The 55268-nt window shown below is 73.8% G+C and carries 60 protein-coding genes (2 of these 60 cut by a window edge); 24 read left to right on the top strand and 36 right to left on the bottom strand.

The window, feature by feature from the left end:
* From PH191_RS01140 to PH191_RS01095, 10 genes are all read right to left on the bottom strand, one after another.
* Positions 1 to 310, bottom strand: partial view of a class I adenylate-forming enzyme family protein gene (locus PH191_RS01140; RefSeq protein WP_274192794.1) — the start only. Its footprint begins 1232 nt before the window's first position; the window shows 310 of its 1542 coding nt (coding positions 1-310); the start codon lies at positions 308 to 310; its stop codon lies off the left edge, out of view.
* Positions 307 to 744, bottom strand: a complete 438-nt coding sequence (locus PH191_RS01135; protein WP_274192793.1) for a nuclear transport factor 2 family protein — start codon at positions 742 to 744, stop codon at positions 307 to 309. The genes PH191_RS01140 and PH191_RS01135 overlap by 4 nt, the downstream gene beginning before the upstream one ends.
* Entirely contained in the window at positions 741 to 1166 is a 426-nt protein-coding gene (locus PH191_RS01130; protein ID WP_274192792.1) for a nuclear transport factor 2 family protein, read from the bottom strand. Before PH191_RS01130 ends, PH191_RS01135 begins: the two co-directional genes overlap by 4 nt.
* Before the next feature lie 11 nt (positions 1167 to 1177).
* Positions 1178 to 2296 (bottom strand): NDMA-dependent alcohol dehydrogenase, encoded by a 1119-nt coding sequence (locus tag PH191_RS01125; protein WP_274192791.1) that lies wholly within the window; start codon positions 2294 to 2296, stop codon positions 1178 to 1180.
* 25 nt (positions 2297 to 2321) lie between these two features.
* Positions 2322 to 3161 carry a mycofactocin-coupled SDR family oxidoreductase gene (locus tag PH191_RS01120; protein ID WP_274192790.1) on the bottom strand — a complete coding sequence of 280 codons (840 nt, stop codon included), beginning with the start codon at positions 3159 to 3161 and terminating at the stop codon, positions 2322 to 2324.
* 13 nt (positions 3162 to 3174) lie between these two features.
* Entirely contained in the window at positions 3175 to 4746 is a 1572-nt protein-coding gene (locus tag PH191_RS01115; protein WP_274192789.1) for an AMP-binding protein, read from the bottom strand.
* A gap of 2 nt (positions 4747 to 4748) precedes the next feature.
* Positions 4749 to 5159 carry a nuclear transport factor 2 family protein gene (locus PH191_RS01110; protein ID WP_274192788.1) on the bottom strand — a complete coding sequence of 137 codons (411 nt, stop codon included), beginning with the start codon at positions 5157 to 5159 and terminating at the stop codon, positions 4749 to 4751.
* Positions 5156 to 6385, bottom strand: coding sequence for a cytochrome P450 (locus tag PH191_RS01105; protein ID WP_274192787.1), 1230 nt, complete (start codon positions 6383 to 6385; stop codon positions 5156 to 5158). The genes PH191_RS01110 and PH191_RS01105 overlap by 4 nt, the downstream gene beginning before the upstream one ends.
* A gap of 190 nt (positions 6386 to 6575) precedes the next feature.
* The gene (locus PH191_RS01100; RefSeq protein ID WP_274192786.1) at positions 6576 to 7466 is read right to left on the bottom strand and encodes a type IV toxin-antitoxin system AbiEi family antitoxin; all 891 of its coding nucleotides are present in this window, start codon (positions 7464 to 7466) and stop codon (positions 6576 to 6578) included.
* A gap of 157 nt (positions 7467 to 7623) precedes the next feature.
* Complete coding sequence (locus PH191_RS01095) at positions 7624 to 8502, bottom strand: LLM class flavin-dependent oxidoreductase (protein WP_274192785.1); 879 nt, start codon at positions 8500 to 8502, stop codon at positions 7624 to 7626.
* Between the two features lie 79 nt (positions 8503 to 8581).
* On the opposite strand from PH191_RS01095, the gene PH191_RS01090 reads away from it, so the two are divergent.
* From PH191_RS01090 to PH191_RS01070, 5 genes are read left to right on the top strand one after another with little or no spacing between them, the layout of a single operon-like run.
* Positions 8582 to 9973 carry a phytoene desaturase family protein gene (locus tag PH191_RS01090; RefSeq protein WP_274192784.1) on the top strand — a complete coding sequence of 464 codons (1392 nt, stop codon included), beginning with the start codon at positions 8582 to 8584 and terminating at the stop codon, positions 9971 to 9973.
* The gene (locus PH191_RS01085; RefSeq protein WP_274192783.1) at positions 9973 to 11085 is read left to right on the top strand and encodes an LLM class flavin-dependent oxidoreductase; all 1113 of its coding nucleotides are present in this window, start codon (positions 9973 to 9975) and stop codon (positions 11083 to 11085) included. Before PH191_RS01090 ends, PH191_RS01085 begins: the two co-directional genes overlap by 1 nt.
* Positions 11082 to 11459, top strand: coding sequence for a nuclear transport factor 2 family protein (locus PH191_RS01080; protein ID WP_274192782.1), 378 nt, complete (start codon positions 11082 to 11084; stop codon positions 11457 to 11459). Before PH191_RS01085 ends, PH191_RS01080 begins: the two co-directional genes overlap by 4 nt.
* A complete protein-coding gene (locus tag PH191_RS01075) occupies positions 11456 to 12466 on the top strand; it encodes an LLM class flavin-dependent oxidoreductase (protein WP_274192781.1) in 1011 nt (336 codons plus the stop codon). Before PH191_RS01080 ends, PH191_RS01075 begins: the two co-directional genes overlap by 4 nt.
* Entirely contained in the window at positions 12463 to 13011 is a 549-nt protein-coding gene (locus tag PH191_RS01070; protein ID WP_274192780.1) for a VOC family protein, read from the top strand. Before PH191_RS01075 ends, PH191_RS01070 begins: the two co-directional genes overlap by 4 nt.
* A gap of 1 nt (position 13012) precedes the next feature.
* On the opposite strand, the gene PH191_RS01065 is transcribed toward PH191_RS01070, so the two are convergent.
* The gene (locus PH191_RS01065; protein ID WP_274192779.1) at positions 13013 to 13213 is read right to left on the bottom strand and encodes an Lsr2 family DNA-binding protein; all 201 of its coding nucleotides are present in this window, start codon (positions 13211 to 13213) and stop codon (positions 13013 to 13015) included.
* Between the two features lie 208 nt (positions 13214 to 13421).
* Here PH191_RS01065 and PH191_RS01060 point away from each other — a divergent pair, with 208 nt between their 5' ends.
* Both PH191_RS01060 and PH191_RS01055 read left to right on the top strand, forming a co-directional pair.
* Positions 13422 to 13997: a TIGR03086 family metal-binding protein gene (locus tag PH191_RS01060; protein ID WP_274192778.1), complete on the top strand. Its 576-nt coding sequence runs from the start codon at positions 13422 to 13424 to the stop codon at positions 13995 to 13997.
* A gap of 52 nt (positions 13998 to 14049) precedes the next feature.
* Entirely contained in the window at positions 14050 to 15348 is a 1299-nt protein-coding gene (locus tag PH191_RS01055) for a hemolysin family protein (RefSeq protein WP_274192777.1), read from the top strand.
* Between the two features lie 7 nt (positions 15349 to 15355).
* Here PH191_RS01055 and PH191_RS01050 read toward each other — a convergent pair whose 3' ends face one another.
* Both PH191_RS01050 and PH191_RS01045 read right to left on the bottom strand, forming a co-directional pair.
* Entirely contained in the window at positions 15356 to 16054 is a 699-nt protein-coding gene (locus PH191_RS01050; protein ID WP_274192776.1) for an SDR family oxidoreductase, read from the bottom strand.
* Positions 16051 to 17262: a thiolase family protein gene (locus tag PH191_RS01045; RefSeq protein ID WP_274192775.1), complete on the bottom strand. Its 1212-nt coding sequence runs from the start codon at positions 17260 to 17262 to the stop codon at positions 16051 to 16053. The genes PH191_RS01050 and PH191_RS01045 overlap by 4 nt, the downstream gene beginning before the upstream one ends.
* A 191-nt stretch (positions 17263 to 17453) precedes the next feature.
* Between PH191_RS01045 and PH191_RS01040 the strand changes: the two genes are divergently transcribed.
* Complete coding sequence (locus PH191_RS01040) at positions 17454 to 17810, top strand: GNAT family N-acetyltransferase (RefSeq protein WP_274192774.1); 357 nt, start codon at positions 17454 to 17456, stop codon at positions 17808 to 17810.
* Entirely contained in the window at positions 17807 to 18163 is a 357-nt protein-coding gene (locus tag PH191_RS01035) for a UBP-type zinc finger domain-containing protein (RefSeq protein ID WP_274192773.1), read from the top strand. The genes PH191_RS01040 and PH191_RS01035 overlap by 4 nt, the downstream gene beginning before the upstream one ends.
* Before the next feature lie 9 nt (positions 18164 to 18172).
* Here the strand turns inward: PH191_RS01035 and PH191_RS01030 are convergent, their stop codons facing one another.
* Positions 18173 to 18931, bottom strand: coding sequence for an FAD-binding oxidoreductase (locus PH191_RS01030; RefSeq protein WP_274192772.1), 759 nt, complete (start codon positions 18929 to 18931; stop codon positions 18173 to 18175).
* Entirely contained in the window at positions 18906 to 19517 is a 612-nt protein-coding gene (locus PH191_RS01025) for a sulfite oxidase-like oxidoreductase (protein ID WP_420791732.1), read from the bottom strand. The genes PH191_RS01030 and PH191_RS01025 overlap by 26 nt, the downstream gene beginning before the upstream one ends.
* A gap of 231 nt (positions 19518 to 19748) precedes the next feature.
* Here PH191_RS01025 and PH191_RS01020 point away from each other — a divergent pair, with 231 nt between their 5' ends.
* The 3 genes from PH191_RS01020 (at position 19749) to PH191_RS01010 (ending at position 23108) form a co-directional block, all read left to right on the top strand.
* Positions 19749 to 20159 (top strand): GlcG/HbpS family heme-binding protein, encoded by a 411-nt coding sequence (locus PH191_RS01020; protein WP_274192771.1) that lies wholly within the window; start codon positions 19749 to 19751, stop codon positions 20157 to 20159.
* 198 nt (positions 20160 to 20357) lie between these two features.
* Entirely contained in the window at positions 20358 to 21404 is a 1047-nt protein-coding gene (locus tag PH191_RS01015; RefSeq protein WP_274192770.1) for an LLM class flavin-dependent oxidoreductase, read from the top strand.
* A complete protein-coding gene (locus PH191_RS01010) occupies positions 21405 to 23108 on the top strand; it encodes a class I adenylate-forming enzyme family protein (protein ID WP_274192769.1) in 1704 nt (567 codons plus the stop codon).
* Here PH191_RS01010 and PH191_RS01005 read toward each other — a convergent pair.
* The 3 genes from PH191_RS01005 to PH191_RS00995 all read right to left on the bottom strand — a co-directional run bounded on the left by PH191_RS01005 (position 23096) and on the right by PH191_RS00995 (position 26292).
* Positions 23096 to 24232, bottom strand: a complete 1137-nt coding sequence (locus PH191_RS01005) for an acyl-CoA dehydrogenase family protein (RefSeq protein WP_274192768.1) — start codon at positions 24230 to 24232, stop codon at positions 23096 to 23098. The genes PH191_RS01010 and PH191_RS01005 overlap by 13 nt on opposite strands.
* Before the next feature lie 35 nt (positions 24233 to 24267).
* Positions 24268 to 24942 (bottom strand): GntR family transcriptional regulator, encoded by a 675-nt coding sequence (locus tag PH191_RS01000; protein WP_274192767.1) that lies wholly within the window; start codon positions 24940 to 24942, stop codon positions 24268 to 24270.
* Between the two features lie 135 nt (positions 24943 to 25077).
* Positions 25078 to 26292 (bottom strand): PucR family transcriptional regulator, encoded by a 1215-nt coding sequence (locus PH191_RS00995; protein ID WP_274192766.1) that lies wholly within the window; start codon positions 26290 to 26292, stop codon positions 25078 to 25080.
* Between the two features lie 143 nt (positions 26293 to 26435).
* Between PH191_RS00995 and PH191_RS00990 the strand changes: the two genes are divergently transcribed.
* On the top strand, positions 26436 to 28394 hold the full coding sequence (locus tag PH191_RS00990) for an acyl-CoA thioesterase/bile acid-CoA:amino acid N-acyltransferase family protein (protein ID WP_274192765.1): 1959 nt from the start codon (positions 26436 to 26438) through the stop codon (positions 28392 to 28394).
* 2 nt (positions 28395 to 28396) lie between these two features.
* On the opposite strand, the gene PH191_RS00985 is transcribed toward PH191_RS00990, so the two are convergent.
* Genes PH191_RS00985 through PH191_RS00975 form a run of 3 tightly spaced genes read right to left on the bottom strand, consistent with a single transcriptional unit; the run spans position 28397 to position 29880 of the window.
* The gene (locus PH191_RS00985) at positions 28397 to 28711 is read right to left on the bottom strand and encodes a hypothetical protein (RefSeq protein ID WP_274192764.1); all 315 of its coding nucleotides are present in this window, start codon (positions 28709 to 28711) and stop codon (positions 28397 to 28399) included.
* Between the two features lie 43 nt (positions 28712 to 28754).
* On the bottom strand, positions 28755 to 29369 hold the full coding sequence (locus PH191_RS00980; RefSeq protein WP_274192763.1) for a hypothetical protein: 615 nt from the start codon (positions 29367 to 29369) through the stop codon (positions 28755 to 28757).
* Between the two features lies 1 nt (position 29370).
* The gene (locus tag PH191_RS00975; RefSeq protein WP_274192762.1) at positions 29371 to 29880 is read right to left on the bottom strand and encodes a hypothetical protein; all 510 of its coding nucleotides are present in this window, start codon (positions 29878 to 29880) and stop codon (positions 29371 to 29373) included.
* A gap of 144 nt (positions 29881 to 30024) precedes the next feature.
* On the opposite strand from PH191_RS00975, the gene PH191_RS00970 reads away from it, so the two are divergent.
* Positions 30025 to 30312 carry a hypothetical protein gene (locus PH191_RS00970; RefSeq protein WP_274192761.1) on the top strand — a complete coding sequence of 96 codons (288 nt, stop codon included), beginning with the start codon at positions 30025 to 30027 and terminating at the stop codon, positions 30310 to 30312.
* 4 nt (positions 30313 to 30316) lie between these two features.
* Here PH191_RS00970 and PH191_RS00965 read toward each other — a convergent pair whose 3' ends face one another.
* From PH191_RS00965 to PH191_RS00940, 6 genes are all read right to left on the bottom strand, one after another.
* A complete protein-coding gene (locus PH191_RS00965; RefSeq protein WP_274192760.1) occupies positions 30317 to 31351 on the bottom strand; it encodes a 5-methyltetrahydropteroyltriglutamate--homocysteine methyltransferase in 1035 nt (344 codons plus the stop codon).
* Between the two features lie 22 nt (positions 31352 to 31373).
* Positions 31374 to 32252 carry a dioxygenase family protein gene (locus PH191_RS00960; protein ID WP_274192759.1) on the bottom strand — a complete coding sequence of 293 codons (879 nt, stop codon included), beginning with the start codon at positions 32250 to 32252 and terminating at the stop codon, positions 31374 to 31376.
* A 16-nt stretch (positions 32253 to 32268) separates the two neighbouring features.
* Positions 32269 to 33111 (bottom strand): citryl-CoA lyase, encoded by an 843-nt coding sequence (locus PH191_RS00955; protein WP_274192758.1) that lies wholly within the window; start codon positions 33109 to 33111, stop codon positions 32269 to 32271.
* Positions 33108 to 34289 carry a CaiB/BaiF CoA transferase family protein gene (locus PH191_RS00950; RefSeq protein ID WP_274192757.1) on the bottom strand — a complete coding sequence of 394 codons (1182 nt, stop codon included), beginning with the start codon at positions 34287 to 34289 and terminating at the stop codon, positions 33108 to 33110. The genes PH191_RS00955 and PH191_RS00950 overlap by 4 nt, the downstream gene beginning before the upstream one ends.
* Positions 34290 to 34359: 70 nt before the next feature.
* Positions 34360 to 35079, bottom strand: coding sequence for an alpha/beta hydrolase (locus PH191_RS00945; protein ID WP_274192756.1), 720 nt, complete (start codon positions 35077 to 35079; stop codon positions 34360 to 34362).
* Positions 35055 to 36008 carry an AraC-like ligand-binding domain-containing protein gene (locus PH191_RS00940; protein ID WP_274192755.1) on the bottom strand — a complete coding sequence of 318 codons (954 nt, stop codon included), beginning with the start codon at positions 36006 to 36008 and terminating at the stop codon, positions 35055 to 35057. Before PH191_RS00940 ends, PH191_RS00945 begins: the two co-directional genes overlap by 25 nt.
* A 105-nt stretch (positions 36009 to 36113) precedes the next feature.
* Here PH191_RS00940 and PH191_RS00935 point away from each other — a divergent pair, with 105 nt between their 5' ends.
* Together PH191_RS00935 and PH191_RS00930 are read left to right on the top strand one after the other, a co-directional pair.
* A complete protein-coding gene (locus PH191_RS00935; RefSeq protein ID WP_274192754.1) occupies positions 36114 to 37094 on the top strand; it encodes a VOC family protein in 981 nt (326 codons plus the stop codon).
* Positions 37091 to 38284, top strand: a complete 1194-nt coding sequence (locus PH191_RS00930) for an acyl-CoA dehydrogenase family protein (RefSeq protein WP_274192753.1) — start codon at positions 37091 to 37093, stop codon at positions 38282 to 38284. The genes PH191_RS00935 and PH191_RS00930 overlap by 4 nt, the downstream gene beginning before the upstream one ends.
* 5 nt (positions 38285 to 38289) lie before the next feature.
* On the opposite strand, the gene PH191_RS00925 is transcribed toward PH191_RS00930, so the two are convergent.
* Positions 38290 to 39096: an IclR family transcriptional regulator domain-containing protein gene (locus PH191_RS00925; protein ID WP_274192752.1), complete on the bottom strand. Its 807-nt coding sequence runs from the start codon at positions 39094 to 39096 to the stop codon at positions 38290 to 38292.
* 193 nt (positions 39097 to 39289) lie between these two features.
* Here PH191_RS00925 and PH191_RS00920 point away from each other — a divergent pair, with 193 nt between their 5' ends.
* Positions 39290 to 40720 (top strand): amidohydrolase family protein, encoded by a 1431-nt coding sequence (locus PH191_RS00920; RefSeq protein ID WP_274192751.1) that lies wholly within the window; start codon positions 39290 to 39292, stop codon positions 40718 to 40720.
* Between the two features lie 64 nt (positions 40721 to 40784).
* Here the strand turns inward: PH191_RS00920 and PH191_RS00915 are convergent, their stop codons facing one another.
* On the bottom strand, positions 40785 to 41993 hold the full coding sequence (locus tag PH191_RS00915; RefSeq protein ID WP_274192750.1) for an FAD-dependent monooxygenase: 1209 nt from the start codon (positions 41991 to 41993) through the stop codon (positions 40785 to 40787).
* 124 nt (positions 41994 to 42117) lie between these two features.
* Positions 42118 to 43866, bottom strand: a complete 1749-nt coding sequence (locus PH191_RS00910) for a DUF222 domain-containing protein (protein ID WP_274192749.1) — start codon at positions 43864 to 43866, stop codon at positions 42118 to 42120.
* Between the two features lie 653 nt (positions 43867 to 44519).
* Here PH191_RS00910 and PH191_RS00905 point away from each other — a divergent pair.
* Positions 44520 to 45875, top strand: coding sequence for an MSMEG_0569 family flavin-dependent oxidoreductase (locus PH191_RS00905; RefSeq protein ID WP_274192748.1), 1356 nt, complete (start codon positions 44520 to 44522; stop codon positions 45873 to 45875).
* Position 45876: 1 nt separating this feature from the next.
* On the opposite strand, the gene PH191_RS00900 is transcribed toward PH191_RS00905, so the two are convergent.
* Positions 45877 to 47103, bottom strand: coding sequence for a fatty acid desaturase family protein (locus PH191_RS00900; RefSeq protein WP_274192747.1), 1227 nt, complete (start codon positions 47101 to 47103; stop codon positions 45877 to 45879).
* A 52-nt stretch (positions 47104 to 47155) separates the two neighbouring features.
* Positions 47156 to 48277: a ferredoxin reductase gene (locus tag PH191_RS00895; protein ID WP_274192746.1), complete on the bottom strand. Its 1122-nt coding sequence runs from the start codon at positions 48275 to 48277 to the stop codon at positions 47156 to 47158.
* Between the two features lie 168 nt (positions 48278 to 48445).
* On the opposite strand from PH191_RS00895, the gene PH191_RS00890 reads away from it, so the two are divergent.
* From PH191_RS00890 to PH191_RS00880, 3 genes are read left to right on the top strand one after another with little or no spacing between them, the layout of a single operon-like run.
* A complete protein-coding gene (locus PH191_RS00890; protein ID WP_274192745.1) occupies positions 48446 to 49243 on the top strand; it encodes a MerR family transcriptional regulator in 798 nt (265 codons plus the stop codon).
* The gene (locus PH191_RS00885) at positions 49240 to 50259 is read left to right on the top strand and encodes a sigma-70 family RNA polymerase sigma factor (protein ID WP_274192744.1); all 1020 of its coding nucleotides are present in this window, start codon (positions 49240 to 49242) and stop codon (positions 50257 to 50259) included. Before PH191_RS00890 ends, PH191_RS00885 begins: the two co-directional genes overlap by 4 nt.
* Positions 50256 to 51092 (top strand): class I SAM-dependent methyltransferase, encoded by an 837-nt coding sequence (locus PH191_RS00880; RefSeq protein ID WP_274192743.1) that lies wholly within the window; start codon positions 50256 to 50258, stop codon positions 51090 to 51092. The genes PH191_RS00885 and PH191_RS00880 overlap by 4 nt, the downstream gene beginning before the upstream one ends.
* A 48-nt stretch (positions 51093 to 51140) precedes the next feature.
* Here the strand turns inward: PH191_RS00880 and PH191_RS30020 are convergent, their stop codons facing one another.
* The gene (locus tag PH191_RS30020) at positions 51141 to 51407 is read right to left on the bottom strand and encodes a mycothiol-dependent nitroreductase Rv2466c family protein (protein WP_420791758.1); all 267 of its coding nucleotides are present in this window, start codon (positions 51405 to 51407) and stop codon (positions 51141 to 51143) included.
* Entirely contained in the window at positions 51302 to 51844 is a 543-nt protein-coding gene (locus PH191_RS00870) for a mycothiol-dependent nitroreductase Rv2466c family protein (RefSeq protein WP_274192741.1), read from the bottom strand. The genes PH191_RS30020 and PH191_RS00870 overlap by 106 nt, the downstream gene beginning before the upstream one ends.
* A 109-nt stretch (positions 51845 to 51953) precedes the next feature.
* On the opposite strand from PH191_RS00870, the gene PH191_RS00865 reads away from it, so the two are divergent.
* Positions 51954 to 52742: an N-acyl homoserine lactonase family protein gene (locus tag PH191_RS00865; RefSeq protein ID WP_274192740.1), complete on the top strand. Its 789-nt coding sequence runs from the start codon at positions 51954 to 51956 to the stop codon at positions 52740 to 52742.
* Here the strand turns inward: PH191_RS00865 and PH191_RS00860 are convergent.
* Positions 52723 to 53550 carry an SDR family NAD(P)-dependent oxidoreductase gene (locus PH191_RS00860; protein WP_274192739.1) on the bottom strand — a complete coding sequence of 276 codons (828 nt, stop codon included), beginning with the start codon at positions 53548 to 53550 and terminating at the stop codon, positions 52723 to 52725. The two genes, PH191_RS00865 and PH191_RS00860, sit on opposite strands and share 20 nt — an antisense overlap.
* A gap of 49 nt (positions 53551 to 53599) precedes the next feature.
* Positions 53600 to 54109: a nuclear transport factor 2 family protein gene (locus PH191_RS00855; RefSeq protein WP_274192738.1), complete on the bottom strand. Its 510-nt coding sequence runs from the start codon at positions 54107 to 54109 to the stop codon at positions 53600 to 53602.
* Positions 54110 to 54276: 167 nt separating this feature from the next.
* On the opposite strand from PH191_RS00855, the gene PH191_RS00850 reads away from it, so the two are divergent.
* Both PH191_RS00850 and PH191_RS00845 read left to right on the top strand, forming a co-directional pair.
* The gene (locus tag PH191_RS00850; protein ID WP_274192737.1) at positions 54277 to 55200 is read left to right on the top strand and encodes a VOC family protein; all 924 of its coding nucleotides are present in this window, start codon (positions 54277 to 54279) and stop codon (positions 55198 to 55200) included.
* On the top strand, positions 55197 to 55268 hold the beginning of the coding sequence (locus tag PH191_RS00845) for an SRPBCC family protein (RefSeq protein ID WP_274192736.1). The gene runs 408 nt beyond the window's last position; 72 of the gene's 480 nt are visible here — the first part of the coding sequence; its start codon is at positions 55197 to 55199; its stop codon lies beyond the right edge, outside the window. The genes PH191_RS00850 and PH191_RS00845 overlap by 4 nt, the downstream gene beginning before the upstream one ends.

Raw genomic sequence — 55268 nt, 5'->3', positions numbered from 1 at the left:
CGGCGGGGTCCGCGTCGTCGCGCAGCCACGCCACCTCGTCGGGCGTGCCGCGGTGGTTGACCGGCGTGGGCACCGCGCCGAGCATCGCCGCCGCCACCGTGCCCACCACGGCGTCCAGCCCGCCGGGCAGCACGAGCAGCACCCGGTCCCCCCGGCGCACCCCGCGGGCGTGCAGCCCGGCCGCCCACGACCGGGCCGTCTCCCGGACCGCGGGCCAGGTCGCCCGCTCGGTGGGGAAGACGACCTCGCGCGTCGGCGAGCGCTCCGCCGCGTCGTCGAGCAGGTCGGGCAGGGTGCGCCGCACCCTCACGCCGGCACCTCCTGCCCCGGCATCGTCACGGAGCCGCCGAGGGCCTCGACCAGCGTGATCGGGTCGAAGTGCTCGGCGAACCAGGTGATCACCCCGGCGCGCACCTGGAACCTCGCGATGTAGGAGTTCCGGTAGGGCCTGTCGGTGGTGAGGATGCGCGCGTCGCTGGCGTACTGCGCGACGATCGAGCCCGGGTCGTCGGCCAGCGCGTCGAGCCGGTAGTCGTGGAAGCGCAGCGGCGTGATCATCGCGGGCAGGCCGGCGAAGAACGCCGTGACGTCGTCCTTGCCCTCGACCCGCCGCGGGAACCCCGGCGGCGCGTACGGCAGGTCCATGACGACGTCGGCGGCGAACGTCTCCGCGAGCGCGTCGAGGTCCAGGGCCCCGACCGCGTCGAGGTAGCGCCGCACGACCTCCGTGGCGTCGCGGCTCATGCCCCGAACCCCTCCATCTGCGGGGCCGTCAACGGCGAGATCACGCGGCTGGCGATCTTCCAGCCGTCCGCCGTGCGCCGGTAGGTGTCGACGTTCAGGGCCGCCGCCCTGATCGACGCCCCGCCCGTCGTACGTCCTTCGGCGAGCACGTAGTTGGTGCCGTGCGCGTGGTCGTCGTCGTCGAACTCGACGACGTGGTTGGTCATGATGTGGAACTGCTCGGCCATCGACCCGGCGTCGCGCTCGAAGAACGCCAGGACCTGGTCGCGGCCCTCGTAGCGCTCCAGCCCCACGCCCGTCGCGTCCCACACCGCGTCGTCGGTGTAGGCCGACAGCGCCTCCTTGGGGTCGAAACGGTCCAGCCCGCGCGCGTAGAGATACGTCGCCTGGACGATCTCGGCGCGGTCGTCGGCGTTCGGCATCGGTGTCCCCGTCAGTCGTAGATGATCACGCCGCGCACGTTCTTGCCGTCGTGCATGTCGCGGAACGCCTGGTTGATGTCGTCGAGCGTGTAGGTGCGGGTGATCAGCTCGTCGAGCTTCAGCTCGCCGCGCAGGTAGAGGTCGGCGAGCAGCGGCACGTCGGTGCGGCTCGTGGTCGTGCCGTAGAGGGAGCCCTGCAGCCGCTTGCCGGACATGGCGAACGTGAACAGGTCGAACGGCACGTCGCGCTGCAGCACGGGGGCGGCGCCGGTGAGCACCATCGTGCCGCCGCGCCGCGTCATCTCCTGCGCGGGGTTCATGAGGTCGCCGGTGACCACGCCGACGGTGATGATCACGCGGTCGGCGCCCTGGCCGTTCGTCAGGCCCTCGACGATCTGCCCGGCCTCCTCGTAGTCCTTCGCGACGTGGGTGGCGCCGAACTCGACGGCCTTCTCGCGCTTGAACGGCGCGGGGTCGACGGCGACGACGTGGCGGGCGCCCTTGTGCCGCGCACCCTGCAGCGCGTTCATCCCGACGCCGCCGGTGCCGACCACCACGACGGTGTCGCCGAGCTCGATCTCGGCGGCGTACACCGACGAGCCCCAGCCCGTCGGCACCCCGCACCCGATGAGCGCGGCCTTGTCCAGCGGCATCTCCTCGGGGATCGGGACCACGGCGTCGAGCGGGGCGACGACATAGGGCGCGAACGTCCCGAGGTAGGACATGCACCCCACGCCCTGGCCACGCGCGTGCACCCGGTGCGTGCCGTCGGGCGCCACGCCGGCGAGCACACCGGCGCCCAGCTCGCACATGTTCGACTTGCCCTTGACGCACATCCGGCACCGCCCGCACGAGGGCAGGAACGACAGGACGACGTGGTCGCCGGGCTTCACCGCCGTGACGCCCGGGCCGACCTCCTCGACGATCCCGGCGCCCTCGTGCCCTCCGAGCACCGGCGACCACGGCAGCGGGATGTCACCGGTGTCGAGGTGGTCGTCGGAGTGGCAGACGCCCGACGCCGCCAGCTTGATCAGCGCCTCGTGGGCCTTCGGCGGGTCGAGCTCGATCTCCTCGACGCTCCACCCCGACCGTGTGCCGGGTTCCCAGAGCAGGGCTCCTCGTGTCTTCACTGGTCACTCCACTCGTCGGGGGTGCTCACTTGATCGCCGCGCCGGCGTCGACGGGCAGCGTCGCGCCGGTGATGTAGCGGGCCTCGTCGGACAGCAGGAACAGCACGGCGTTCGCGACGTCCACGGACTCGATCCACGGGATCTCGAGCGCGTTGAGCGACGTGAACCCGGCGATCGCCTTGTCCTGCGTGGGCTCCGGGTCGCCGGGCGCGAACATCCCCCACGTCCCCGGGTTCTGGATCATGTGCGTGTCGACGTTCGTCGGGTGCACGGTGTTGACGCGGACGCGGTGGGGCGCGAGCTCGTTGGCGAGGTTGCGCATCAGGCCGACGATCCCGTGCTTCGCCGAGACGTAGTGGCCGACCTGCTGGATGCCCTTGAAGCCGCCGATCGAGCTGGTGAACACCATGGCCCCGCCGCGGTCACCCTCGATGAGCTGCGGGATCGCGGCCTTGGCGGTGTGCCAGACGCCGGTGAGGTTGACGTCGATCATGTCCTGCCACGTCGCCTCGTCGAGCTCCCACGCGCGCCCGTAGCTCGCGATGCCCGCGTTGGCGACGACGCCGTCGAGCCGCCCGAGCTCCGCGACGCCGTCGGCCACGGCCGCGTCCAGCGCCGCCTGGTCGCGGACGTCGGCGACCCGGGCGACGACCCGGCGGTCGAGCTTCTCGACCTCGACGACGGTCTGGTCGAGGTCCTCGCGCGTCGCCGGCGGATACTTGCCGACGACGGTGTCGATCCCCGCGCAGAGGTCGACCGCGATGATGTCGGCGCCCTCCTGCGCGAGCCGGACCGCGTGCGCGCGACCCTGACCGCGCGCCGCCCCGGTGACGAGGACGACCTTGCCCTCCATGCGTCCGGTCACGAGATCTTCTCCTTCAGACCGAGCGCCCGCGCTCGCCCCAGTACGGGGCGCGCAGGTCGCGCTTGAGGATCTTGCCGGTGGGCGCCTTGGGCAGCTCGGGGACGAACTCCACCGAGCGCGGCTTCTGGTACGACGCGAGGTGCGCCCGGGCGGTCTCGACGATGTCGGACTCCGTCGCGCTCGTGCCCGGCTTGAGCACGACGAACGCCTTGACGCTCTCGCCCCACTCCTCGTCCGGGACGCCGATGACCGCGCACTCCAGGACCGCCGGGTGGTGGTTGACGGCCTCCTCGACCTGCACCGAGTAGATGTTCTCGCCGCCCGAGATGATCATGTCCTTGGCGCGGTCGACGATGAACACGTAGCGGTCGGGGTCCCAGGTGGCGAGGTCGCCGGTCCACATCCAGCCGTCGCGCAGCGTGTCGGCGGTGAGGTCGGGGCGGTTCCAGTAGCCGGCCATGTTGGCCTCGGAGCGCACGACGATCTGGCCGACCGTGGCCCCGTCCGTCGGCACCGGGCGGCCGTCGAGGTCGACGACCCGCACCGACGTCACGAAGCCCTCGCGCCCGCACGACTGCAGCCGCTCGGGGTGGACCCCGTTGACCGCGGCGTGGTGGTCCTCCTGGGAGAGGAAGCACATCGTCGTGCCCTCGGTCTGCCCGTAGCCCTGGATCAGCGTGCACGGGAAGGCCTGCAGCGCGTTCTTGACCACCGCCGAGGGCATCGGCCCGCCGCCGTACTGGATGTTGCGCAGGCTCGCGATGTCGTAGCCCGAGAAACCGGGCACGGCCATCATCCAGTTGAGCATCGTGGTGATGCCGAGGAACGCCGAGACGCGCTCCGCCTCGATGATCTCCAGGGACCGCTTGGCCTCGAAGTTCATGAGCACCAGCGGGCAGCCGTGGCGCATGTAGTTCATCGAGAGCACCACGGGGATGTGGTACATCTGGCCGGTCAGCATGTAGACGTCGGTCGGGACGATGCGCTCGGCGACGGTCTGGTTGAGCATCCCGAACGACGCGCTGCGGTGGGTGTGCAGCGCGCCCTTGGAGGCGCCGGTGGTGCCGCCCGTGTAGAGGATGAAGAACGGGTCGTCGTCCCCGACGCTCGCCGAGTCGGTCGGCTCGTCGTCCGACGACGCGGCCAGCAGGTCCTCGTACGACCCGTCGCCGCCCGGCCCGTACGACAGCCAGTGCTCGACGTCCACCTGCGTCGCGAGCTCGCGCCCGGCGTCGGTCCACTCCCCCGCGACGACGATCGCGCGCGGCGCCCCGTCGGCGACGATGCGGGACAGCTCGCCCACCCCGAGACGCCAGTTCAGGGGCTGGACGACGAGGCCCGCACGCCCGGCCGCGTAGTAGATCTCCTGGAACTCGGTGGAGTTCTTCGCGAGCACGGCCACGCGGTCGCCACGCTGCAGCGCCAGGCCGTCGGGGCGCGGGCCGCGCAGGCCGTTGGCGAGGCGGCGGACGCGCTCGTCGAGCTCGGCCCAGGTGGTGCGGCGCTCGGTCGTGGTGTCGACGACGGCGTCACCGCGCGGGGTCAGCGCCGCCCACTTCTCGGGGATGCGGCCGATGTTGACCATGGTCAGTAGGGGAGGTCGAGGTAGACGTAGCGGTCGGCGATGAACCAGGCGCCGTCCCGGTGGACGAGCTGGTCGCGGTACCAGCCGCTGGAGAGCACCCGGATCGCGCCGTCCTCGATCGAGAGCAGCGTCAGGTTGGTGACCGTGATGGCCTCGTCGTCGGTGTCCTTCTCGAACCAGAGGTTCGACAGGTTGTGCCGGCGCTGGTCGGTCTGCGCGGCCATCGAGTCGGCGTGCAGCGATCGGATCGCCGCCCGGCCCTCGAACGGGCCGACCAGGTCGCCGTCGCGCCCGATGCGCAGGCTCATGCGGGCGTCCTCGGTGAAGCAGGACGCGATGAGGTCGGGGTCGGCCTCGTCGTAGCCCCAGGAGGCCTTGCCGAGGAGGTTCTCGATGTGGGGGCGTGCGGTCATGGTCGTTCCTCCGCTGCGGGCGTGAACTGGAGGTGCAGGCTGCTCGGGGCTCGGGTGAACACCCCGGACTCCGGCGGCGGGGCGCCGTCGGCGAAGCGGATGTCGGTCATCGCGTCGAGGAGGTCGTTGACCCCGACCTCGATCTCGAACAGCGACAGCAGCGCCCCGACGCAGAAGTGCCGTCCGAGGCAGAAGGCGAGGTGGTCGGCCGCGGCGGAGAATGCGCGCGACCCGTCGAGGTCCGCGCGCAGGACGTCGAACACCTCGGGCCGGTCGAAGCGGCGATCGTCGCGGTTGGCGGCGCCGATGAGGCACGTGACCGTCCGGCCCGCCTCGACGATCCCGCCCGAGAGCGCCACGTCCTCCGCGGGCTGCCGCATGATCATGTGCACCGGTGGCGACCAGCGCAGCGTCTCGGCGAACGCGGCGGGGATCAGCGACCGGTCGGCGCGCACCGCCTCGAGCTGCTCGGGATGGGCGACGAGGTTGGCCACCAGGCTCGTGACGGCCTTGTCGGTGGTCTCGCCGCCCGCGGTCAGTAGCAGGCTGCAGAACGCCTTGATCTCCTCGTCGGTCATCGACTCGCCGTCGATCTCGGCCGCGCAGAGCGTGGAGAGCAGGTCGTCGCCGGGGTTCGCGCGACGCTCCCGGATCGCCGGGATCATGTACTGCTCGAACTCGTCCTTGGTCCGCAGACCCTCCGCGGCCACGGCCTCGTCGCCGGCGAGGTTCCCGAGGAACCCCATGATCGACGTGTACCAGGCGTGGAAGCGGGCGTGGTCGGTGCGCGGGAGCCCGAGCATGTCGACGATGACGTTGATCGGGAAGCGCGTCGCGAAGGCGTCGACGAGGTCGACCCGACCCTCGTTCCGGAACGCGTCCACGAGCTCGCGCGAGTTGCGCCGGATCGTCGGCCCGAACTGCTCCTGCAGCGCCTTCCCGCGGAACGCCGGCGCCACCAGCGCGCGGTGCATGGAGTGCTCGCGGCCCTCCATCTGCAGGATCGTGCGCCCGTGCACCGGCTCGAGCTGCCAGGCGTAGTTCTCGCTCGTGAACACGGGCTCCTTGAACGCCCGCTGCACGTCGTCGTAGCGGCTGATCACGTATGTCTGCATCGCGTCGTGCCACACGAGCGGGAACTCGTCGCGGAGCAACCGGTACGCCGCGTACGGGTCCCGGGCGAACTCCGCCGAGAGGATGTCCGGCGGTTCGAGCGTGGCCGTCATGGGTCCCCCGACCTGCGCAGACGTCGATGTCGCGCTATCTACCGATCGTTTGGTACGCGTCGAGAGACTAGCATCACACCCCTCCGGGTCAAGGGCGATCCCGGTGGCCCGGGCGACGTCGTCCATCCGGTGATCAGCAGACCGAAAGTGACCGTCGAGGGACCCGCGCGGGTGCCTTTCCGCCTGGTGATCATGGGAAGGGGACGGCGAGCTCGCGGGCACGCCGCGCGAGGGCCACGCGGACCCGGTGGACGAACCCGCGTGGGTCGACGAACAGGTCGTGGGCCGTCACCGGGAGCACGAGCCATCCGCACCCGGCCAGCTCGGTGGTCCGCACGGCGTCTCGTCGCCACTGCTTCTTCTCGGTGCGGTGGTGGTCGCCCTGGTACTCGAGGGCCGTCAGCAATTCACGCCAGCCGAAGTCGACGCGCCCGACGAACCACCCGGCGTCGTCGTGCACGACGAGCTGCGGGACCGGCTGTGGGATGGGCGCGGCGCGCAGGATCAGACGCATCCTGGTCTCCGGTGGCGACTCCGCCCGCGCGTCGGCGTCCGCCACCACGGCCACCAGCCGGCGTCGACCTCGCGGGTTGTCGCGCAGGACCGGGTGGTCGAGCAGCTCGTCGGGGTGGAACCCGAACGCGTGCGCCAGCGCGTCGACGGCGATCACCCCGTCGACGTGGCCCGCGCGGGACGCGAGGTCCACCGCGGTCCGTATCGGTGACGTCACCGGCACACCGTCGACGCACCCCACCTCGCGCTCGCCGAGCACGTCCTGCCTCAGGAGCAGGCCCGCGCGGGCGCGTCGGACATGCCGCGGGCCGACGACGAGCTCGACCGGCCTGGCGCCCTCGGGGGCGGCGTCCACCCCGTGCACGAGGAGCGCCGACCATCCGCCGACGACCGCGCCGGGCACCTCGAGTGCTGCGGCGCGGACCCGCATCCGGTCGTCGACCGGCACGTCGGCGGCTACGTACGTGTCCCGCCCGAGCTCGCGGAAGCCGGGGCCACGCAGGCGCCGGCGGGTGGTGAGGCCGGCGCCGATCGCCGCCGACCCGCGGAAGGGGATGTCGAGGTCCACACGGGGTTGGAGTGGCGCCGGGGGCCCACGGTTCCGTCCAATCGCCCATCTCGTGATCACCAGACCGAGAAGCACCTCGTGGTGCCGGCTCCGGGTGTCTTTCCGCCTGGTGATCACGGGCAGGGGGCGCGGGAGGGCGAGCGGCCCGTCGGCGCGGTCACCCCCGCAGCGGCGCGATCACCTGCTCGGCGAAGCGGAGCACGGGCTCGGTGGAGGCCGGGTTGCCGAAGTCCATGACGAAGTGGTCGACGCCGACCTCGACCTTCGCGGCGAGCTCCTCCACGAGCCGGGAGGAATCGTCGTCGCTCTCGGGCAGCGCGCGCTCGAGGGTCACCGACACCTCGATCGCGTCCGGGTCGCGGCCGGCGCCCTCCGCCGCGCGCCGGACGATGTCGTAGCGGCGGACGAAGTCCTCCGGCTCCCCCTTGAACGGGCCGTTCCACATGTCGGCGAGCCGCCCGGCCAGGGGCAGCCCGATCTGCTCGCCGGCGGCGCCGACGCAGACGCGCGGCGGCGGGTCGGTCAGCGGCGGAGCCGCGGCGCCCTCGATGCGGTAGTGCCGGCCCTCGAAGGACGGGTCGATCTCGGTCCACATCCGCCGGCAGATCGTGATCGCCTCCTCCAGCTGCGCGAAACGCACCGCGGGCCGGGGGAACTCGTAGCCGTAGGCCTCGTACTCGGGCTCGCGCCAGCCGGCGCCGATGCCCAGCACGAAACGCCCGCCGCTGAGGTACTGCAGGGTCGCCGCCATCTTCGCCAGCAGCGGCGGGTGGCGGTAGCCGACGCCGAGCACGTGGTGGCAGAGCTCGACGCCCTCGTGGCGCGCCGCGAGCCACGTCAGCGTCGTCCACGCCTCGAGGAACGGGTCGGACTTCTGGTCGAAGCCCCAGAAGTGGTCGGCGATCCACAGCGAGTCGAAGTGCGGCAGCGCCGTCGGGAGGATCTCGGTGTCCTGGTCCGCGGCGATGGGTCGGTGGTCGCTCCACCTGTTCCCGATCACCGGGGAGAGCCAGCCGAACTTGGGAGTGGTCGCCACCGGGGCATCATGCCGCTTGACCCCGACCCCGCGCCCTTGCCACGCTCTCGAACGGTCGTTTGGTAGACGGGAGGCCCTCGTGGCGAAGTACGACGTCGTGGTCATCGGAGCCGGTGCGGCGGGGCTGACGGCGGCGTCGTTGCTCGCCGTCGAGGGCAAGAGCGTGTGCCTGCTCGAACGGTCGCCGTACCTGGGCGGACGCGGCATGGCGGTGCCCGACGAGGGGTTCACCGTCAACGTCGGCGGCCACCTCATCGAGGACCCGGGCTCGGGGCTGACGAAGGTCTTCGAGCACGTCGGCAAGACGCTGCAGCACGGCGAGGTCTCCGCCGAGATGCCCGTCTGGGACCACGAGAACAACCGCTGGGGCTCGATCCGGGACCGCTACTCGGGCAGCAAGGGCGAGCTGAAGAAGGTCATCAAGGCGCTGCTGAACACCGAGTGGGACGAGCTCGACCGGTGGGACGACCGCCCGCTGCGCCAGTGGCTGCACCAGCACACCGACGACCAGGGTGTCGTCGACCTCTTCGAGTTCATCACCGTCCTCGAGTGCATGACCGACAACTGGTGGGACCACTCCGCCAGCGACAACCTCTTCGTCCGCAAGATGCACTTCGCCGAGCGGGGCACGGCGGCCTACTCCTGCTGGCCCGGCCAGGGCTGGGACGGCATGTGGGCCGACCTCGCGGACGCGTTCAAGGCCGCCGGCGGCGACCTGCGGCTCTCCACCCCCGTCGAGCGCGTCGTCATCGAGGACCGCCAGGTCAAGGGCGTCGCGATCGCGCGGCAGCCGCGCGTGCTGCCCAACGAGTTCTTCGAGGAGGAGATCCTCGAGGCCGACCACGTGATCTGCACCCTGCCCGTGTGGCACGTGCTCAACGTCGTCGACGAGGGCGACCTCCCCGACTGGTACGCCGCGCAGATCAAGTTCCTGGCCCAGGACCAGTTCCGCATCTCGTGGCTCGGGCTCTACCTGGCCACCGAGGAGCCCGTCCACCAGTACGACCCGCGCGAGCTCTCGACGTGGCTGCGCACGCCGAACACGGCGCTCAGCGGCTTCATGTTCAACCAGACCGCGATGGACCCCTCGTGCTCGCCGGAGGGCACGCAGCTGCACGTCATGGGCGGCATCTTCCCGGGCGAGAAGGGCCGCGACCGCGCCTGGCTGCGGCAGCAGATGGAGCAGTTCGAGGCCGACGTCACCGAGATGTGGCCGGGGTTCGCGAAGTCCGTCTGGCGCCGCAGGCACCTCGTCTTCGAGCCGAGCTTCGGCGTGATCCAGAAGCCCGGGCTCGTGGGCATGTACCGGCCGCACTGGCGCCCGCCGGGCACCGAGGGCCTGTGGTTCGCCGGCGAGACCTTCCGCAGCCGGGGCATCGGCACCGACCGCGCCGCGCGGGCCGCCGTCACCGTCGTCGAGGAGTACCTCGGCCGGCGCCTGTCGACCTTCGGTGACGGGTGGCGCTACTGATGGCGAGGCTCGAACTGGGCGTCCCCGGGCAGATCATGCCGCCGGCCGAGGCGGCGGTGAAGTTCGCGAAGCGCAGCGAGGACGAGGGCTTCGACGCCGTCTGGTGGCCCGACCACCTCATGGGCTGGCACCCCGACACCATGTGGACGCCCGACCTCACGCCGCTGGCGGACCTCCAGCCCAACCCCCACGTCTACTTCGACCCCGCGGTGATGATGGGCGTGGTCGGCGCGGCGACCGAGCGGATCAAGGTCGGGGTCTGCGTCACCGACCTCATCCGCCGCCACCCCGCGATGGCCGCCCAGACCGCGCTGACGCTGGACCACGTCACGAAGGGCCGCGCGATCATCGGCCTCGGCAGCGGCGAGCAGCTCAACGCGACGCCCTACGGGATGCCGTTCGACAAGCCCGTCGCCCGCCTCGACGAGGGCATCGACGTCATGCGCCTGCTCATGGACGCCGACGGCCCGGTCGACTTCGAGGGCCGGTTCCACCGTCTCGACAAGGCCGTCCTCGGCCTGCGCCCCCACGGCGGGACGCCCCCGGAGATCTGGACCGCCGCCCACGGCCCGCGGATGCTGCGCCTGACCGGGCGCAAGGCGGACGGCTGGCTGCCCACCAAGCTCTCGCCGGACGACTACGGCAGCGCCCTGGGCACGATCCGCACGTCCGCCGACGAGGCCGGCCGCGACGCCGACGCGATCACCCCGGGGATGCTCGGCTACGTCCTCATGGGTCCCGACGCCGAGACCGTGCAGCGGCTCACCGAGGCCCCGCTCGTCCGGGCGCTGTGCGTGCTGCTGCCCGCGCAGGTGTTCCGCGACCTCGGGGTCGAGGGTCCCTACCCGGACGGCAGCGGCTTCCACGACTTCATCCCCACGGCGATCGACCGGGCCGAGTCCCTGCGGATCATCGACGCGATCCCGCCCGCCGTGGTGCGCCACTACGCGTTCTGCGGCACGCCCGACGAGGTCGCCGAGCAGGTCGAGGAGTACGTCGAGAAGGGCCTGCGCCACCTCGTCATGTGGAACATCACCGCGTTCGGCGACCCGAGCCTGGCGCGCTGGTCGTTCGGCGCGATGTCCGAGCTGCGCAAGAGGCTCGCCCCGTGACGCCGCCGGCGGTCGAGCGCTACTTCGCCGCGGTCAACGACGAGGACTGGGCGACGATCCGCGACGTCTTCGCCCCCGACGCCGAGCTGCGCAGCGTCGGGGCGCCGACCCGGACCGGGCGCGAGGAGATCGCCGACCACTTCCCGGAGGTGCTCGCCGCGCTGCCCGTGCACCACGACGAGCCGACCCGGGTGGTCGTGGCGGGCACCGTCGTCCTCGTCGAGATCCACTTCAGCGGCCGGACCCCGGCGGGCGACCCCGTCGAGTTCGACGCCGTGGACGTCTTCGACCTCACCGACGACGGGACGCGGATCGCACGCCTCTCCACCTGGTACGACACGGCCGCGGTCGGGCGCATGGTGCGTGCCACGTGACCGTGCTGCGCGGGCTCGGCGTCACCCTGCCGGTCGACGAGGGCCTCACCGCAGGCCAGTACCTCGACCTCGCCCGCCTCGCAGAGCACCACGGCTACACCGACGTCCTCGTCGGCGAGGTGGCCGGGCCCGAGGTGTTCTCCATGCTCGGGATGATCGCCGCGTCCACGTCCCGCATCCGGCTCGGCAGCGGGATCGTCGGCGTCTACCCCCGCACCGCCGTGCTCACCGCCATGGGCTTCACGACGCTCGCCTCGCTCGCCCCCGGCCGGGTGCTCGCCGGGCTGGGTGCCTCCAGCCCGATCATCGTCGAGCAGTGGCACGGCCTGGGGTTCGACGCCCCCCGCGCCCGGATCGAGGAGTACGTCGCCACGATGCGCACGATCTTCCGCGGGGAGCGCACGGACGTCGACGGCGCGCACGTGCGCTCGCACGGCTTCCGCGCGGGGCTGGGTCCCGTCGACGTCCCGATCGTGCTCGCCGCGATGAACCCGCGGATGCTGCGCCTCGCCGGCGCGATCGCCGACGTCGCGTTCCTGACCTGGACCCCGCCCGACGAGTACGGGCCGAAGATCGCCCTGGTCCGCGAGGGCGCGCGCGACGCCGGCCGCGACCCCGACGAGGTCGGCATCGCCGCGTCGTTCTGGGCCTACGCCGGCGACCGCGTCGACGAGGCGCGCGAGCGGATGCGCCGCTTCGTGCTGCAGTACGCGATGGTGCCGACGCACCGGCCGTCGTTCCGCGCGAGCCTCTCCGGGCTCGACCGCGCCGCCGACGCCTGGGCGGGCGGCGACCGCGAGGCGGCGCTGCGGGCGGTCGACGACGACGCCGTGGCCGCGATGTGCGCGCTCGGCACCGGCGACGACGTCGCCGCGCGCGTCGCCGCCCTGCGAGACGCCGGCGTCGACCTGCCGATCGCCCTGACCCCCGGCGCCGAGCCCGGGGACGCCGACGGCCCGGCCCAGACCATCGCCCGCGTGGCCGACGCCGCGGCGGTGCGGTCGTGATCCCGGGGACGCCGGCGACGCCGGCACTCCCGCCCGACGCCGGCGTCCTGCGCATGGACCACGTCGCCGTCGCCGTCGCCGACCCGCGCGAGGGCGCCGCCCTGTTCGGCGACACCCTCGGCGGGCGCTTCCTGTTCGGCGGCGACAACGACCACCAGGGCATCCGCGTCGCGCAGTTCGTCCTGCCCGGCGGGATGAAGATCGAGCTGATCTCGCCGCTGCGCGACGACGCCCCTGTCGCCCGGTTCCTCGAGAAGCGGGGCCCCGGCGTCCACCACATCACCCTGGTCGTCGCCGACGTCGAGGTGGCCGTGGCCCGCCTCGAGGGCCACGGCTACGAGGTCGTCGACGTGGACGTCCGCAACCCCGCCTGGCGTGAGGCCTTCGTGCGGCCCCGCTCGGGCTGCGGCACCCTGCTCCAGCTCGCGGACACCACGCTGCGGTGGGACGAGCCCGCCGAGGGCATCACGCTCGAGGACGTGCTCGCCGGTCGCGTCGTCTTCACCGACGACGAACGGGCGGTGCTGCGGGAGGCCCCGAGCTGACCTACTCCCAGGTCTGGCGGCGCTTGTACTGCGCCATCACCTCGTGCGGGAGCGGTCCGTTCGTCGGCACCGCCAGGCCCTGCTGGCGGGCCCACAGCCGGGCCGCCTCGACCATGCCGTGCACGTTGCCCTGCCGTGCGGGCTGGTCGTCGTCGTGCCGCTCGCGGGGAGCCGTGGGTTCGCGTCGCGCGTCGTCGGACATCGGTCCACCTCCGATGACATGGTCGTCACCGTCGTCGGGACATCACCGCCCCTGACGGGCGGCACCTCCGAGGTTACCCACGTCACACCGGCCGTCGACCCCTCCCCACCATTCGGAGGGGTGCCTCTCGGACCTCTGCCGGCACGACGAGGAGGACGACGGCACGACCCGACCGATGACTCGGTGCCGCGCCGTCCGTCCCATCCCCATGAGCACCCGACCGATCGACCTCGCCCCCGCCGCGGCGCCGCTGGCCGCCCTCGTCACGGCCACGGACGACGACGGCCTGCGCACGCCGACCCCGTGCGCCGACTGGACGGTCGCCGACCTGCTCGACCACCTCGACGTCGTCGCCGGCGGGTTCGCCGCGCTGGCCCGCGGAGACGACGACCCCGGCCCGGGGACCGGCCCCCGGGAAGCCGGGCGGTGGGAGGTCGGGCGCCGTGGGGCGCTCGCGACCAGGATCGGGGCGATGGCCGAGGCGTGGCGCGATCCCGCCGCGTGGGAGGGCACGGCCGGCGCGCCCGGCGGGCCGGAGCTCCCGCGTCCGACGTGGGCGCTCATCGGGCTCACCGAGCTCGTCGTGCACGCATGGGATCTCGCCCGCGCCCTCGACCGTCCCGCCCCCGAGCTACCCGACGAGACCCTGCGGGCGTGCCTCGACCACGTCACGGTGTTCGTACCGGCCGCGCCGCTCCCCGAGCTGTGGGGCGACCCCGTCACCCCCGGCGACGATGCCGGAATGCTCGACCGGATCGTGGCCGTCACGGGTCGCACGCCGTAGGAGCACCCCGGGCCCGACAGGTCCGGTACCTCCCGGCTGTCAGGATCACGGGGTGGACGTCGCGCTGAACATCGCGCTGGTGCTGGTGTTCGTGCTCGTGGGCGGATTCTTCGCCGCGGCCGAGATCGCGCTGGTGGCGCTGCGCCCGGGCCAGGTGAGCGCGCTGGGCGAGCGGGGCGGGCGCGGCCGGGCCGTCGCGAAGCTGCGCGGCGACTCCAACCGGTTCCTGTCCGCGGTCCAGATCGGCGTGACGTTCACCGGCTTCTTCGCCTCGAGCTACGGCGGCGCGACGATCGCGACGCGGCTCGAGCCGGTGCTCGCGGGCTGGGGCCTGCCGGTGGCGCTGGCCGCCACCGTCGCGCTGCTCGTCGTCACCGCGCTCGTGTCGTACCTGTCGCTCGTGGCCGGCGAACTGGTGCCCAAGCGCCTGGCCCTGCAGCAGCCCGAGCGGGTGGCGCTCGTCGCGGCGCCGCTGCTCGACCGGCTGGCGACCCTGACCCGGCCGCTGATCTGGCTGCTCTCGCGCTCGACCAACGCGGTCGTGCGCGTGCTCGGGGTCGACCCGAAGGACCCCGGCGACGAGGTCAGCCAGGACGAGCTGCGCGACATGGTGCGCACCACGAGCACGCTCACCGACGCCGAGCGCCGCCTGCTCTCGGACGCCTTCGCGGTGACCGACCGCGTGATCAGCGAGGTCATGGTGCCGCGCACCGAGGTCGACTTCCTCTCCGCCGACGACACCGCCGCCGACGCCGTCGACCACGTCAGCGACCGCCCGCACTCCCGCTACCCCGTCACCGGCGAGTCGGTGGACGACGTCATCGGCTTCGTGCACGTCCGCGACCTGCTCACGGCCCGCCCACGCCCGGACGGCACGCCGCCCGTGCTGCGCGACCTCGCCCGCCCCGTGACCGTGGTGCCCGGCGGGAAGCCGGTGCTCGACACCCTGACCCTGCTGCGCCGCGGGGGCGGGCACCTCGCGGTGGTGATCGACGAGTACGGCGGCACCGACGGGATCGTCACCGTCGAGGACCTCGTCGAGGAGATCGTCGGCGAGATCCAGGACGAGTACGACCCCGCCGTGCCGGTGCGCCCCCGCCACGAGGGCACCTACGACGTCGACGGCCTGCTGCACCGCAGTGACGTCACCGAACTGACCGGCATCGAGCTGCCCGACGGGCCCTACGACACCCTCGGCGGGTTCGTCCTGCACCGGCTCGGACGCACGCCCGATGTCGGCGACGTCGTCGAGGCGCTCGGCCACCGGTTCGAGGTGGTCACCGTCGACGGCCACCGCGTGGAGCGGGTGCGCATCACCCCGCTGGTGAGCGACGCGCCCGCCGAGCCCTAGACCTGCCCTAGATCTCCAGGCCCTTCGGCGGGCCGGCGAGGGCCTCCTTGAGCGCGCGGGCCGGACCGTCGGCGAGCACCTCCTCCTCGCCCGCGGCCACCGCGTCGAGGATCCGGTCGGCGACGTCGACGGCGGCGACCTTCGGGACGTCGAGGTGGGCGACCATGTCGGTGTCCATGAAGCCGAGGTGCACGCCGACCACCAGCGTGCCCTGCTCGCGGAGCTCGGCGCGGGCGGTGTTGGTGAACGACCACGCCGCCGCCTTGCTCGCCGAGTAGGCCCCGGCCCCGGGCATCGCCGCCCACGAGAGGGCGGACAGCACCGAGACGGCCGCGCCCCCGCCGCGCGCGGCGAGCACCGGGGCGAACGCCCGCAGCATCGCGACCGGGCCCCAGTAGTTGGTCTCCATCTCGGCGCGGGCGCGCTCGGGATCGGCCGTGAGCAGCGAGCCGGCCCCGCTCACCCCCGCGTTGTTGACGAGCAGGTCGACGTCGTCGGCGCGCTCGGCGACCGCCCGGATCGACGCGAGGTCGGTGACGTCGAGGCGCAGCGGCACGACGCGCGGGTCCTTGTGCGCGGCCGTGCGGGGGTCACGCGCCGCGGCGTAGACGGTGCCCGCGCCGCGCGCGAGCAGCCCCTCCACGAGCGCGGCGCCGAGGCCGCGGTTCGCCCCGGTGACCAGCACGTTCGCTCCTGAAATGATCACTGGTCGATCCTCTCCACGATCGTGGCGTTCGCGGTGCCGCCGGCCTCGCACATGGTCTGCAGGCCGTAGCGCCCGCCGGTCTGCTCGAGCACCCCGAGCAGGGTGGTGGCGAGCCGGGCGCCGCTCGCGCCCAGCGGGTGGCCGATGCTGATCGCACCGCCGTGGACGTTGACCTTCCGCGGGTCGGCGCCGGTCTCGGCGAGCCAGGCCAGGACCACCGACGCGAACGCCTCGTTGACCTCGAAGGCGTCGATGTCGCCGATCGCGAGGCCGGCGCGGGCGAGCACCTTCGCGGTGGCCGGGATGATGCCGGTGAGCATGAGGATCGGGTCGTCGCCGGTGACCGTCGCGGTGTGCACCCGCGCGCGTGGCGTCCAGCCGTGGGCGGCGGCGATCTCGGAGGTCGTGACGAGCAGGGCCGCGGCACCGTCGTTGTACGGGCTCGCGTTGCCGGCGGTGACCGTCCAGTCGATGTCGCCGAAGCGCTCGGTCCAGCGCGGGTCGGCGAACGGGGTGCGCAGCGTCGCCAGCGCCTCGGCCGTCGTGCCGGGCCGGACCGTCTCGTCGGTCTCGAGCTGACCGACCGACCCGTCCGCGCGCGTCGTCTTCAGCGGCGCGACCTCGCCGGCGAAGCGGCCGTCGGCCCAGGCGCTCGCCGCGCGCTGGTGGCTCGCGAGCGCGAACTCGTCGAGCTGCCCGCGCGACAGGCCCCAGCGGCGCGCGATGAGCTCGGCGCTCACGCCCTGCGGGATGAGCCCCGGCGCGTAGCGGGCGCCGACCGCCGCCCCCGCGACATCCTGGGCGACCCCGTCCACCCGCGTCTGGCTGCCGATCGGGATGCGCGACATCGACTCGACGCCCGAGGCGATCGCGATGTCGTAGCCGCCCGCGACGACGCCCTGCGCCGCGAACGACAGCGCCTGCTGGCTGGAGCCGCACTGGCGGTCGACCGTCACCCCCGGCACCGACTCCGGGAAGCCCGCGGCCAGCGCCGCGAACCGCGTCGTGTTGCCGCTCTGCTCGCCGACCTGCCCGACCGCGCCGCCCACGACGTCGTCGACCTCGGCGGGGTCCAGCCCCGTCCGCTCGACGAGCGACCGCAGCACGTGCGCGTGCAGGTCCACCGGGTGCACCCCGGCGTAGGCGCCGCCGGGCTTGCCCCGGCCCAGCGGGGTGCGCACCGCGTCGACGATGACCGCGTCCCTCATGGTTCCTCCTCGGTGTCGGACCGGCGCCGGACCCGGATGAAGCGGACCACACGGTCCCGGACCGATTGGTCCCGATCCTGCGCCGGGTGGCGATCGCCGTCAACGCCCGGTGCCGCGGGTCACGGGCGTCCCGCCGCGCGCAGGAGCAGGATGGAGGCGGATCGGGGGCCGGATCGCACGTGAGGAGACCGATGGACGACGAGAGCGACGTCCGGGTGGACGAGGACCCCGACCGCGGGGAGTTCGTGCTGCGCGTCGACGGCGTCGAGGCGGGTCACGTGACCGTGCGGCGCCGGCGGGGCCACGAGACGCCGGGCGCGATCGTGCTGATCCACACCGAGGTCGACGAGGCCTTCGGCGGGCGCGGCCTGGCCGGTCGCCTCGTGCAGGCGGTGTTCGACGCCGCCCGCGCCGAGGGGGTCGCCGTCGTCCCCCGCTGTCCCTACGCGCAGCGCTGGCTGCGCACCCACCGCGAGTACCTCGCCGACGTGCCGCCGGACGATCGGCGCTCGCTCGGCCTGGACGCACCGACCGAGGAGGCGTCGTGAGCTACCCCGAGAACGGCCCCGAGATCGACCCGCACGCCCAGCCCTCCGGCACGGGCTGCGTGGAGTGCGACGCGACGGGCGGGTGGTGGTTCCACCTGCGTCGCTGCGCCGCCTGCGGGCACATCGGCTGCTGCGACTCCTCGCCCGGGCAGCACGCCACCCACCACGCCCGCGACGCCGGACACCCGGTCCTCACGAGCTTCGAGCCCGGCGAGGACTGGTTCTTCGACGACCGCGACGGGACGGTGTCCCACGGCCCGGTGCTCGCCGGCCCGCGGCACCACCCCGCCGACCAGGGCACCCCGGGCCCGACCGACCGCGTGCCGCGGGACTGGCAGCGCCGACTCCATTGAGCCGGGGCGCTATCCCGTGGGGCCGAAGCGTTCCACGCGGATGCTGCCCTCGGGCTGGCCGGCGTCGACGAGCAGCGTCTCCATCGCGCCGGTGAAGCGCGCGGATCCGCAGAGGTAGACCGTGGCGGCCGGGTCGACCAGCTCCGCGATCGCGGCCGCGTCGAGGCGCCCGGCGTGCTCGCCCGGTTCGCGGGTGAGCGCGATCCGGGCGCCGGCGGCCTCGAGCTCGTCGGCGTAGGGCAGCCGCGCGCGGGTGGTGGCGCTGACCGCGAGCCGCAGCCGCTCCGGATGCCCCAGGTCGGTGGCGTTCCGCAGCATCCCGACCAGCGGGGCCACCCCGCTGCCGCCGCCGATCGCGACGGCCGGGGTGCGCCCGCGCCAGACGAACCAGCGCCCGATCGGGCCGCGGACCTCGAGCTCGTCGCCGGGCTCGACGACGTCGGCGAGATAGCCCGACACCTCGCCGTCGGAGATGCGCTCGACGAACAGCTCCACGAGCTCGTCGCCCGGGGCCGACGCGACCGAGTACGAGCGCTGCGCGGTGTAGCCGTCGGGAGCACGCAGGCGCACCACGTAGTGCTGGCCCGGGAGGTGCTGGACGCGCTCGGGCACGGCCAGGCGCAGCACCACCGCGTCGACGGCCGGGTGGGCGACCTCGACCACCCGCGCGTCGCGCCACTTCGCCGCCGCGCGCCGGTCGTTCGGCCCGCCCGCGTGGTCCTCGGGCGCGCCGAACTGGTCGTCAGTCCCCGTCGAAGCGCTGCTCACGCCAGGGATCGCCTCGCTCGTGATAGCCGTTCACCTCCCAGAAACCGGGCTCGTCGTGGTCCAGCAACGTGATCTTCGAGATCCACTTCGCGGACTTCCAGAAGTACAGGTGCGGCACCAGCATCCGCACCGGCCCGCCGTGCTCCCGGGTCAACGGCTTGCCCTCGTGCTCCCACACCAGCCACGCCTTGCCGCCGGTGACGTCCTCGATCGGGAGGTTGGTGGTGTAGCCGGTGGTGGAGGTCTCGACGATGTACGTCGCCTCCGGGCGCACCCCCACCGCGTTGAACAGGGTGTCCAGCGAGATGCCCGTGAAGTTGGTGTCGAGCTTCGACCACGTCGTCACACAGTGGATGTCCCCGGCGTACACCGACGGCGGCAACAACCGCAGCTCCTTGAGCGTCCACGTCGTCGGGGTGTCGACCAGCCCGTCGACGGTGACGCTCCACTTGTCGGCGTCCACCCGCGGCGTGGCCTCGGCCGTCAGCACCGGCCACCCCGCCCCGACGTCGTACTGCCCGGGCGGCAGGCGCGGATCGCGCTCCTTGCGCCGTCCCAGGAAACCGCGGGTGGTCGCCACGATCATCACTCCGTCTCATGTGCGTTCCGGCCAGGACGGGCCGCGTCGCCCGGCGTCGACACTAACCAGTCCGGAGCCCCCGGAGGTGCCCGCGAACGGCCCAGCGCGGGCGTGACCCCGATGACGCCCCGTACTGGACGCGTCACGCCGGCAGGGACCACGATGAGTTCCGGGCCCCGACGCGAGGCGGCGTCGACCGATCGACGTGCCCGCCCGCGGCCCGCCGAGAGGACTGATATGCGCTCGATCGAGACCGTGACCCTGGACGACGCCCGTCGCGTCGTCGCCGCCGGTGAGAAGGAGGCAGCGAGCCAGGGCCAGCCGATGAACATCGCCGTGGTCGACGCGGGTGGCGTCCTCGTGACGCACATCCGCCAGGACGGCGCCTGGATCGGCAGCGTCGACGTCGCGATCAACAAGGCGTTCAGCGCCCGCGCGTTCGACGTCTCCACCCAGGGGCTCAGCGAGAACGCCCAGCCCGGCGGGCAGTTCTACGGCATCCAGGACTCGAACCACGGCCGCATCATGATCTTCGCGGGCGGCGTCCCGCTGATGTCCGGCGACGCCGTCGTCGGCGCCGTGGGCGTCAGCGGGGGCACCGGCGAGCAGGACCAGGCCGTGGCCACCGCGGCGGCCGCCGCTCTCTGAGCGCGACCGGAGGCTGACCGGAGGCTGCGGCCGACGGCGTCGGTGACGTCGAGCCGGAGTCCCGTTCGCGACCACCGTGTCGCGGCGGCGCTCCGGCCGATGGCACCCCGGCATCACGGCCGCACCGATCGGCATGACCGGGGAACATCCCGGGCCCCGCGGCGTTGATCCGGGTGCCGCGTCCCGGGAGGAACCGCCATGCCCACACCCGACGTCCCGCTCGAGAAGCTGGGCTTCCTCACCCTCGGCCTGTTCGACGGGGACGACCCCGGCCCCGGCATGGAGAGCACGCTGGAGGTCATCGAGCTCGGCGACCAGCTCGGGTTCGACAGCGCCTACCTGCGCCACCGCCACTTCCAGACCGGCATCTCCTCGCCGATCGCGATCATGGCCGCCGCGTCGCAGCGCACGTCGCGCATCGCGATGGGCACCGCCGTCACGCCCCTGGGGTGGGAGAACCCGCTGCGGATGGCCGAGGACCTCGCGACCGTCGACATCCTGTCCGGCGGGCGTCTCGAACCCGGCTTCAGCGTCGGCCCGCCGATCCACTGGGACGACGTCAAGGGCGCGCTCTACCCCGACACCGCGGACGTCGAGGACCTCTCCTACGAGCGGGTGGCGCGGCTGCTGCGGATGGTGCGCGGCGAGCCGGTGAGCACGTTCTCGGGCACCCAGGGCTTCGAGGAGTTCTCGGCACGGGTCGAGCCGCACTCCCCCGGTCTCGCCGACCGCATCTGGTACGGCGCGGGCAGCAGGCGCTCGACGCAGTGGGCCGCCGAGCAGGGTCTGAACCTGCTCACCAGCAACATCATCAAGCCCGAGGACAGCGACCTCGAGACCGACGGGAAGTGGGACTTCGCGGCGATCCAGCAGCGCCAGATCGCGCTGTTCAAGGCGCACCACCCCGCCGGCGAGTCCGCCCGGGTGTCGCAGGGCCTGGTCGTGATCCCCACCGACTCGGCCACCGCGGAGCAGCGCGCGAAGTACGAGGCCTTCGTCGAGAAGCGCACCCCGCGCACCGCCGCGCCGCTGGGCCCGCCCGGGCCGGGGCTGCTCGCGGCGCCCGACGTCCTCGGCACGTCCGAGGAGGTCGCCGAGAAGCTGTACACCGACCCGGCGTTCCGCGAGGTGCGCGAGGTCGTGTTCGCGCTGCCGTTCACGTTCGAGCACGCCGACTACGTCCAGATCCTCACCGACATGGCCACCAGGCTGGGGCCGGCGCTGGGGTGGAAGGCCGCCGCGTAGATGACCGACCACGCCGAGCGCGTCGGCCTGGGCCCGGTGCTCGCGGAGCTGACCGCGCCGAGGGCTGAGTTCGCGATGGTCGCCGCGACGGTCGACGGCGTCCCCATGCGCGTCCACCGGCGCGGCCCACACACGCTGCGGGAGCTCTACCTGACGGCGCCCGCCCCGGACGACCGCGTCTTCACCGTCTACGGCGACGACCGCCGCACCTACGGCGAGCACCGGCGCGCGGTGGCGGGGCTCGCCGCGTGGCTGGTCGAGGAGCAGGGCCTGCGTCCGGGCGACCGGGTGGCGATCGCGATGCGCAACGTGCCCGAGTGGACCGTGGCGTTCTGGGCGGCGATGGTCGCGGGCCTCGTCGCCGTGCCGCTCAACGCGTGGTGGACCGGCGACCAGCTCGCCGGCGCGCTCGAGCACGCCGGCGCGCGGGTGCTGGTCGCCGACCCGGAGCGGGTCACCGCGCTCGCGGGTCACGTGGACCTCCCGCCGATCGTGCGGGTGCGGGGCGAGGGCCCGGCCCCGGCCGGCGTGGTGGCGTGGGAGGACGTCGTGCGGCCGTCCGACCAGGCGCCGCCCGCGGTGGACGTCGCGCCGGACGACACCGCGACGCTCATCTACACGTCCGGCACCACGGGACGGCCGAAGGGCGTCGTCAGCAGCCACCGCAACCACGTGACGAACGCGCTGAACGTCGCGTGCCTCGGCCGTGCCGTCGCGCTGGCCGCCGCGCGGCGGGGCGATGCGGTGACCGCGCCCGCCCGTCCCGGCACGCTGCTGGCCTACCCGATGTTCCACATCGCCGGGCTCAACGGCCTCTACGGCGCCGTGCTGTCCGGCGCGACGCTCGCCCTGATGCACCACTGGGACCCCGGCGAGGCGCTGCGCCTCATCGCCTCCGAGCAGCTGACCACCGCGTCCGGCGTGCCCGCGGTGCTGCGCGACGTCGTCGAGCTGGCCGTCGACCACCCGCGCGAGACCGCCTCGCTCACCCGCATCGCCATGGGCGGCGCGCCGATCCCGCCGCCCCTGGTGGCGCGCGTGGCCACCGAGCTCGCGGGACGGGCGTCGGCGGCCAACGGGTACGGCGCCACGGAGACCACGTCGGCGATCTGCGCCAACACCGGCGCCGACTACGCCGCGCACCCCGACAGCGTCGGCCGCCCGGTACCCGGCGCGGAGCTGCGGGTCGTCGACCCGGCCACGGACACCGAGGTGCCCGACGGCGTGGTGGGCGAGCTGTGCTTCCGCGGCCCCCAGATCATGCGCGGCTACTGGCGCGACGCCGAGGCCACCGCGGCCGTGCTGCGCGACGGGTGGCTGTCCTCCGGTGACCTCGGGCTCCGCCGCGAGGGATGGGTGTTCGTCGTCGACCGCGCGAAGGACGTCATCGTGCGCGGCGGCGAGAACGTCTACTGCGGCGAGGTCGAGGCCGCGCTGCTCGCGCAGCCGGGCGTGCACGAGGCCGCCGTCGTCGGGATCCCGCACCCGCGCCTCGGCGAGGACGTGGCCGCCGTGCTCGTCGCCGCCCCCGGCAGCGCGCCCGACACCGGTGCGCTGCAGGAGGCCCTGGGCCGGACGCTGCCCTCGTTCGCCGTGCCCGGCACGGTGATCTGGCGTGGGGACCCGCTGCCCCGCACCGCGACCGGCAAGGTCCTCAAGGACACCCTGCGCGGCGAGCTGGCGGAGCCCCCTCAGAGTCCGTAGGACTTGCCGATGATGTCGCGCTGGATCTCGCTCGTGCCGCCGTACACGGTCGAGACGACGCTCTGGCGCAGCAGGCGCTCCATGCCGTACTCGGTGGCGTAGCCGTAGCCGCCGAGCATCTGCATGCCCTCGAGCGAGAGGTGCTTGGCCAGCTCGGTGGCCTTGAGCTTGGCCATCGACGCCTCGCGCGGGAACAGCGCGCCCGGGTTCGCATCGATGGTGCGCGCGGTGTCGTGCACCAGCAGCTTCGTGGCCGCGAGCTCGGTGGCGTTGTCGGCGATGCGGTGGCGCATGGCCTGGAAGCTGCCGACCGGCCGGCCGAACTGGTGGCGCTCCTTGACGTAGGCGACGGTGTCGTCGAACGCGCGGCGCGCGAGCCCGAGCATCAGCCCGGCGAGGATCATGCGCTCCAGGTTGAGCCCGGCCATGAGCTGGCGCCAGCCCTGCCCCTCGGTGCCCACGACGGCGTCGGCGGGCAGGTGGCAGTCGGTGAAGTAGAGGTCGTTGACCTCCTTGCCGCCCATCGTCTCGATGCCGTGCATCTCGAGCCCGTCGGCGTCGGTGGGCACCATGAACATCGTCAGGCCGTCGTGCTTGCCCCCCTCGGTCGAGGTGCGCGCCACCAACAGGATGTGCTTCGAGATGTGCGCGTTGGAGCACCACGTCTTCTGGCCGTTGACCACCCAGCCGTTCTCGGTCTTCTCGGCCCTGCAGGTCAGGCCGCCGACGTCGGACCCGGCGCCCGGCTCGGACATGGAGATCGCCAGCAGCTCCCCGTTGATCACGTCGCCGAGCAGCTGCTGCTTCTGCTCCTCGGAGCCGCTGCGCTCCAGCGCCGCCGCGGTGATGATCGTCGTGCCGAAGCCGCCGATGGGGATCTGGTGGTACGAGGTCTCCTCGAGGAAGACGAGCAGGTCGGTCATCGACCCGCCGGAGCCGCCGTACGCCTCGGGCAGCGCGATGCCGAGCCAGCCCTGGTCGGCCATCTTGCGATAGACCTCCATCGAGTGCGGGCCCTCGACGGTCAGCTCGTCGCGACGTGCCTTGTCGGGCACCTCGCGGCGGGCGAACTCGCCGATCGCGTTCGCGAGGTCCTGCTGTTCCTCGGTCAGGGTGACGGGCATCGTCGGCCTCCAGCGGTGTCGGCGTCGGTCTGGTGTCAGGTCTCGTCCCAGAAGCCCACGGCTTCCAGGTGGGCAACGAGCAGGTCGCGGCCGTCGAGGACGTGGCCCTCCATCGCCGCGCGGGCGGTGTCGGGGTCGCCCGCGGCGAGCGCGTCGAGCAGGGTGCGGTGCGCGGCGACGGTGGCGGTGCGCCAGGCGCGGCGGTCGGTGTAGAAGCGCGGGGGCAGGTAGTGCGCCGCGCGCCCGACGAGCCAGGCGAGCTTGCGGGCGCCCGAGGCGCGGTTGAGCGCGGCGTGGAAGCGGCGCTCGGCCTGGGCGAGGTCGCCGGGCTCGCCGGCCTCGATGAGCGCGTCCACCTCCGCGGCGCGCGCCCGCAGCCCCGCGAGGCCCTCGGCGTCGAGCGCGCCGGCGGCGCGGGCCGCGAGCTCGCCGGTGATGCGGGCCTGTACGTCGAACAGGTCGACGACGTCGGCGCGGTCCAGCGGCGCGACCACGAACCCGCGCCGGGGAAGCGCCCGCACCATGTCGTCGGCGCGCAGGGCCTGCAGGGCCTCGCGCACGGGCGTGGGGCTGACGCCGAGCTCGACGGCCAGGCGGTCGGGGCGCAGGAAGGTGCCGGGGCGCAGGTCGCCGGCGAGGATCCGCTCGCGGAGCTGGAGCTCCACGCGCTCGGGCAGCGCCGGGGCGTCGCCGAGCAGACCGGTGTCCACGAGGGCGACCATATCCTATGGGATTTGTCGCGGCGAGCGGGCGATTCGGGTCCATGATCGACGCGGATTTTCTAGCGTTGAGTGCCAGCGTGGACGCAGGGCTTGCATGTCGGCGGGCTGTCAAGCCGCAACACCTCAGCCCGGCTCGTCCGCCGCGACGAGGGCGAGGCCGAGGAGCAGGCGGTCGCGGGCGTCGGCGGGACGGCGGCCGGTGAGCGCCTCGATCCGCGCGAGCCGGTACATGACCGTGTTGCGATGGCAGTACAGGGCGGACGCGGCGTGCGAGGGCGAGCCGTCGGCGTCGAGGACGGCGCGCAGGGTGGCGAGCAGCGTGGCGCGCTCGGGCGCGGGCAGGTCGAGCAGGTCGCCCAGCGCGGCGCGGCGCAGCCGGGGCACGAGGTCCGGCGCCTCGCCGAGCAGGGCCTCGGGCAGCCGCTCGTCGAGCCCGGCGACGGCGCCCGTGCCGAGCGGGAGCGTCCGGGCCGCGAGCCGCGCCCACCGGTGGGCGACGTCGAGCTCGCCGAGCCCCCGCACCACCGGGGACACGCCCACCGGTCCCTGGGCGCGCCGGCGCAGCGCCGCGAGCACCGCGGGGATCGCGGCCGACGCGTCCTCGGGCGGCACGACCACGCCGACGACCTCGGCGGCGCGGGCGTGCCAGATCGAGGGCGCGACGCCGGCGAGGGCCTCGGCCGGACCGGGCAACGGGTCGTCGTCGGCGTCGGCGAAGGGCGCGACGACGCAGAGGATCTCGGCGTCCTCGCCCACATCGAGCACCCGGGCGGCGTCCCGGGCCGCGCCGGGCTCGCGGCCGCGCCCGGCGAGCAGGCCCTCGAGCACCGCCCAGCGCCGGCCCAGCTCGAGGCCGCGCAGCCGCGTCTCCTCGCGCCGGTAGGCGTCGACGAGACGGTCGGAGCTCGCGTCGAGGATGCGCCACACGTCGTCGGCGACGACGAGCAGCGCCGCGTCGTGCACCCCGGCGAAGCGCTCCTGCGACACCGCCCGCATCCGCTCCCACACCAGCCGCCCGCACTGGCGGTAGGCGCGCAGCACGACCTCGAGCGGCACGCCCTGGCGCGCCCGGCGACGACCGGTGTCGACGGTGAGCGCGGCCGCGTCGACGTCGACGGGCAGGTCGCCGGCGAGCTGGGTGAGCAGCCGCTCGAGGCTCGCCCGGCACGTCGCGCGCAGGTCGTCGCGCACCGGGACGCCGAGCACCCCGTAGACGTCCTCCCGCTCGAGGATCCGTCGGGTGAGCCGGTCGGCGAGGTCGTCGACGTCCTCCAGCAGCGCCCGGCACAGCACGGTGAGCGTGTCCCGGGCGGCGTCCGGGCGGACGGGAGCGGCCATCGCCGAAGCATGCCGCGCCACCGACGGTGCGGTCCACGTCACATCTTGTGCTCCGCGCCCAGGTCCGGCGACGACTGGTCCGATCGGGCGACGGAGGCCACCGACCCTCGGCCGTGGGCGGGCCGGGCCCGGATCATCCGGGCATGGCCTTCGTCGTCGGCTTCCTGCCCTGGATCGTCTACTGGGTCCTCGTCGGCAACGTCCCCTTCCAGCTCGCGGTGCTGGTGGCCGTGCCCGTCTCCGGGCTGGCGCTGCTGGTCGGGCGGCTCCGGCGCCTCCCCGGCCGGACGCTCGACACCGGCACGCTCGCGGTCTTCGTCGTCCTCGCCGTCCTGGCGTTCGTGGTCCCCGACGACGTGCTCGAGCGCTGGCTGCAGCCGCTGGGCAACGCCGGCCTGCTCGCCGTCGTGCTCGCGGGCCTGGCCGTCGGACGCCCGTTCGTCCTGGACTACGCGACACCGACCGTCGACGCCGACACCGCCCGCACCGACGGCTTCCGCGCGATCACCACGGCGATGACCTGGCTGTGGGCCGGGCTGTTCGCGGTGATGACGCTGCTCTCGGCGATCCCCCCGATCGTCGACGGGTCGGCCACCATGCTGGATTCGACCGACACCCTGTCGATCCTCTGCTACTGGGTGGCGCCGTTCGTGCTGCTCGGGCTGGGCGGCACGATCTCGGGAGCCTTCCCGCCGTGGTTCGCGTCGCGGTCGGCGGAGGTCGACGCCCGCTCGGCGGGCAACCCGGCGCCGGTGGCCCAGGGCGCCCCGCCGCCCGACGCGTCCGACGGGCTGGAGATCGACCTCGCCGTCGACCGGCGCCACGACGAGCCGTTCGACCTCGTCGTGCGCGGCGCCGACGGGCCCGTCGAGCTGGAGGTCGAGGGCACCGACCTCGTCGGCCGCACGTGGCGCTCGCACGCGACGCTGCCCGCCGGCGCCGACGGTGTCGTGGACGCGGACCGGACCACCCCCACCGACGGCGACTGGGACGCTCCCGACGGCGACGCCCCGATCTGGGCGATGCGCTGCGTCGGCGCGCCCGAGGGTGCCGACCCCACGCCCTCGATGTTCCTCCCGCCCGTCGAGCCGTGGCAGGTCACGGTGCGGGCCCGCTCGGACGGACGCTCCGCGACGCGCACCGTCCGGCGGCACACGGCCGGTCCCGGCGTGCGGATCGAGACCGTGCACCTCAGGGGCCGCGTCGCCCACCTCGCGCTCCCCGCCGACGCGTCCGCCGGCGACCGGCTGGCCGCGGTCGCGTGCTTCGGCGGCTCCGAGGGCGGGTCGGACTCCCAGCTCGGGCTCGCGGCGGCGCTGGCCTCGCGGGGCCTGGTGGCGCTCGCGGCCTCGTGGATCACCGAGGAGGACGCCGCGAGGGCGGTCCGGGAGGTGCCGCTGGAGCGGTTCGCGGAGGCCTTCGAGCTCCTCGCCGGCCACGCCGCGGTCGACCCCGCGCGGGTGGGCGCGACGGCGATCTCGCGCGGCTCCGAGGGGGTCCTCGCCGCCGCGGTCGCGGGGCTCGTCCACCCCACCGCGCTGGTGCTGGTCAGCCCGAGCAGCGTCACGTGGCAGGCGGTCGGCGGCGGTGGCGAGGTGCCCGGCACCCCCTCCTGGACGCTGCGCGGCGCCCCGCTGCCGTGGCAGCCCCTCCCGAGCGGCGTGCTCATGACGCAGCTCGTGCGCAACGCGATCGGCGTCCGCCGCGACGCCGCCGCGCACCGACCGACCCTGCTGCGACTGCGCCCGGCCTACGAGGCGGGCCTCGCACGGGGCACGGGTGATCTGCCCGACGCGGCCATCGCGGCCGAGGACGTCCGCTGCCCCCTGCTCGTCCTCACCGGCGACGACGACGCACTCTGGCCGTCGGGCCCGATGGCGCAGACCCTGCTGGCGCGCCGCGCCCGCGTCGACGACCAGCACCACGCCTTCCCCGGCGCCGGGCACCTGATCCGGTGCGCGCTGCTGCCCACCGAGGCGCCGTGGAGCGGGGGCATCGCGTTCGGCGGCACACGGCCCGGGCTGGCGGCCGCGCAGAAGGAGGCGACGGACCTGGTGACCGCGTTCCTCGTCCAGTACACCGGCGTGGGGGCGCGCGCCTGAGCTCAGCGTTTCGCGGGCTTGCCCCGCCAGGCGAGCGAGCGGGCGTCGAGCGCGCGCACCAGCGCGTCGCCCTCGACGAGCATCCGCTCCCCCTGCGCCACCGCGTGCGCGAGGCGGTCGTCGTCGAGACGGCGGTACGCGGCGCCGCGACCACGGCCGAGGACGTCGTACCAGCACGCGCCCACGGCGTCGTCGAGCAGCACGCGGCCGAAGCAGTGGTCGTGGCGCAGGGTCCAACCGTCGCGCGCCCCGGCCGCGGGCAGGTCCCGGTCGACGAGCTCGCGGTAGCGGCACAGGAGGTCGTCCCGGTCGGTCACGGGGCGGGATACCCGACCGACCGGGGACGACCCCCCATGGGCGTCAACGGCGGCGGCGCGCCTCGTCGGTGGCCTCGGCCAGCTCGAGGGCCTCGGCCTTGCGCTGCGCGGCCTCGCGCTCGGCGGCGACGGCCTCGGACTCCTCGGCCACCCGCGTGCGGTGGGCCTCCTGCGCGTGCTCGTCGGCGCGCTCCTGCGCCTTCTGCTCGTCGCGCCGGGCCTGCTCCTTGCGCTTCTCCTCGCGCTGCTCGGCCTCCTGCGCGCGCTGCCGGCGCTGCTCCTCCAGCTGCTGCTTCTGCTCCTGCGCCTGGTCCCGGACCTGCTCGCGCTCCTGCTGGTCCTCCTCGCGCCGGCGCTGCATCCGGTCGTCGGCGACCTCGCGTCGCGCGTCCGCCGCCCGGTCCCGCTCCGCGGCCTCGGTGCGCTGCTGCACCCGGGCCTCCTTCACGTGACCCTGCGCGGCCAGCTCCGGGTCCCCGAGCAGCGAGCCCAGCAGCCCGCGCACCGTCGCCTCGACGCTGTCGAGGGCGAGCGTCGGACCCCATTCACGGTTGTTGCCGTTCCCGGTCACCTGCGCGAGCAGGTCGACCGGCACGCGCGCCGCGCCGAAGCCCAGCGACACGATCGTCCGCGGCACCGCGGCCACCGGATTGGTCATCTCAGGAGTCCTCCTCGACGTCCTCGAGCACGGCCGCGTCGCGACGGGCCTGCTCGGCTCGCACTTCCTCGTCCTGCGCGCGCCCCTCGGCGGCGGCGCGCTCGTGCACCGCGTCCACCTCGTCGCGCCGCAGGTCCTGCTCGCGGGCCTGCGCGACCTGCTCGGTGGCCTGCCGGCGCACCGCGGTGTCCCGGGCGGCCTGCTGCTGCTCGGCCTGCCGGTCCTGCTCGGCGCGCTCCTCCCGCGCAGCGGCGGCGTCCTCGGCCGCCAGGCGCTCGCGCTCGACCCGGAGCTCCTCCTCGCGGGCGGTGGCCTCGGCCTCCTCGCGCTTCTGCGCGGCGAACTCGTCGGCGCGACGGGCCTCCTTCGCCGCGTCCGCCTTCTCCTGCTGGAGCTCACCCTCGGCGCGCAGGTCCTGGTTGTCGGTGATCGCTCCGGCCGCCTGCTTGGCGGCGCCGGCGATGCGCTGACCCGCGCGCGTCGCCTTCGTGGACTCGCTGGGGTCGGCCATGGGCTTCCTCCTGCTCGAACGACGCCAACGGCGCTGACGAGCGGTGGTACCCACTGGGCCGACAGGTCGATCCCCCGACCCGACCCGGATCGCGGCGTACGGGGATCGCGGCGTACGGGGACGGCGGGACGGGCACGCTGCAGGATGACGACAGCACCGCCCGCGACCCGCGAGCCGACGGCTCCCGACCCGGCCCAGGTCCGCGACAGCGGCCCCGACGGCCTCACCCTCTGGCTGCCGCTGCTGGGCTCGGTCGAGATGTCGCGTCCCGAGCTCGCCTACGTCGGCGGGATCGCCGGGCTCACGGCCCTGGGCCTCCTCGAGTGGCCGATCGCCCTGGTCATCGCGGGCGGCCACGTCCTCTCGGCCGACCGCAGCAGCCGGGCGATCCGCGACCTCGGGAACGCGATGACCCGACGAACGACGGCCTGACCGTCTACGCGAGCTCCGCGCGCAGCAGCGCCGCCCCGGCGGCGAGCGCGCGCATCTTGCCCTCGGCGGCGTCGCGCGGCAGGTACTTCAGCCCGCAGTCGGGGGCGAGGACGACCTGCTCCGGCGGGAGCAGCTCGAGGGCGCGACGGGCGCGGCCGGCGACGGTCTCGGCCGACTCGACCGCCGGGTTGGACAGGTCGAGCACCCCGAGGATGATCGTCTTGTCGGTGAGGTCGCGCAGCACCCCGAGGTCGAGCCCGGACTGCGCGGACTCGATGGAGATCTGCTGGACCGGGCTGCCCGCGAGCTCGGGCAGGAACGAGTACCCCTCGGGCCGCTCGTGGATGATCGCGGCGTAGCCGAAGCAGATGTGCACCGCCGTGGTGCCGGTGACGCCGTCGAGCGCGGCGTTCAGCGCCGCCAGCCCGTAGGCCCGCGCGGCCTCCGGGCGTGCCTGCATGTACGGCTCGTCGATCTGCACGACGTCCGCCCCGGCGGCGAAGAGGTCGCGGACCTCCGCGTTCACCACCGCGGCGTACGCCATCGCCGCGGCCTCCGGGTCGCCGTAGTGGTCGTCCTGGGCCTGCTGGGACATCGTGAACGGCCCGGGCACGGTCATCTTGATCGTGTGGTCGGTCGCCGCGCGCAGGAAGCGCAGGTCGTCGACCTGGATCGGCTCCGGCCGCCCGATCGGGCCGGTGATGCGCGGGACCGGGTTCGGGTGCCCGCTCCGGTCCAGCGCGCTGCCCGGGTTGTCGACGTCCACGCCGTCGAGTGCCGTGGCGAAGTGGTTCGAGTAGCTCTCGCGACGGATCTCGCCGTCGGTGAGGACGTCCAGCCCGGCGTCCTCCTGGGCCTTGATCGCCAGCAGCGTGGCGTCGTCCTGGGCCTGCGCGAGGAACTCCGGGGCGACCCGCCACAGCTCCTTGGCCCGCACCCGCGGGGGGAAGCGCCCCGCGAGCTTGGCGCGGTCGATGAGCCAGTCGGGCTGGGCGTAGCTGCCGACCAACGAGGTCGGCAGCAGGGGCAGGGTCGGCACGGGGGCTCCTCGGGGGTGTCGGTCAGGCGGCCGGCTGCAGCACGAAGTCGTACGCGGCCTCGCACCACGGGACGTCGCTGTGCCCGCCGTCGGGCGTCGGGCCGGGCTCGCGCTCGGTGAAGGTCACGACCAGCTCGCGCTTGACGCCGAAGACGACGTCGCTGTCGAGGTACTGCGCCCCCTCGCGGAAGAGGTGCGTGATCAGTGGCTCGAAGCCGGGCACGTTGAGCAGGAAGTGCACGTGGGCGGGCCGGTAGTGGCTGATGTCGGTCTTCGAGATGAGGCTGCCGACCGGCCCGTCCATGGGGATCGCGTAGCCGAGCGGGGCGATCGTGCGGACGCAGTACGTGCCGTCCTCGCGGGCGGTGTACTTCCCGCGCAGGCGCGCCTCGTCGACGTCGAGCTGCGACTCGTAGGCGCCGTCGGAGTCCGCCTGCCAGACGTCGAGCACCGCGCCGGGGATCGGCGCGCCGTCGAGCGCACGCACGGTGCCGTGGACGTAGAGCGGGGTGCCGGACAGGCCCTGCGACATGTCCGCGCCGTAGCCGAGCTCCGGCGAGCCCTCGATGTGGAACGGGCCGAGCACGGTGGCGGGTGTCGCGCCCTCGGCGAAGCGGTGGTTCTGCTGCACGACCAGCATCGACAGGCCCAGCACGTCGGAGGTGAGGATGAACTCCTCGCGCTTGTCGTCGCTGATCTGCCCGACCTCGGTGAGCCAGCGCACCGCGGCCATCCACTCCGCCTCGGTCAGCCGGGTCTCGCGCGCGAACGCGTGGAGGTGGCGGACGAGCGCGCTCATCAGCTCCGCCGTGCGCGGGTCGTGCGCCGTGCCCCAGCGGGCCGCGGCGAGGTCGGTGATCGTGTCCTCGGTGACAACAGTGGGGGTGACCGGGTGCGCCATCGCGCCCTCCTGGTGGCTAGAGGTCGGCTCGGCCAAGAGAGGTCGGCCTGTAGGGGTCAGGATCCGTCGGACGGTTGTTGCGGTCCACCGACAGGAAGATGTCGTTGGCGACGGGGTGGCGCAGCTCCTCGGCGAGCTGGCCGATGAGCCCCGCCGTGCGGGCCAGCAGGGCGAACGCGCGCAGCAGCTCGAGCGGCAGGCCGAGGTCGGCGAGCGCCGCCCCGCACACCCCGGCGCCGTTGAGCGGCAGGGTCTTGCCGAGCACCTGCGGGTGCACCCGCCCGATCGCGGCGAACAGCGCCAGGTGCGGGCCGAACAGGCCCTCCTCGGTCGCGATCTCCATGAGCCGCGGGGTGCGCGGGTCGCCGTCCTTGTGGACGTGGTGACCGAGGCCGGGGACGAACTTCCCGGCCGCCCGCTGCGCCGTCACGGTCTCCAGGGCGAGGGCGTCCCAGCCGGCGTCGTCCGTGGGGATCGTGTTCTCCACCAGCACCGCGTGCAGGAACCGCCCGCAGTCCTCGGTGACCCCGAGGAACCGCGAGCCCCCCGCCAGCAGGCCCGCGGCGAGCGCGCCCTGCACGGAGTCGGGCGCGGACAGGAGGGCGAGCCTGCTGATGATCGCGGTGGGCGTGTAGCCGTGGTCGGCGAGCGCCGCGAGCACCGCCTCGAACACCCGGGTCTCCCCCGGCGTCGGGCGCCGCTGGGTCGCGAGCCAGAACGCGAGCTCGCCGAACGACACCTCGCCCATCACGTCGCGGGCGAGGTCGTGCCCGAGCAGCGTGATCTCGTCCTTGGAGGCCGCGCCCAGAGCCGTCGGGTACAGCGCCGTGGGCTGTGGGCCGGTGGGGTCCTCGGTCATGCCTGCCCCTCCGGTGTCGTCAGCCAGCGACGCAGCTCCGCGCCGTGCTCGTCGAGCTCCGGCGGCGGCAGCTCGTAGACCGCCGGCGTGCCGGAGAAGCGGATGGGGTTGCGGGTGGTGGGCACCGCGCGCTCCCCCTCCCCGACGCTGACGATCGGGTCGAGTCCGAAGCGCTCGGCGATGGCGAAGCCGCCGGCCACGGAGTTGATCGGCCCGCACGGCACCCCGGCGTCGACGAGGAGGTCGAACCACTCCTCCGCGCCCTTCGCCGAGAGCGCCTCGATCAGGATCGGGCGCAGCTCCTCGCGGTGCTCGGTGCGGTCGGCGTTGCGCAGGAACCGCGGGTCGTCGGCCAGCTCGGGCAGCCCGAGCACGGCGACCAGCTTGCGGAACAGTCCGTCGTTGGCGGCGGCGACGATGAGGTCGTTGTCGGCCGTCGGCAGCGGCTCGTAGGGCACGACGCTGGGGTGGGCGTTGCCCATCCGCGTGGGGACGACGCCGCCCGCGGCGTAGGCCGAGCTCTGGTTGACCATCCCGGACATCGCCGAGCCGAGCAGGCTGACCTCGACGTGCTGGCCCTTCCCCGTGGCGTCGCGGTGGCGCAGCGCGGCCAGGATGCCGATGAGCGCGTCCTTGCCCGCCATCACGTCGAAGATCGAGATGCCGGCGCGGAACGGCGGGCCGTCGGGGGCGCCGGTGAGGCTCATCAGCCCGGACACCGCCTGGACCATGAGGTCGTAGCCCGGCACGTGCCCGCCGCCGGTGGACCCGAAGCCCGAGATCGAGGCGTAGACGAGCCCCGGGTTGTCGGCCACGACGGATTCGTAGTCCAGCCCGTACTTGGTCATGCCGCCCGGGCGCAGGTTCTCGATGAGGACGTCGGCGCGGCGGGCGAGCTCCTTGCCCACCGCGACGTCCCCGGCGTCGCGCAGGTCGAGCGCGATCGAGCGCTTCCCGCGGTTGATCCCGAGGTAGTAGGTCGACGTCTCGTCGCGCTTCGGCGGCATCCAGGTGCGCGTCTCGTCGCCCTGCGGCGACTCGACCTTGATCACCTCGGCACCCAGGTCCGCCAGCAGCATCGTCGCGTAGGGCCCGGCCAGCACCCGCGAGAAGTCGGCCACCACCAGCCCGGCCAGCGGCCCGCCGCCGGTCCCCTCGGAGTGGTCCTCCGACGCCATCCTCACGCCTCCGTCCGACAGCCGGACACTTGTCCGTCGACGCGGAGCCTGCTCGCGGTCGGCGAGATCGTCAAGGCCGCCGGGCGAGCCGGGTCAGCAGGGCCACTGCCGCGTCCACCTCGTCGTCGGCCACCTCGTGGTCCCGTCCGGGCTGGACGCGCAGCTCGGCGTCGGCGCCGCGCGCACGCAGCTCGGCGACCATCTCCTCGGTGTCCGCGAGCGGCACCCACGCGTCGGCGTCGCCGTTGGTGACCAGCACCGGGAGACCGCGCAGGGGCACGGGGTCCGGCGTCGACGGGGGCAGCGACCGGTCGGTGCCGGGCGGACCGAACGCGGCGCCGGTCCAGATCACCGCGCCCGCCCAGCGGCGGGGCCTGCGCAGCAGGTGGTCGGCGACGAGGCACGCACCCTGCGAGAACCCGGCGAGCACCAGGGACCCGGCGTCGGCGCCGCGGGCGACGAGGGCGTCGGCGAGCCCGTCGACGACGTCGGCCGCGCGGTCGCGCTCGGCGAGGGTCCCGGCGTCGGGGTCGTGGACGCGCCCGGCGTACCAGGACCGGCCGGGGGCGGCCGGGAGCACCCAGGTGACGGCGACGCCGTCGAGCCGCGGGGCGAGGCGCGTCAGCACGTGGTCGTGCATCCAGCCGGGGTCCTGGTCGCGGCCGTGCAGCAGCACCACCGCGAGCGATCCCGTGCCCACCGGTGCCCCGTGGACCTCGATCCCCGGCGCCGCGAGGGCAGGGTCGGGGGTGGGGTCGGGGGTGTTCACGTGCCGGACGTCCCGCTCCACATCGCCCGACGGTAGGCCACCGGCGTGCGCCCGGTCGCGGCCTTGACCAGCTGCCCGAACCGCGTCGCGTTGGCGAACCCCCAGCGCGACGCGATCGCCGACACCGGCGTGGGGCCCTGCCCCGGGTCGGCGAGGTCGGCCAGGCACCGGTCCAGGCGGCGCTCGCGGATGGTGCCCGCGACGGTGCGCCCGTCCTCGGCGAACAGGGCGTGCAGGTGGCGGGGCGAGATGAACACCGCCGCCGCGACGGCCCGCGGCGAGAGCGTCGGGTCGGCGAGGTGGGCGTCGATGTGGCGGTCGATCCGCGCGCGCAGCTCCGCGTGCGGGTCGGGCGTGGAGAGCAGTCCGCGGCGCGCGAGCTCGTCGTCGAAGAGGGCGCGGGCGAGCTCGGTGGCGTGCCGGGCGCCGGCGAGCAGCGGCGCGGAACCGGCGTCGCCGACCGACCTCTCCAGCCCCTCGTGCAGCCCGGTGAGCAGGCCCGCGACGGCCGGGGCGAGGCCGTGGGCGGCGTCCAGCGTCGTGGCCGTCAGCTCCCCGGCGCCGCGGTGCGCCCCGAGGCCGTCGGTGGGGAAGCGGAAGCACAGGCTGCGGTAGCCCTCCCCGCTGACGATCTCCACGGGGCGGCCGGAGTCGTAGAAGACCATGTCGCCGGGCCCCACGCGGGCGGTCCGGTCGTCCTGCCGGAACCGTGCGGTGCCCGCGAGCTGGAGCGAGAGCAGGTAGTCGGCAGGCCCGTCGTCGATGTGCTCGGCCGACCGCACGGCACGGTGGGGGCGGGAGGTCATCGCGATGAGCGAGGTGTCACCCAGCCGGCGGCGGCTGATGCTGCCGCGGAAGCGCTCGGGCGCCGTGCACTCGACGTGGAACGGCAGCAGGGCCCCGGTGACGGCACCCCGCCAGGCATCGACGTCCCGGACCTCGTCGTCCATACCGTCGTCCCTGCACCGGGTGGAGATGTCCGTGCACTCTAGCGAGAGCCACGAGACGCGGGCCACATCTAGCGTCTCCGGACAGACCTGCCACGAGGAGGACCGGTGTCCCACATCCGCGGTTCGCACCACACGACGTTGTCGGTGTCCGGCGCCCAGGAGGACGTCGACTTCCACGTCGGCACCCTGGGCATGCGGTTCATCAAGCGCACGGTGCTGTTCGACGGCTCGCTGCCGATCTACCACCTGTACTACTCGAACGCGGCCGGCGACCCGTCGGCGGTCCTGACGACCTTCCCGTGGCGCCAGGCCGGGCTCGTCGGGCGCCGCGGCACGAACCAGGCGCGCGAGGTGCTCCTGGCGGTGCCGGCGGACTCCCTGGACTTCTGGGCGAGCCGCCTCGCCGAGCGCGGCGTCGAGGCCACGAGCACCGAGGTGTTCGACCGGCGGCGCCTGGAGTTCCGCCACCCCTGCGGTATCGAGTACGCGCTCGTCCCCGCCGACGCCGACTCCAGGGTCGGTCATCCCGGGCAGGGCGTCCCGCCGGAGTACGCGATCCACGGCATCCACGGCGTCGGCATCCACGTCGCCACGCCCGAGCGGATGATCGAGTTCTCCGACGAGGTGTTCCACTCGCAGGGCAAGCTCGTCGAGGACGGCGACCGCGCCGCGTACCAGGTCGGGCAGGACCCCGTCGGCAACCACGTCGAGCTGATCGCCGACAACGGCGAGGAGCAGGGCACCTGGCGCTACGGCGCGGGCACCTTCCACCACGTCGCCTGGAACCTCGAGACCCTCGAGAACCAGGACGCGCTCAAGTTCGACATCGAGGGCAACGGCTACACCGACATCTCCGAGCTCAAGGACCGCAAGTACTTCAAGTCGGTCTACGTGCGCACCCCGTCCGGGGCCCTGTTCGAGCTCGCCGTCACCCACGCCGAGGGCGGCTGGACCTGCGACGAGTCCCCGCACGAGCTCGGGACGCGCTTCCAGCTCCCCGAGCAGTTCGAGGACCGCCGCGAGGAGATCTTCTCGAAGCTCGAGCCGATCGAGACGCCGGTGGAGCCGGACGAGGAGGAGTCGTGACCGACCAGATGGTCCGGCCCGACACAGGGCTGCACGTCAGCGACCGGTTCGACGAGGTCATGGCGCGGATCGACGAGCTCGACCCGCTCCTGCGCGCCGAGGCCCGGGACAACGAGGAGGGCTCCCGCCTCACCCCGGAGGTGGCGGAGGCCCTGCACGCGAGCGGCCTCTACGCGATGAGCATGCCGCGCGAGCTCGACGGGATGGAGCTCGCGCCGCGCCAGGTGATCGCGGCGATCGAGGCCCTCGCCCGGGCCGACGCGTCCACCGGCTGGGTGGTGATGACGCTGCAGATGGCCATCGGCACCACGGCGGCCTACCTCGGGCGGGAGCCCTTCGCCGACCTCGTCGCCGCGCACGGCGACCGCACCCTCGCGGCGGGCCAGGGCACGCGGCCGGGACGGGCGCGCGCCGTCGACGGCGGGTTCCTGCTGTCCGGCTCGTGGTCGTTCGCCTCGGGGCTGCACCACGCCACGCACATCCACACCGCGGCGATGGTGGACACCGGGGAGGTGCGGGTCTTCACCCTGCCCAAGGAGCAGGTGACGATCGTCGACGACTGGGACGTCATGGGGCTGCGGGCCACCGGCAGCGTCGACTACCACTGCGAGGACGTCTTCGTCCCCGTCGAGTACACCTACGTCGCGACCACCACCGAGCCGCTGCTCGGCGGGGCGGTGTTCCGGCTGGGACTCGCGAACTTCGCGAGCCTCCAGCACGTCGGCTGGGCCCTCGGCGTCGGACGGCGCCTGCTCGACGAGATGCAGGAGGTCGCGGTGGCGAAGACCGGGACGCGCAACGCCGGGGTCGACACCGCCGAGTTCCACGCCGACTACGCCCGCGCGGAGGCGACGCTGCGCTCGGCGCGCGCCTGGAACATGGAGGTGTGGGCCGACGTCGAGGCCACCCTCGACCGCGGCGAGCACCTCAGCGCCGACCAGGAGACGCTCCTGCGGCTCGCCCTGCACACGGCGACCACCGCGGCCCAGGACGTCGGGCGGACCGTCTACCAGTGGGCGGGTACCACCGCGCTGCGCAGCGGAGACCTCAACCGCGTCTTCCGCGACCTGCACGGCGGCACCCAGCACGTCACGTCCGGGCCGGCGGTCCGGCACGGGTGCGGGCGCCGCCTGGCGGGGCTGGCGCCCGGCGCGACGTGGGTGTTCCTCGACCTGGTGGATCCGGACTGAGTCCCTCAGGACGCCGGCGCCGTGACCCTCGGCAGCCTCTCCCGGCTCGCGAAGTCCGCGGAGATGTCGCCCGCGGCCTGCAGCAACAGGGGTAGGTGGTGCTCGAGGAGGTGGGCCACCGAGGTCTCGGCGGCGTGGCAGTTGACGTTGACCCCGGCGATCACGCGGCCCTCGCCGTCGCGCAGGGGTGCAGCCACCGAGCGGATGCCCGGGGCCAGCTGCTCGTCGGTGAGCGCCCAGCCGCGGGCCCGCACCTCGCGCAGCGCCGCGTCGCGCTCCTCGCGGTCGGGACGCCAGCGCGCGACCAGGCCGGAGCGGGTGGGCTCGGCGAGGACGCGCTCGAGCTCGTCGGGCGCCAGGGCGGCGAGCTGCACCTTGCCGAGCGACGTCGGCAGCGCAGGAAAGCGCGTGCCGATCTGCACGGTCAGCGACACGATCTTGGGGACGGCCACGCGCGCGACGTAGACGATGTCGGAGCCGTCGAGCTGGGCGACGGAGCAGGACTCCCCGGTGCGCTCCACCAGGCGTTCGAGGTGCGGGCGCGCGACGTCCCACAGGCCCAGCGCGTCGACGTAGGCGACGCCGAGGTCGAGCACCCGGGGCGTCAGGGTGAAGCCGCGCTCGCCGGCGCGGACGTACCCCAGCTCGGTGAGGGTGAGCAGGATGCGCCGCGCCGTGGGGCGTGCGAGCCCGGTCGCGGCGGCCACCTCGGCGAGCGTCATCACCGGGCGCCCGGCCTTGAACGCGGTGATCACGTCCAGGCCGCGCGCGAGGGCCTCGATGAAGTCCGGGCCCGCTCCGTCCCGTGGCACGGGCACCACCCTCCTCGAGGTCCGGGTGGCGGGAGCGTAACCGCACGTCCGCCTGGCGGACAGCACCCGCGGTTTCCGGTCACCGGGTCGCGCGTGTCGGGTCGTTGACAGCTGCACCATCGCTGGACGACAGTGACCCACATCATCTGACCGTCTACCGGACATCCGTCCGCGAGTGACGAGGAGCCCGTCCATGAGCCAGCCCGAGCGGCGCCCCGTCGTCCTGCGCGGCGGCACCGTGCTCACCGTCGACGCCGGGCACACCGTGCTCGAGGGCCACGACGTGCTCGTCGTCGACGACCGCATCGCCGGCATCGGTGTCGACCTCGAGGTGCCGGCGGGCACCGAGGAGATCGACGCGCGCGGCGGCATCGTCATGCCCGGAATGGTCGACACCCATCGGCACATGTGGCAGACGGCCATGCGCGGCTACGGCGCCGACTGGACGCTCACGCAGTACTTCGTCTGGTACTACCTCGAGCACGGCCGCAAGTTCCGCCCGCAGGACGTGCACGCGGGCAACCTGGTCGCCGCCATCGAGGCGATCGACGCCGGCGTCACCACCTGCGTCGACTGGTCGCACGGGCTGCAGACCACCCAGCACGCCGACGCCGCGGTCGACGCCCTCGCCGCCGTGCCCGGCCGCTTCCTGCTCGCCTACGGCAACATCCAGGACGCGCCCGCGAACTGGACGGGGACCTCCGAGCTCCGCGACTTCCTCGACCGGCGCCGCGGCGACGTCGAGGGCTTCCAGCTCGCGTTCGACGTCACCGGCGACCCGTCGTTCCCGGAGAAGCCGGCGTTCGAGGTCGCCCGCGACCTCGGCCTCCCGGTGACCACCCACGCCGGCGTCTGGGGCGCGACCAACGACGACGGCATCCGGCTGATGTACGAGCACGGCTTCATGGCGCCGGAGACGATCTACGTCCACGCGGCGACGCTGTCGGCCGACTCGTACCACCGGATCGCCGCCACCGGCGGCTCGGTGTCGGTGTCCACCGAGAGCGAGCAGAGCGCCGGCCAGGGCTACCCGCCCACCTGGGCGTTGCGCAGCCACGACATCCCGGTCTCCCTGTCGATGGACACGTCGGTGTGGTGGTCGGGCGATCTGTTCACCGCGATGCGCTCGACCCTCGGCGCCGACCGCTCCCGCGAGCACCTCGAGGCCCACGCCCGCGGCGAGACCGTCACCCACGCCGCGCTGCGGGCCGAGCACGTGGTCGACATGGCCACCCGCGGCGGCGCCCGGGCCCTCGGACGCGAGGCCGACCTCGGCAGCGTCGAGGTGGGCAAGAAGGCCGACCTCGTGCTGATCCGCAACGAACACTCGCCGGTGAGCTTCCCGATCCTGCACCCGCACGGGCACGTCGCGTTCCAGGCCCAGCGCGGCGACGTCGAGGCCGTGCTCGTCGACGGCCGCGTCGTCAAGCGCGACCACCGCCTCGTCGGCGTCGACCTGGCCGCTGCGCGGCGCGCGGTGGAGGAGACGGTCGACCACCTGCGCGGCGAGCTCGGCGAGGAGGCGTGGGGTCAGGGCATGAACCCCGACATCCCCGAGACGAAGATCCTCGACAACCCGTACCAGTACACCGACTACCGCTCCGCGGCGACGCACGGCGCCTGAACCCCCTCGGGCGCCGAGGCGCGCGGCGGCCTCCGTCCCGGGACCCGGGGCGGGGGCCGTCGTGTCATCCCGGGTCCTTCTCCGGGTCTTTCTCCGGGTCTCCTTCCGGGTCCACGCCCGCGTAGGCGTGGGCGAACCAGCGCCGCAGCAGGGGATCGTGCTGCAGCGTCGACACCCAGCCCTCGCGCAGGCCCAGCCCGAAGCCGTCACGGTCGCCCCCGGCGCCGGGCGGGGCGGTGATGACGCGCAGGAACCAGTCGGAGAACGCCTCGGTCCGCCAGATCACGGGCAGGCGGGTGTCGCTGTAGCGCTCCGCCCGGGCGCCGTCGCGCTGCGGCCCGTACTGCTCGATCAATCCGTGGGCGAGCTCGACGGCGTCACCCAGCGCGAGGTTCATGCCCTTGCCGCCGGCGGGGGTGATCAGGTGCGCGGCGTCGCCGACGAGGAACACCCGCCCGTGCTGCATCGGCGTCGTCACCCGGACCCGGAGGTCGAGGACGTCGACCTCGGGCAGGTCGACGTCGCCGAGGTCCGCGCCGAGGCGCCGGCCCAGCTCGTCGCGCAGCCGCGGGGCGGGCCAGTCGGCGGCGGTGTCGCCGGCAGGCACCTCGAGGTAGAGCCGGGTGACGTCGGGCAGCCGGCGCATGTGCGCGGCGTAGCCCCGGGGGTGGGCGGCGTAGATGGTGTGGTCGACCAGGGGCGGCATCGCGGCGCTGATCACGAGGAACCGCATGGGGTGGTGGCGGTCGTGGACGCTCAGGTGCCCCCGTAGTGAGCGCGCCACCGCACTGCCCGCGCCGTCGCACCCGACGACGGTGTCGGCGTGGATCTCCTGCGGCCCGTCCGGCCCGGTCACCGAGAGCCGCGCCCCGTCCTCGTCCTGCTCGACGGCCGTGACCCGGTGCTCGAAGAGGATCGAGCCGCCCTCGTCGAGGAAGGAGGCGGCCACCCGCGCGACCAGCTCGTGCTGCGGGAAGACGTAGTGCGGGCGGCCGCCGGTGATCTCGGCGTAGTCGACGACGACCGACTCGTCGGCGGTGCGGAACTCGCAACGCCGGTTCTCGGCCGCGAACGGCAGGACGGTGTCGCCGAGGCCCTCCGCGGTGAGCATCTGCACCGTCCGGTACTCGACGATGCCGGCCTTCGGCAGGAGGCCCAGCTCGGCCTGCGGCTGGGACTCGACGACCGTCGTCGCCACCCCCGCCCGCTGCAGGAGCCAGGCGAGCACCAGCCCCGCGGGGCCGGCGCCGACGACGACCACGTCCGTACGCACGGGGACACCTTCGCTGCCACCGCCGCCCCCGCGCAGCACGACTCCCGGGGAGCGGGAGGTTCGGCGATCACCCGAGCGACTCGCCGCACCCATCTCCGGCGGCTCCGGGTGACCACGGCGCCCGTCATCCCGCGCGCGGCCAGGAGCCGACCGCCCGCGGATCGGCCTCGCGCCGTCGCCACGAGTCGACGTCCCGGGGCCAGTCGTCGGTCGGGCGTTCCCACGAGGGCGGGTCGAGCTCGGGCGGCCGCACCCACCAGCGGTGTCCGGACGGCGAGGTCCAGATGATCACCGCCTCGCCGCCGCCCTCGGGATCCGGACCGAGCTCGGCCGTCCAGTCGGACAACGTCTTGAGCCGGTGGTGTCGCCGGCACTCCGGCTTGAGCCTGTCGGCGCGCGTCGGCCCGGCACCGCCCCCCGGACGGCCGTGCTCGTACGGAACGACGTGGTCGAGGTCGCAGCGGGCCGCCGGCACCCGGCAGCCGGGTGCCGCGCAGGTCATGTCCCGGGCGCGCACGAACTCCTGCATCGACCCGGGTGGTCGGTAGCGCCGGGCGTCGAGATGGGAGGCCGTTCCGGTGACGGGGTCGGTGAGGAGCCGCCGCCACCAGGAGTCCGGGTCGCCCGCCAACCGGCGACCCATCTCGGCCGGGATCGGGCCGTGGCCCTCGAGCTCCGCGGGCCGGTCGGAGAAGCCGGCCAGCACGTCCCACCCGATGGTCACCCGGACCTCGGCGCGCACCGGTGTCCGAGCACCGACCCGCACGCCCCGCACCGGGTCGCGCTGGTACTCGGAGGGCGAGGTCCGGGGGTCGGCGTTGGCGTTGGCGTTGGGAGGGCTGGCCACCGGGTCGCCGTCGCAGCTCGCGGTCGGACTCGGCTCGTCCGTCGCCACGTCCGTCGGCCCGGCGGGCGCCGCGTCGGCCGCCTCATCGGTCGGCTCGGCGGGCGCCGTGTCCGTCGCCTCGCCGGCCGCCTCGTTCGACAGGTCGCCGCCGACGCCGCCGCCTCCCGCCCCCTCAGCACCGCAGGAGCAGTCGCCCGCGCAGTCACCCTGACGGGCGGTGGCGCCGTCGAGGACGAGGTCGCGGGTGGTGTCGGCGCGCTTCTGCGCGAGAGTGCGCTTCTCGCCGTCGGGCCCGTCGCCGGCGCGACGGGCGAAGCCGTCGATCACCGCGTAGACCCCGCGGGCCTCGTCGGCGGGCAGGCGCAGCTGCAGGACACCGATGGCGCCGTGGTCGTCCGACCAGTACCGCAGATCGCGGTCCTTCCGCGCCTGCTCGGGCCGGCGGCGCAACTGGTCGGGATCGAGCCGGGTGACGATGCGACGCACCAGGTCGCGCAGCTGGGTCGGCGTCCGGTCGCGCGCCGGCCGGGACCACAGCTCGGCGTCCACGGCGCGCGCCGTCCCCGGGTCGCACAGCTCGGTCTGCTCGATCACGACCCGCACGTGCGACATCGAGATCTGCCCGGCCTCGAGCGCGTCGAGGGTTCGGGGCAGCTGGTCGATCAGGGTCTCGGCCTGGCAGATGCGGATCTCTCCCGTGCGCGGCGCGACCCGGGCGAGCGTGGCGACCTCCATCGCCACGGCCTCCGACACCAGCTCTGCCTGCCCGGCACCTCGAACACGGCCCTGACGGGCGTGGAGGTACTCGCCGGTCTCGCGGTAGAGGTGACCGGTCGCCCAGTTCGCGATCGCCTCCCAGCCCGCGAGACGTTCGGCGGCGTCGTGGCCCTCGTCGTCCACGAGGTCGACGGCCTCGGAACCGGCCAGCGCCGCCGCGAGCTCGGGCCCGGGAACCCACGACGACCACAGCGGCACGACGGACGGACGTGGCTCCTCCGCCACCGCCGCATAGCCGCTGTCGAACATGTGTTCGATGATACCAGTCACACGGCCCCGGGTGGGGCGATGAACAGCATTGCCGTCACGCGTCCCCGGACGACGGTCGGGCACCAGCGGGAAGGCCCTCCAGCACCCCGCTCCAGCACTGCGCCCTCGCTCCGATTCGGTTGGACAGGACCACGAGGGGACGCGCGTCGCGGGGAAGGACCAGACGACGTGACCGGGGCCCGCGCGAAAGCCGCCCGTACCTGACGGAGCCCGTCCCCGACGTCGGCCACGGCACAGCACCGACCCGGACCAGGCACCACGAGTCGTGCAGCCTCAGCGGGTCGCTGTCACAGAGCACGACCTGCCCACCGTGCTCGAGCGCCTGGGCCTGCTGCCACCGTCCGGCGACCACCTCGACCCAGTAGGCGGCCCGCCCGGCCTCGTCCCCGCCGTCGGGCTCGTCTCCCGTCGGGGCGTACTCCGCCACGACGGGGAGCCCCGGCCGCGCTCGGACCCTCGACGGCGACGATCACCAGCCCGTCATCTCCAGCAGCCCGGACGCGCCGTTACACGCGGCAACGCCGAGGCAGTCCGGCGGCAACCACCAGGCAACAGGCCCTGCGCATCGTGGGGATCACCGGTCGACGTCGACCCCGATCCCGATCCCGCTCTCACGTGACGCAGGAGTGATCATGGCGCTGTCCACCGACACGGCCCCGGAGAACCGGTTCTCGCGACACCGCCCGACCGGCCCCGAGGACCTGGCCGGGGGGCACTGGCCGGTGGTGGTCGTGGGTGGCGGGCAGGCCGGGCTGTCGATGAGCCGGTGCCTGCAGCGCCGCGGGGTGGACCACGTCGTGCTGGAGCGCGCCGTGGTGGCGCACTCGTGGAAGACCTACCGGTGGGACACGTTCTGCCTCGTCACGCCGAACTGGCAGTGTCAGCTGCCCGACTTCCCGTACGCCGGGGAGGACCCGCACGGGTTCATGGTCCGCGACCAGATCGTCGACTACCTCGAGGCGTACCGCGCGTTCATCGAGCCACCGGTGGTCGAGGGCGTCGAGGTCACGCGGCTCGCCCGCGACGACCGCGGCACCTACCGGGTGACGACGACCGCGGGCGAGCTGACCGCCGACCAGGTCGTCGTGGCCACCGGCGGGTACCACACGCCGATCACCCCGCCGATGTCCCAGCCGCTGCCGGCCGGGATCACCCAGGTGCAGTCGCAGGACTACAAGTCCGGCGCACAGCTGCCGCCCGGCGAGGTGCTGGTGGTCGGGAGCGGCCAGTCCGGCGCGCAGATCGCGGAGGACCTGCACCTCGAGGGCCGCACGGTGCACCTCGTCGTCGGCGACGCCCCGCGGGTCGCGCGCTTCTACCGCGGCCGCGACGTCACCGACTGGCTCGCGGAGATGGGCTACTACGACATGCCCGTCACCGAGCACCCGCGCCGCGAGGCCGTCCCCGCCCAGGCCAACCACTACGTCACCGGGCGCGACGGCGGCCGCGACATCGACCTGCGGGCGCACGCGAGGGACGGCATGAGGCTCTACGGCCTCATGACCGACCACCGCGACGGGAAGCTGCACTTCAACGCGGACCTCACCGAGCGGCTGGACCACGCCGACGAGGTCTCCGAGTCGATCAAGGACACGATCGACAAGTACATCGCGCGGGAGCAGCTCGACGTCCCGGCCGAGGAGCGCTACACGCCGGTGTGGCGCCCCGGGGCCGAGACGACCGAGCTGGCGCTGGCGGACACCGGCATCACCTCGGTGGTCTGGTGCATCGGCTTCCGCCAGGACTTCCGGTGGGTCGACGTGCCGGTGTTCACCGGCCGCGGCGCGCCGACCCACACCCGCGGCGTCACCAGCTCGCCCGGGCTCTACTTCCTGGGCCTGCCGTGGCAGTGGACCTGGGGCTCGGGCCGGTTCTCGGGCGTCGGGCGTGACGCCGAGTACCTCGCCGAACGCATCCGCTCCCAGCGCGGCCTGACGAGCACGGGGCCCCGCGGGGACGTCTGCAACGTCCTCGCGCTGGGCTCGTGACTCAGGCCTGGTTCGGCCCCGGGTGTCCCGGGGTGGTCGCCGGGGCCGGCGGGGTCTGCGGCGTGTCCGGGCTGTCCGAGCCCGTGGCGTTGACCGCGCCCGCGCTGCGCGGCAGGCCGCGGGCCTGACGACGCTGCGAGGCCTCGCGCATCTTCTTCGCCGGCAGCGACAGCCGCCAGATCGAGCGCGTGGCCTGCCAGAACTGCCGCGGGAACGACCCGGTGGTGTAGGGCAGGTCGTACTTCTCGCACAGTGCGAGGACACGCTCCTGGATCTCGGGGTACCGGTTGCACGGCAGGTCCGGGTACAGGTGGTGCTCGATCTGGTAGCCGAGGCTGCCGGACATGATGTGCATGAGCCGGTTGCCCGTGAAGTTCGCCGAGCCGAGCAGCTGGCGCAGGTACCACTCGCCCTGCGTCTCGTTCTCCAGCTCCTCCTCGGTGAACACCTCGGCGCCGTCGGGGAAGTGACCGCAGAAGATGATCGCGTAGGACCAGATGTTGCGGATGATGTTCGCCGTGAAGTTCGCCGTCGCCGTGGGGACGAAGTTCTTGCCGGCCAGGGCGGGGAACAGGGCGTAGTCCTTGCCGATCTGGCGCGCCTGCTTGCGGGCGATGCCCTCGAGCTTGCGCTTGAACTCCTCCGGGTCCTCGAGCTGCATCTTCCGCAGGCCCTCGATGTCGAGGTCGTGCAGGGACACGCCGTACTCGAACGCCAGCATCAGCAGCGTGTTCACCACGGGCTGCGTCAGGTAGTACGGGTGCCACGGCTGGTCGGACCGGACGCGGAGGATCTCGTACCCGACGTCCTTGTCCTTGCCGATGACGTTCGTGTACGTGTGGTGCAGGTAGTTGTGGGAGTGCTTCCACTGGTCGGACGGGCAGACGTTGTCCCACTCCCACGTCGCCGAGTGGATCTCCGGATCGTTCATCCAGTCGAACTGGCCGTGCATGACGTTGTGGCCGATCTCCATGTTCTCGAGGATCTTGGCCACGGACAGCGTCAGCGCCCCGGCCCACCACAGTTCGCGGCGGTGGCTGCCGAAGAGCATCGCCCGGCCCGCCACGTTGAGGCGGCGCTGGATCGTGATGAGTCGGCGGATGTAGGCGGAGTCCTCGTCGCCGCGCTTCTCCTCGAAGTCGGCGCGAATCTGGTCGAACTCGCGGCCGAGGGCCTCCACGTCCGCCTCACTGAGGTGGGCGAACTCCTTGACGTCGGCGATGGCCATGGTCTGTTCCTCTCCGGCGGGGACGTGGGACCTGGTCGGGCGGGAAACGGGGTCAGATGTCGAGGACGACGTCGCCTGCGGCGGCGCCGATGCATGTCTGGACCTTGACGGCGTCCCAGTCGGCGCCGCCCGTGCCGTCGGCACGGTGCTCGGTGCCGTCGCGCAGGTCGCGGACGACGCCCTGGCGCAGCGGGACGACGCAGGTGTGGCAGATGCCCATGCGGCATCCGAACGGGAGCTGCAGGCCGGCCTGCTCGCCGGCCTCGAGCAGCGTGGTGGCGCCGTCGATCTCGATCTCGACGTCGGACTGCTTGAACGACACGGTGCCGCCCTCGGCCTCGCCACCGGCGAGGTCGACCGAGAAGCGCTCGAGGTGCAGCTGCTCGTCGAGGCCGGCGTCGGACCACACGCGCTCGGCGTCGTCGAGCAGCGCGTTCGGCCCGCACACCCAGGCCTGGCGCTCCTGCCAGTCGGGGCAGAGGTCGGACAGGTTGTCGAGGTCGAGGTGACCGTCGGTGCGGGTGAACTGCTTGTGCACCCGCAGGTGCTCGTGCTTCTCGGACAACTGATCGAGCTCGCGAGAGAAGAGCAGGCTCTCCTCGTCCGGCGCCGAGTGGGCGACGAGGACGTCGGGCATCGTGCCGCGGCGGTCGAGGGTGCGGAGCATCGCGATGATCGGCGTGACGCCGCTGCCGCCGGTGAGGAACAGAATCTTCTTGGGCGGCGGGTCGGGAAGGACGAACTCACCGCTCGGCGGCGCGAGGCGCACGATGGTGCCCGGCTCGAGACCACCGACGAGGTGCTGGGACATGAAGCCCTCGGGCATCGCCTTGACCGTCACCGACAGGTGACCCTGGTCCCGCTTGGGCGGCGAGGTCAGCGAGTAGGACCGCCAGTGGAAGCGCCCGTCCACCTGGACCGCGATGCCCACGTACTGGCCGGGCTGGTGGTCGAACGACCAGCCCCAGCCGGGCTTGATGACGAGGGTGACCGCGTCCTCGGTCTCGGGCACGACCTTGATGACCTTGCCGCGCAGCTCGCGGGCCGACCAGAGCGGGTTGACCAGCGACGAGAGGTAGTCGTCGGGGAGCAGCGGGGTGGTGAAGCGGGACGCCACCTTGCGGAGGCGCCGCACTCCGCGAGGGAGTCGGCCGGCGGTCTGTCCATCGCTCACGTCGCTCACCTCCGCCACGCTACATGGAACCCTCGGTACCGGGAACTAGGGGTTACACGTACAGGTTGTCCTTCGGGCACGGATGACCTTTCGACGGCGACATGAAACACGATCACGTGTCATATGTCGCCCCGAGATGTCATGCGACCCGTCGTTAGCGTGGTGGTCGTGGACACCGGGCCCGAGATGACGGTCGCCGTACTCGCCCGGCGGGCGGGGATGACCGTGCGCAACGTCCGCGCGCACGCCGCCCGGGGCCTGCTGCCCCCTCCCCACCTGCAGGGACGCACCGGGTACTACGGACCCGAGCACCTCGCGCGCCTCGACCTCATCGCCCAGCTGCAGGAGCAGGGGTTCGCGCTCGCCGCGATCGAGCGCCTCGTCACCGCGACCCCGCGGCAGTCCGCGGAGGAGGCGCTCGCCCAGTACCTGCACATGCTCGCGCCCTGGGCCCCGGAGCCGCCGCTGGAGATGCCGCTCGCGGACCTGCCGGGCTGGCTCGGGGTGGCGGTGGACGAGGGGACCTGGGGCTCGCTGGTGGACGCGCGCCTCGTGCAGACCCTCGACGACGGGCGCGTGCGCGTCCCCAACCCCGGGCTCGTGCGGGCCGGGGCCGAGGCCGTCCGCCTCGGGATGCCGCTGAGCGCCCTCGTCGACCTGCACGAGGAGCTGACGACGCACGTCGGCGCGGTGACGGAGAGCTTCATCGACCTGTTCCGGCGCACGGTGTGGGCCGACCACGTCCGCGCCGGCCTCCCCCACGAGCGCCACGGGCAGGTCCTCGACGTCGTCGGCGCCCTGCAGCCCGTGGCCGCGCAGGCCCTGCTCGCGGCGTTCCGCGAGGAGATGCCGCGGGCGATCTCGGGCTTTCTCGACGAGGTCTCCGACGCGTTCGAGTCGGGCTCCGCGGGCCCGGCCGGATCCGGCCCCGGGGGCAGCCCGTCTCCGGCAGACTCGGACAGGTGAGCGAGACAACGGTCAGTCCCGATCTGACGGACGACCTCGCCCTGGCCCGGGCCGGCGACGACGACGCCTTCGGTCGCCTGGTGTCGCCGCTGCGCCGCGAGCTGCACGCACACTGCTACCGGATGCTCGGCTCGGCCCACGACGCCGACGACGCCCTGCAGGACGCGCTGGTGCGCGCCTGGCGCAAGCTCGGCACGTTCGAGGGCCGGAGCTCGGTGCGCACCTGGCTGTACACGGTGGCCACCCGCACGTGCCTCGACCTCGTCGACGCCCGGGGCCGCCGCGCGCTGCCCGTCGACCTCGGGCCCGCGAGCGACCGCGTCACCACCGGGGACGTCCCGGTCACCGAGGTCGCGTGGCTCGGTCCCTACCCCGACGAGCCGGGCGCCCGCGCCGAGGAGCGCGAGTCGGTGGAGCTGGCGTTCGTCGCGGCCCTGCAGCACCTGCCGGGCAACCAGCGGGCGGCGCTCGTGCTGTTCGAGGTGCTCGGCTTCTCGGCCGCCGAGATCGCCACGACGATGGACACGTCCACGGCGTCGGTGAACTCGGCGCTGCAGCGGGCCCGCAAGCTGGTCGCCGAGAAGGTGCCGTCGGCGAGCCAGCAGCGCACGCTGCGCGAGATCGACGACGACCGCCTGCGCGAGGTCGTCCACGGCTACTCGTCGGCGCTCGAGCGCGGCGACGCCGAGGCGCTCGTCGCCCTGCTCACCGAGGACGTCACCTGGTCGATGCCGCCCATGGCGCACTGGTACGCGGGCATCGGGCCGGTCACGGCGTTCGCGCGCGCCGTACCGCTCGGCGGCGACTGCGGCTCGTGGCGCCACCTCGAGGTCACCGCCAACGGCCAGCTCGCCGTCGCCTCGTACCGGCGCGCTCCCGACGAGCCCGCGGACGCCCCGCACACCCCCTGGTCGATCGACGTCCTCACCCTGCGCGGCGACCGCATCGCCGAGGTCACCTCGTTCGTCGGCGCCGAGCACCACGCGCGCTTCGGGCTGCCCGACTCCCTGCCGTGACCGCCCCGGGCAACGCCGCCCAGGCCGAGGCGTGGGACGGGGGGACCGGCGCGTTCTGGGCGGAGCACGCCGACCGCTTCGACGCCGCCGTGGCCGCGCACCACCCGCCGTTCCTCGGGGCGGCGGCGATCGCGGCGGGCGAGACGGTGCTCGACGTCGGCTGCGGCGCGGGCCGGACGTCGCTCGACGCGGCACGGGCGGCGGCGCCCGGGCACGTCACCGGCGTCGACCTCTCGACGCGCCTGCTCGGGATCGCCCGGCAGCGCGCCGCGGCCGCCGGGCTCGACACCGTCACCTTCGAGCACGCCGACGCCCAGGTGCACCCGTTCCCCGCCGGCGGCACGGACGTCGTCGTCAGCCGGCACGGTGCGATGTTCTTCGCGGACCCCGTGGCGGCGTTCGCGAACCTCGCCCGCGCCCTGCGCCCGGGCGGCCGGATGGTGCTGCTCACCTGGCAGGGCCTCGAGCACCAGGAGTGGCTGCGCTCGTTCCTCACGATCCTCGCGGCCGGGCGCGAGGTGGCGTTCCCGCCCGCGCAGGGCCCGAGCCCGCTGTCGCTGTCGGTGCCCGCCCGCGTGGACGCGGTGCTCCGGGAGGCCGGGTTCACCGACGTCGAGTTCATGGCCCACCGCGCGCCGATGGTGTTCGGCGCCGACCCCGACGACGCGCTGGGCTACGTGGCCGGTCAGCAGGCGGGGCTGCTCGCCGACCTCGACCCGACGGCCCGCCACGACGCCCTCGCCGCCCTGCGCGCGGACCTCGTCGCCCACCACCACGCCGGAGGCGTCCGGTACGACGCGGCGACCTGGATCGTGCGCGCCCGACGACCGTGACGTGGGGGTCTTCCTGACGACTGACGTCAGCCTGGCCCCCGGGCTGACCTACCGCACCGTCGTCTCCGTCCGCGCGAGCTTCGAGGACATGGGGGTGTCGGGGAACGAGCGCGCGGTGCGCTTGAGCTCGGCGAAGCCGCCCCACTCGCCCAGCGTCTGCACGGCGTCCCACAGGCGCAGGGCGTCCTCGCCACGCGGCGGCGCGTCGATCACGGGGCCGAAGAGGGCGGGGCCGTCCGGTGGGCTGAACGACAGGATCGGCGTCCCGACCCCGCCCCCGCAGCGGTCGACCGCCTCCTGGGTCTCGGCGCGCAGGTCGTCGTCGCGGGAGGTGTCGTGCGCGGCGTCGGCCAGTCGGTGGGCAGCCCGACGCGCTCGAGGGCCGGGCGCAGGTCGCGCCGGCGGGCCATCTCGTGCATGACGGCCTCGAAGTCGTCGCCCTCGGGCGGGTCGGCGTCCCAGACGAGCTCTCCGAGCGCGGTGTAGAGGTCGCCGACGACCTCCGCCCCGTGGGCCTCCCGAGCCGCGTGCACCACGCGCAGCATCTCGAGGCCGCGGACGTGGCTGTCGGGGTACTCCGGCGACGCCTTCTTCCGCTCCTCGTAGCTGATCTCCTCGTTGAGGATCGCGAGCGAGAGCGGTCGCCACGTCACCTCCGTGGGGCGCTGGCGCGCGACCTCGACGACCCACCGCGAGGTCACCCAGCAGAACGGGCAGATCGGGTCGAAGAAGAACTCGAGTCGATCGCTCATGGGGCCGGATACCCGGGAGCCCGGACCGGCATGGGCCCTCGCGGAGACGCTTCGGTTCTCGAAGCGTCGTCGCTCAGGGTGTCTCATCCGCCCCGGGTAGCCGAGAAGCATGACCACCGGGACGGCGCGCCGGCTCCGGGCCCTCGACGGCGCGCGGCTGACGCTCGACCGCGCCGACATGCTCGACGGCGCGGCCCCGGGCCCGGTCGAGCTCGTGGTGCCGAGCTTCCTCGTCGAGCACGACGACGGCCTCGTCCTGCTCGACACCGGGCTCGCGCCGGAGGCCGCGGACGACCCCGTCGGCACCTACGGCGAGATCGGCGAGAAGGTCCGGATGACCCCGGCGCAGCGCCTCGACCGGCAGCTCGCCGCCGCGGGCGTCGAACCCGGCGACATCACGCACGTCGCGCTCTCCCACGTGCACTTCGACCACACGGGCGGGCTGCGCCACGTCCCGCACGCCCGGTTCGTGCTCGGCGCGGGCGACCGGGGCGCGGTCGACGGCAGCGACCCCGCCGTCGCGGCGCTCGCCCGGCCCGAGGACCTCGACCCGGTCCGCGACGCCGGCTGGACCTTCGTCGACGGCGACCTCGACCTCTTCGGCGACGGCTCGGTCGTCGTGCTCGCGATGCCGGGACACACGCCGGGGAACACGAGCCTCCTGGTCCGGCTCCCGGCGGGCACGCTGCTCCTCGCCGGCGACACCTCACACCTGCACGAGGCGATCCGGGCGCCCGCGCCCATGGCCGCCGACACCGACCGGCGCCTCGCCCTCACCTCGCTCCAGCGCCTGATCGGGCTCGCCGCGACCCACGACGCCGCGATCTGGGTGACCCACGATCCCGAGGACTGGGCGCGCTTCGGGGCACCCGGCGCGATCAGCGGAAGCCGGCCGTGACCCCGCCGTCGATGGAGATGTTCTGCCCGGTGACCCACACCGACTCGTCGGAGGCCAGGTAGACCGCCAGGTGGGCGATGTCGAGCCCGGTGCCGGGCCGCTGGATCAGATGGAACCCCATCTGGAACGCCCGCAGCTCGTCGCCGACGAACTGGTCGGTGGCCGGGGAGGTGACGAAGCCCGGCGAGATCGTGTTGACCCGGACGCCCCGCTCGGCCCCCTCGGCCGCCAGCGAGCGCGTCATCGCGATGACCCCGCCCTTGGCCGCCGAGTGCGCGACCTGCCCGAGCGGTGCGATGCCGCGCAGCCCGGACATCGAGGCCGTGTTGATCACCGAGGCGTTGCCGGTGGCCAGCAGGTGCGGCCAGGCGGGCCGGGTGGTGTGGAAGACGATGTCCAGCTCGACGTGGAGCACGTGGCGCCAGAGGTCGAGCGTCATCTGGTCGAACGGCGCGAACCCCGCGCCCGCGGCGTTGTTGTAGAGGACGTCGATGCCGCCGAGCCGCGCGGCGCTCTCCTCGATCCAGCGCTCCGCCGCCACCGGGTCCGCGAGGTCGACCGTGTGGCCGGCGACGTCGAACCCCTCGGCCGCGAGCGGGCCCGCCGTGCGCTCGGCCGCGCCGGGCTGCACGTCGCACCCGACGACCCGCGCACCCTCCCGGAGGAACACCGCCTGGGCCGCCTCCCCCTGCCCGCCGGCGGTGCCGGTGATCAGCACCCGCTTCCCGGCCAGGCGCCCGCCGGGCGGCGCGGAGGGGGCGGTCGCGGGGAAACGCGCGGGCGTGGCGTCCGTCGGCACTGTGGTCACGCGTCTAGAGTGTGCACACTTGTGCGTGACCGTCAACACACCCGTCCCGTCAGGCCGGGGCCGCCGCCGGGTCGTACGGGAGCGCGGTGGTGTCGAACGCGTCGCGGGCGAAGGTCGGGTCGCCCCACCCGCTCTGCGGGCCCTTCGCCGTCCAGGACGCGTACTCGTACATCGAGACGATCTCGCCGTCGGCGACCTCGAAGACGAACACGAAGTGGTTGGCCACCACCTCGGTGTCGAGCGTCCCCTCCACCCGGCTCTCGACGACGACGAGCGGGCCGTTCGCCGCCAGGCGCTTGCCCTCGAGCACCGCGCCCCGGACCTTCTCCCTATGCCGGCTGTTGAACATCTGCCGCGCGACGTCCTTGCCCCGCAGGACCCCCTCCGGCGCGCCGACCTCGGTGGAGGGCACGGGGATCATGATCCGGACCTCCTCGGCCAGCAGGGCCAGGAAGTCGTCCCAGTCCCCCGTGGCCGCGCCGCGCTGGATGCCGGCGAAGGCCGCGACGGCCACCTCCACCGCCGCCTCGTCGGGGGGTGCGATCTCGGGTCGCGCCATGGTGGACCTCCCTGTCCGTGCCGCTCGTGCGCCGGAGTCTGGGTCCGGTGGTCCGCCGGCCCCGCACGGGCGTCCCGGTAAGCGGGACTGCCGTGGACGATTGACACCTGCTACAACTGTATGCACCCTGAGTGGTCCCCATCACTGTCGAGACGGGAGGCCCCGGTGTGATCGAGCTGGTCGACATCGCCTACGTCCGCTCCGGCGCGGCCGACCTCGCGGGCGCGGTGCATTTCGCGACCGAGGTGGTCGGGCTCGAGCACGTCGACGGCGGCGAGCCGGGCGTCGCCCACCTGCGTGCGGACTCCCGGCACCACTGCCTGGCGTTCGTCGAGGGGGTGTCGGGCGTCATCGCCTCGGCGTTCACCGTCGACGGCCCCGGCGCGCTCGCGCTGGCGGAGACCGAGCTGGAGAGCCGGGGGGTCACGGTGTGGCGCGGTGGACCGGCCGAGGCCCGGTCGCGGCGGGTCGGCGAGCTGATCGGGTTCGACGACCCGTTCGGCAACCGGATCGAGCTGGTCTGCGGGCAGCAGACCCTCGCCCGCCCGGTGCGGCCGGGCCGGGGGTCGGGCATCACCGAGTTCGGCCACCTCTGCCTCGACGCCCCCGACGTCGCCGAGGCCCACCGGTTCTGGTCGACGACCTTCAACGCGCGGGCCTCGGACTGGATCGGCGACGCGGCCTGCCTGATGCGCATCGACGAGGTCCACCACAAGCTCGCGGTGTTCCAGGGCGACCGTCCCGGCCTGTGCCACGTGAACTTCCAGGTCGCCGAGCTCGACGACGTCTTCCGCAACTGGCACCACCTGCAGGAGCAGGGCGTGCTCATCGAGATGGGCCCGGGACGACACCCGCAGTCGGGCGCGGTGTTCCTCTACTTCCTCGGACCCGAGGGCCTGACCTACGAGTACTCGTACGGCGTCCGCCGGATCACCGACGAGGCGGCCTGGCGACCCCGGTACTTCGATCCCGCCGAGCGCGGGTCGATCGACATGTGGCTCGGTCCGACGCAGAAACCCGTCACACAACCCCAGGTGACACCACCCCAGGTCACCCCACCCCTGGTGCTCCCGGAGGCCGTTCACCCATGATCTTCGTGACGCACGCGCTACCCGTGAACTCCCCGGGCGAGCCGCTGATCACGCGCGACGCCCTGTGG

The sequence above is a fragment of the Actinomycetospora callitridis genome (assembly GCF_028737265.1).
GTDB classification, from domain to species: domain Bacteria; phylum Actinomycetota; class Actinomycetes; order Mycobacteriales; family Pseudonocardiaceae; genus Actinomycetospora; species Actinomycetospora callitridis.
This window is presented reverse-complemented; position numbering and strand designations above follow the sequence as displayed.

Excerpts from the sequence above, each read along its gene's own strand:
- PH191_RS00910 (WP_274192749.1), bottom strand. The coding sequence starts at position 43,866 with ATGTTCGACAGCGGCTATGCGGCGGTGGCGGAGGAGCCACGTCCGTCC.
- PH191_RS01040 (WP_274192774.1), top strand. The coding sequence starts at position 17,454 with ATGGACGACGAGAGCGACGTCCGGGTGGACGAGGACCCCGACCGCGGG.
- PH191_RS01005 (WP_274192768.1), bottom strand. The coding sequence starts at position 24,232 with ATGCCCGTCACCCTGACCGAGGAACAGCAGGACCTCGCGAACGCGATC.
- PH191_RS00950 (WP_274192757.1), bottom strand. The coding sequence starts at position 34,289 with ATGGCGTCGGAGGACCACTCCGAGGGGACCGGCGGCGGGCCGCTGGCC.
- PH191_RS00990 (WP_274192765.1), top strand. The coding sequence starts at position 26,436 with ATGGCCTTCGTCGTCGGCTTCCTGCCCTGGATCGTCTACTGGGTCCTC.
- PH191_RS01130 (WP_274192792.1), bottom strand. The coding sequence starts at position 1,166 with ATGCCGAACGCCGACGACCGCGCCGAGATCGTCCAGGCGACGTATCTC.
- PH191_RS00865 (WP_274192740.1), top strand. The coding sequence starts at position 51,954 with ATGACCACCGGGACGGCGCGCCGGCTCCGGGCCCTCGACGGCGCGCGG.
- PH191_RS00940 (WP_274192755.1), bottom strand. The coding sequence starts at position 36,008 with ATGGACGACGAGGTCCGGGACGTCGATGCCTGGCGGGGTGCCGTCACC.
- PH191_RS01065 (WP_274192779.1), bottom strand. The coding sequence starts at position 13,213 with ATGTCCGACGACGCGCGACGCGAACCCACGGCTCCCCGCGAGCGGCAC.
- PH191_RS00900 (WP_274192747.1), bottom strand. The coding sequence starts at position 47,103 with ATGGCCATCGCCGACGTCAAGGAGTTCGCCCACCTCAGTGAGGCGGAC.
- PH191_RS00980 (WP_274192763.1), bottom strand. The coding sequence starts at position 29,369 with ATGACCAATCCGGTGGCCGCGGTGCCGCGGACGATCGTGTCGCTGGGC.
- PH191_RS00975 (WP_274192762.1), bottom strand. The coding sequence starts at position 29,880 with ATGGCCGACCCCAGCGAGTCCACGAAGGCGACGCGCGCGGGTCAGCGC.
- PH191_RS01135 (WP_274192793.1), bottom strand. The coding sequence starts at position 744 with ATGAGCCGCGACGCCACGGAGGTCGTGCGGCGCTACCTCGACGCGGTC.
- PH191_RS01015 (WP_274192770.1), top strand. The coding sequence starts at position 20,358 with ATGCCCACACCCGACGTCCCGCTCGAGAAGCTGGGCTTCCTCACCCTC.
- PH191_RS01025 (WP_420791732.1), bottom strand. The coding sequence starts at position 19,517 with ATGATCGTGGCGACCACCCGCGGTTTCCTGGGACGGCGCAAGGAGCGC.
- PH191_RS01110 (WP_274192788.1), bottom strand. The coding sequence starts at position 5,159 with ATGACCGCACGCCCCCACATCGAGAACCTCCTCGGCAAGGCCTCCTGG.
- PH191_RS01085 (WP_274192783.1), top strand. The coding sequence starts at position 9,973 with ATGGCGAGGCTCGAACTGGGCGTCCCCGGGCAGATCATGCCGCCGGCC.
- PH191_RS01020 (WP_274192771.1), top strand. The coding sequence starts at position 19,749 with ATGCGCTCGATCGAGACCGTGACCCTGGACGACGCCCGTCGCGTCGTC.
- PH191_RS00970 (WP_274192761.1), top strand. The coding sequence starts at position 30,025 with ATGACGACAGCACCGCCCGCGACCCGCGAGCCGACGGCTCCCGACCCG.
- PH191_RS00960 (WP_274192759.1), bottom strand. The coding sequence starts at position 32,252 with ATGGCGCACCCGGTCACCCCCACTGTTGTCACCGAGGACACGATCACC.
- PH191_RS01105 (WP_274192787.1), bottom strand. The coding sequence starts at position 6,385 with ATGACGGCCACGCTCGAACCGCCGGACATCCTCTCGGCGGAGTTCGCC.
- PH191_RS00920 (WP_274192751.1), top strand. The coding sequence starts at position 39,290 with ATGAGCCAGCCCGAGCGGCGCCCCGTCGTCCTGCGCGGCGGCACCGTG.
- PH191_RS00995 (WP_274192766.1), bottom strand. The coding sequence starts at position 26,292 with ATGGCCGCTCCCGTCCGCCCGGACGCCGCCCGGGACACGCTCACCGTG.
- PH191_RS01010 (WP_274192769.1), top strand. The coding sequence starts at position 21,405 with ATGACCGACCACGCCGAGCGCGTCGGCCTGGGCCCGGTGCTCGCGGAG.
- PH191_RS00905 (WP_274192748.1), top strand. The coding sequence starts at position 44,520 with ATGGCGCTGTCCACCGACACGGCCCCGGAGAACCGGTTCTCGCGACAC.
- PH191_RS01060 (WP_274192778.1), top strand. The coding sequence starts at position 13,422 with ATGAGCACCCGACCGATCGACCTCGCCCCCGCCGCGGCGCCGCTGGCC.
- PH191_RS01115 (WP_274192789.1), bottom strand. The coding sequence starts at position 4,746 with ATGGTCAACATCGGCCGCATCCCCGAGAAGTGGGCGGCGCTGACCCCG.
- PH191_RS00855 (WP_274192738.1), bottom strand. The coding sequence starts at position 54,109 with ATGGCGCGACCCGAGATCGCACCCCCCGACGAGGCGGCGGTGGAGGTG.
- PH191_RS01045 (WP_274192775.1), bottom strand. The coding sequence starts at position 17,262 with ATGAGGGACGCGGTCATCGTCGACGCGGTGCGCACCCCGCTGGGCCGG.
- PH191_RS00955 (WP_274192758.1), bottom strand. The coding sequence starts at position 33,111 with ATGACCGAGGACCCCACCGGCCCACAGCCCACGGCGCTGTACCCGACG.
- PH191_RS00870 (WP_274192741.1), bottom strand. The coding sequence starts at position 51,844 with ATGAGCGATCGACTCGAGTTCTTCTTCGACCCGATCTGCCCGTTCTGC.